This is a genomic window from Streptomyces sp. NPDC037410 (assembly GCF_055602235.1).
Genome location: NZ_JBVJWR010000022.1, coordinates 9123 through 65884, shown reverse-complemented (window position 1 = coordinate 65884; position 56762 = coordinate 9123). Strand labels below are relative to the sequence as shown.

Annotated in this window: 47 protein-coding genes (1 of these 47 only partly in view); 17 read left to right on the top strand and 30 right to left on the bottom strand. The window is 72.6% G+C overall.

Going from position 1 to position 56762, the window contains the following annotated elements; all coding sequences use genetic code 11:
- Together ACZ7HT_RS29965 and ACZ7HT_RS29960 are read right to left on the bottom strand one after the other, a co-directional pair.
- Positions 1 to 1069: the 5' portion of a beta family protein gene (locus ACZ7HT_RS29965; protein ID WP_471171599.1), read on the bottom strand. It extends 74 nt beyond the left edge of the window; 1069 of the gene's 1143 nt are visible here — the first part of the coding sequence; its start codon is at positions 1067 to 1069; its stop codon lies beyond the left edge, outside the window.
- 167 nt (positions 1070 to 1236) lie between these two features.
- Entirely contained in the window at positions 1237 to 2208 is a 972-nt protein-coding gene (locus tag ACZ7HT_RS29960; protein ID WP_471171598.1) for a fibronectin type III domain-containing protein, read from the bottom strand.
- 131 nt (positions 2209 to 2339) lie between these two features.
- Between ACZ7HT_RS29960 and ACZ7HT_RS29955 the strand changes: the two genes are divergently transcribed.
- Complete coding sequence (locus ACZ7HT_RS29955; protein WP_471171596.1) at positions 2340 to 2942, top strand: hypothetical protein; 603 nt, start codon at positions 2340 to 2342, stop codon at positions 2940 to 2942.
- Positions 2943 to 2958: 16 nt separating this feature from the next.
- On the opposite strand, the gene ACZ7HT_RS29950 is transcribed toward ACZ7HT_RS29955, so the two are convergent.
- From ACZ7HT_RS29950 to ACZ7HT_RS29910, 9 genes are all read right to left on the bottom strand, one after another.
- Positions 2959 to 3678 (bottom strand): aspartate/glutamate racemase family protein, encoded by a 720-nt coding sequence (locus ACZ7HT_RS29950; RefSeq protein ID WP_471171595.1) that lies wholly within the window; start codon positions 3676 to 3678, stop codon positions 2959 to 2961.
- Positions 3679 to 3773: 95 nt separating this feature from the next.
- Entirely contained in the window at positions 3774 to 5222 is a 1449-nt protein-coding gene (locus tag ACZ7HT_RS29945; RefSeq protein WP_471171593.1) for a nucleobase:cation symporter-2 family protein, read from the bottom strand.
- Positions 5223 to 5581: 359 nt separating this feature from the next.
- Positions 5582 to 6970 carry an 8-oxoguanine deaminase gene (locus tag ACZ7HT_RS29940; protein ID WP_471171591.1) on the bottom strand — a complete coding sequence of 463 codons (1389 nt, stop codon included), beginning with the start codon at positions 6968 to 6970 and terminating at the stop codon, positions 5582 to 5584.
- Positions 6971 to 7018: 48 nt separating this feature from the next.
- Entirely contained in the window at positions 7019 to 8431 is a 1413-nt protein-coding gene (locus ACZ7HT_RS29935; RefSeq protein ID WP_471171589.1) for a nucleobase:cation symporter-2 family protein, read from the bottom strand.
- Between the two features lie 73 nt (positions 8432 to 8504).
- The gene (pucL, locus tag ACZ7HT_RS29930; RefSeq protein ID WP_471171587.1) at positions 8505 to 9428 is read right to left on the bottom strand and encodes a factor-independent urate hydroxylase; all 924 of its coding nucleotides are present in this window, start codon (positions 9426 to 9428) and stop codon (positions 8505 to 8507) included.
- Positions 9429 to 9433: 5 nt separating this feature from the next.
- A complete protein-coding gene (uraH, locus tag ACZ7HT_RS29925; protein ID WP_471171586.1) occupies positions 9434 to 9823 on the bottom strand; it encodes a hydroxyisourate hydrolase in 390 nt (129 codons plus the stop codon).
- Positions 9824 to 9825: 2 nt separating this feature from the next.
- Positions 9826 to 10344, bottom strand: coding sequence for a 2-oxo-4-hydroxy-4-carboxy-5-ureidoimidazoline decarboxylase (gene uraD / locus ACZ7HT_RS29920; protein WP_359517336.1), 519 nt, complete (start codon positions 10342 to 10344; stop codon positions 9826 to 9828).
- Positions 10345 to 10499: 155 nt separating this feature from the next.
- Positions 10500 to 10838 (bottom strand): helix-turn-helix domain-containing protein, encoded by a 339-nt coding sequence (locus tag ACZ7HT_RS29915; protein WP_471171704.1) that lies wholly within the window; start codon positions 10836 to 10838, stop codon positions 10500 to 10502.
- 44 nt (positions 10839 to 10882) lie between these two features.
- Entirely contained in the window at positions 10883 to 11137 is a 255-nt protein-coding gene (locus tag ACZ7HT_RS29910) for a YkoF family thiamine-binding protein (protein ID WP_116158143.1), read from the bottom strand.
- A 138-nt stretch (positions 11138 to 11275) separates the two neighbouring features.
- Here ACZ7HT_RS29910 and ACZ7HT_RS29905 point away from each other — a divergent pair, with 138 nt between their 5' ends.
- The 3 genes from ACZ7HT_RS29905 to ACZ7HT_RS29895 all read left to right on the top strand — a co-directional run bounded on the left by ACZ7HT_RS29905 (position 11276) and on the right by ACZ7HT_RS29895 (position 14707).
- Positions 11276 to 12127: a TIM barrel protein gene (locus tag ACZ7HT_RS29905; RefSeq protein ID WP_471171583.1), complete on the top strand. Its 852-nt coding sequence runs from the start codon at positions 11276 to 11278 to the stop codon at positions 12125 to 12127.
- A gap of 44 nt (positions 12128 to 12171) precedes the next feature.
- On the top strand, positions 12172 to 13062 hold the full coding sequence (locus ACZ7HT_RS29900) for a 2-hydroxy-3-oxopropionate reductase (RefSeq protein ID WP_471171582.1): 891 nt from the start codon (positions 12172 to 12174) through the stop codon (positions 13060 to 13062).
- A gap of 187 nt (positions 13063 to 13249) precedes the next feature.
- Positions 13250 to 14707 carry a catalase gene (locus tag ACZ7HT_RS29895; protein WP_471171580.1) on the top strand — a complete coding sequence of 486 codons (1458 nt, stop codon included), beginning with the start codon at positions 13250 to 13252 and terminating at the stop codon, positions 14705 to 14707.
- Between the two features lie 361 nt (positions 14708 to 15068).
- Here ACZ7HT_RS29895 and ACZ7HT_RS29890 read toward each other — a convergent pair whose 3' ends face one another.
- Entirely contained in the window at positions 15069 to 16259 is a 1191-nt protein-coding gene (locus ACZ7HT_RS29890; protein WP_471171577.1) for an MFS transporter, read from the bottom strand.
- A gap of 57 nt (positions 16260 to 16316) precedes the next feature.
- Here ACZ7HT_RS29890 and ACZ7HT_RS29885 point away from each other — a divergent pair, with 57 nt between their 5' ends.
- Positions 16317 to 17294, top strand: a complete 978-nt coding sequence (locus ACZ7HT_RS29885; protein WP_471171576.1) for an ArsR/SmtB family transcription factor — start codon at positions 16317 to 16319, stop codon at positions 17292 to 17294.
- 76 nt (positions 17295 to 17370) lie between these two features.
- Here ACZ7HT_RS29885 and gcl read toward each other — a convergent pair whose 3' ends face one another.
- Positions 17371 to 19158, bottom strand: a complete 1788-nt coding sequence (gene gcl, locus ACZ7HT_RS29880) for a glyoxylate carboligase (protein ID WP_471171574.1) — start codon at positions 19156 to 19158, stop codon at positions 17371 to 17373.
- Positions 19159 to 20404: 1246 nt separating this feature from the next.
- Between gcl and ACZ7HT_RS29875 the strand changes: the two genes are divergently transcribed.
- From ACZ7HT_RS29875 to ACZ7HT_RS29865, 3 genes are all read left to right on the top strand, one after another.
- Complete coding sequence (locus ACZ7HT_RS29875) at positions 20405 to 20767, top strand: hypothetical protein (RefSeq protein WP_471171572.1); 363 nt, start codon at positions 20405 to 20407, stop codon at positions 20765 to 20767.
- An 85-nt stretch (positions 20768 to 20852) separates the two neighbouring features.
- Positions 20853 to 21740, top strand: coding sequence for a TIGR04222 domain-containing membrane protein (locus ACZ7HT_RS29870; RefSeq protein WP_471171702.1), 888 nt, complete (start codon positions 20853 to 20855; stop codon positions 21738 to 21740).
- 19 nt (positions 21741 to 21759) lie between these two features.
- On the top strand, positions 21760 to 22275 hold the full coding sequence (locus ACZ7HT_RS29865) for a GNAT family N-acetyltransferase (RefSeq protein ID WP_471171571.1): 516 nt from the start codon (positions 21760 to 21762) through the stop codon (positions 22273 to 22275).
- A gap of 36 nt (positions 22276 to 22311) precedes the next feature.
- Here the strand turns inward: ACZ7HT_RS29865 and ACZ7HT_RS29860 are convergent, their stop codons facing one another.
- Positions 22312 to 23898, bottom strand: a complete 1587-nt coding sequence (locus ACZ7HT_RS29860) for an AMP-binding protein (protein ID WP_471171569.1) — start codon at positions 23896 to 23898, stop codon at positions 22312 to 22314.
- On the bottom strand, positions 23895 to 25580 hold the full coding sequence (locus tag ACZ7HT_RS29855) for an AMP-binding protein (RefSeq protein WP_471171567.1): 1686 nt from the start codon (positions 25578 to 25580) through the stop codon (positions 23895 to 23897). Before ACZ7HT_RS29855 ends, ACZ7HT_RS29860 begins: the two co-directional genes overlap by 4 nt.
- 91 nt (positions 25581 to 25671) lie before the next feature.
- Here ACZ7HT_RS29855 and ACZ7HT_RS29850 point away from each other — a divergent pair, with 91 nt between their 5' ends.
- A complete protein-coding gene (locus tag ACZ7HT_RS29850; protein WP_471171565.1) occupies positions 25672 to 26496 on the top strand; it encodes a helix-turn-helix transcriptional regulator in 825 nt (274 codons plus the stop codon).
- Between the two features lie 28 nt (positions 26497 to 26524).
- Here ACZ7HT_RS29850 and ACZ7HT_RS29845 read toward each other — a convergent pair whose 3' ends face one another.
- Positions 26525 to 27625: a winged helix DNA-binding domain-containing protein gene (locus ACZ7HT_RS29845; RefSeq protein WP_471171563.1), complete on the bottom strand. Its 1101-nt coding sequence runs from the start codon at positions 27623 to 27625 to the stop codon at positions 26525 to 26527.
- Positions 27626 to 27761: 136 nt separating this feature from the next.
- Here ACZ7HT_RS29845 and ACZ7HT_RS29840 point away from each other — a divergent pair, with 136 nt between their 5' ends.
- Positions 27762 to 28868, top strand: coding sequence for a magnesium and cobalt transport protein CorA (locus tag ACZ7HT_RS29840; RefSeq protein ID WP_471171562.1), 1107 nt, complete (start codon positions 27762 to 27764; stop codon positions 28866 to 28868).
- Here ACZ7HT_RS29840 and ACZ7HT_RS29835 read toward each other — a convergent pair.
- Positions 28846 to 29682, bottom strand: coding sequence for a DUF4118 domain-containing protein (locus ACZ7HT_RS29835; RefSeq protein WP_471171560.1), 837 nt, complete (start codon positions 29680 to 29682; stop codon positions 28846 to 28848). The two genes, ACZ7HT_RS29840 and ACZ7HT_RS29835, sit on opposite strands and share 23 nt — an antisense overlap.
- 307 nt (positions 29683 to 29989) lie before the next feature.
- Between ACZ7HT_RS29835 and ACZ7HT_RS29830 the strand changes: the two genes are divergently transcribed.
- Positions 29990 to 31951 carry an APC family permease gene (locus ACZ7HT_RS29830; RefSeq protein ID WP_471171558.1) on the top strand — a complete coding sequence of 654 codons (1962 nt, stop codon included), beginning with the start codon at positions 29990 to 29992 and terminating at the stop codon, positions 31949 to 31951.
- On the opposite strand, the gene ACZ7HT_RS29825 is transcribed toward ACZ7HT_RS29830, so the two are convergent.
- Positions 31952 to 32371: a hypothetical protein gene (locus ACZ7HT_RS29825; RefSeq protein ID WP_471171556.1), complete on the bottom strand. Its 420-nt coding sequence runs from the start codon at positions 32369 to 32371 to the stop codon at positions 31952 to 31954.
- Positions 32372 to 32728: 357 nt separating this feature from the next.
- Positions 32729 to 33040: a thioredoxin family protein gene (locus tag ACZ7HT_RS29820; RefSeq protein WP_471171554.1), complete on the bottom strand. Its 312-nt coding sequence runs from the start codon at positions 33038 to 33040 to the stop codon at positions 32729 to 32731.
- A gap of 142 nt (positions 33041 to 33182) precedes the next feature.
- Between ACZ7HT_RS29820 and ACZ7HT_RS29815 the strand changes: the two genes are divergently transcribed.
- On the top strand, positions 33183 to 33788 hold the full coding sequence (locus ACZ7HT_RS29815; RefSeq protein WP_471171552.1) for a histidine phosphatase family protein: 606 nt from the start codon (positions 33183 to 33185) through the stop codon (positions 33786 to 33788).
- A 123-nt stretch (positions 33789 to 33911) separates the two neighbouring features.
- Here the strand turns inward: ACZ7HT_RS29815 and ACZ7HT_RS29810 are convergent, their stop codons facing one another.
- From ACZ7HT_RS29810 to ACZ7HT_RS29800, 3 genes are all read right to left on the bottom strand, one after another.
- The gene (locus tag ACZ7HT_RS29810; RefSeq protein ID WP_471171701.1) at positions 33912 to 34517 is read right to left on the bottom strand and encodes a DUF1345 domain-containing protein; all 606 of its coding nucleotides are present in this window, start codon (positions 34515 to 34517) and stop codon (positions 33912 to 33914) included.
- Positions 34518 to 34612: 95 nt separating this feature from the next.
- Positions 34613 to 35959, bottom strand: a complete 1347-nt coding sequence (locus ACZ7HT_RS29805) for a diacylglycerol/lipid kinase family protein (RefSeq protein WP_471171550.1) — start codon at positions 35957 to 35959, stop codon at positions 34613 to 34615.
- Positions 35960 to 36232: 273 nt separating this feature from the next.
- Positions 36233 to 36973 carry a class I SAM-dependent methyltransferase gene (locus ACZ7HT_RS29800; RefSeq protein ID WP_471171548.1) on the bottom strand — a complete coding sequence of 247 codons (741 nt, stop codon included), beginning with the start codon at positions 36971 to 36973 and terminating at the stop codon, positions 36233 to 36235.
- Between the two features lie 277 nt (positions 36974 to 37250).
- Between ACZ7HT_RS29800 and ACZ7HT_RS29795 the strand changes: the two genes are divergently transcribed.
- The 3 genes from ACZ7HT_RS29795 (at position 37251) to ACZ7HT_RS29785 (ending at position 45340) form a co-directional block, all read left to right on the top strand.
- Entirely contained in the window at positions 37251 to 39002 is a 1752-nt protein-coding gene (locus tag ACZ7HT_RS29795) for a sigma-70 family RNA polymerase sigma factor (RefSeq protein WP_471171546.1), read from the top strand.
- A 140-nt stretch (positions 39003 to 39142) separates the two neighbouring features.
- Positions 39143 to 41098, top strand: coding sequence for an APC family permease (locus ACZ7HT_RS29790; RefSeq protein ID WP_471171544.1), 1956 nt, complete (start codon positions 39143 to 39145; stop codon positions 41096 to 41098).
- Positions 41099 to 41206: 108 nt separating this feature from the next.
- Positions 41207 to 45340, top strand: coding sequence for a molybdopterin-dependent oxidoreductase (locus ACZ7HT_RS29785; protein ID WP_471171542.1), 4134 nt, complete (start codon positions 41207 to 41209; stop codon positions 45338 to 45340).
- A 19-nt stretch (positions 45341 to 45359) separates the two neighbouring features.
- On the opposite strand, the gene ACZ7HT_RS29780 is transcribed toward ACZ7HT_RS29785, so the two are convergent.
- The 4 genes from ACZ7HT_RS29780 to ACZ7HT_RS29765 all read right to left on the bottom strand — a co-directional run bounded on the left by ACZ7HT_RS29780 (position 45360) and on the right by ACZ7HT_RS29765 (position 48197).
- Positions 45360 to 45746 carry a VOC family protein gene (locus tag ACZ7HT_RS29780; RefSeq protein ID WP_471171540.1) on the bottom strand — a complete coding sequence of 129 codons (387 nt, stop codon included), beginning with the start codon at positions 45744 to 45746 and terminating at the stop codon, positions 45360 to 45362.
- Positions 45747 to 45778: 32 nt separating this feature from the next.
- Positions 45779 to 47026 (bottom strand): serine hydrolase domain-containing protein, encoded by a 1248-nt coding sequence (locus ACZ7HT_RS29775; RefSeq protein WP_471171539.1) that lies wholly within the window; start codon positions 47024 to 47026, stop codon positions 45779 to 45781.
- Between the two features lie 188 nt (positions 47027 to 47214).
- Positions 47215 to 47421: a cold shock domain-containing protein gene (locus ACZ7HT_RS29770; RefSeq protein WP_471171537.1), complete on the bottom strand. Its 207-nt coding sequence runs from the start codon at positions 47419 to 47421 to the stop codon at positions 47215 to 47217.
- A gap of 182 nt (positions 47422 to 47603) precedes the next feature.
- Positions 47604 to 48197 (bottom strand): TetR/AcrR family transcriptional regulator, encoded by a 594-nt coding sequence (locus tag ACZ7HT_RS29765; RefSeq protein ID WP_471171535.1) that lies wholly within the window; start codon positions 48195 to 48197, stop codon positions 47604 to 47606.
- 114 nt (positions 48198 to 48311) lie between these two features.
- Here ACZ7HT_RS29765 and ACZ7HT_RS29760 point away from each other — a divergent pair, with 114 nt between their 5' ends.
- Positions 48312 to 49481, top strand: a complete 1170-nt coding sequence (locus tag ACZ7HT_RS29760) for an alkane 1-monooxygenase (RefSeq protein ID WP_471171532.1) — start codon at positions 48312 to 48314, stop codon at positions 49479 to 49481.
- A gap of 10 nt (positions 49482 to 49491) precedes the next feature.
- On the opposite strand, the gene ACZ7HT_RS29755 is transcribed toward ACZ7HT_RS29760, so the two are convergent.
- Positions 49492 to 50538 (bottom strand): LysR family transcriptional regulator, encoded by a 1047-nt coding sequence (locus ACZ7HT_RS29755; protein WP_471171530.1) that lies wholly within the window; start codon positions 50536 to 50538, stop codon positions 49492 to 49494.
- Positions 50539 to 50686: 148 nt separating this feature from the next.
- Positions 50687 to 51235 (bottom strand): carboxymuconolactone decarboxylase family protein, encoded by a 549-nt coding sequence (locus ACZ7HT_RS29750; RefSeq protein WP_246532783.1) that lies wholly within the window; start codon positions 51233 to 51235, stop codon positions 50687 to 50689.
- A 145-nt stretch (positions 51236 to 51380) separates the two neighbouring features.
- Between ACZ7HT_RS29750 and ACZ7HT_RS29745 the strand changes: the two genes are divergently transcribed.
- Positions 51381 to 51959 (top strand): TetR/AcrR family transcriptional regulator, encoded by a 579-nt coding sequence (locus tag ACZ7HT_RS29745; protein ID WP_471171527.1) that lies wholly within the window; start codon positions 51381 to 51383, stop codon positions 51957 to 51959.
- On the opposite strand, the gene ACZ7HT_RS29740 is transcribed toward ACZ7HT_RS29745, so the two are convergent.
- Entirely contained in the window at positions 51949 to 53778 is a 1830-nt protein-coding gene (locus ACZ7HT_RS29740; protein ID WP_471171525.1) for an acyl-CoA synthetase, read from the bottom strand. The genes ACZ7HT_RS29745 and ACZ7HT_RS29740 overlap by 11 nt on opposite strands.
- Entirely contained in the window at positions 53775 to 56654 is a 2880-nt protein-coding gene (locus ACZ7HT_RS29735; RefSeq protein WP_471171523.1) for an FAD/NAD(P)-binding protein, read from the bottom strand. Before ACZ7HT_RS29735 ends, ACZ7HT_RS29740 begins: the two co-directional genes overlap by 4 nt.
- Between the last annotated feature and the right edge of the window lie 108 nt (positions 56655 to 56762).

Sequence of the window (56762 nt, the reverse complement as noted above, 5' to 3'; positions counted from 1 at the left end):
GGTGCCCGGTGCCGGGCAGGCCGCTGCCGTCGGCGCAGACCCGGAGCCAGCGGTCCCCCTCGCTGTACTCCGCTCCCCTGAAGTGCGGGGAGCCGACGATCTCGCGGGCGAGCGCGCGGACCGTGAGGTGGTGCCCGGACTCGGCCGGGACCTCGCCGATGAGGAAGGCCTGTTCGGCGGTGTAGCGCAGGGCTCCGCGGAACGGGTCGTCCTCCGTGTCGGAGACCCGGTGGGCGCTCGCCGCGTCGTGCGCCCCGTAGTCGCCGTGGACGGGCCGCGGACCGGGCCCGCCGCCGGTGTGGCGGAGCAGCCCGGGGAGGAGGCGGTCGGCCCGGCACGTCTCGGCCAGGGGCGATCCGTACGCCTCGGGGCGGGTACGGGGGAAGGCGCCGGCCAGGAGCACGACGGTGCGCCAGGGGTGGAGGGGGGCGAGGACGTTCAGGGCCTGGAGCGCGATGTGGTCGGCGCCCTGGTCCTCGTCGACGGCGCCCAGATCGAGGAGGAGGTCCAGGGGGCACGGGGCGAACGAGATCCGTTCGAGGAGGCGGCACAGCGCCTCCGCCGTCCGCCCGCCGGTGTCCGGGCATCCCCGGAGGCCCAGGCGGCCGCAGCACAGCGCTTCGCCCGTCCGCCCGCCGGTGTCCGGGCGGACCCGGATGCCGAGGCCGGTGCCGCCCGCGCGGGCCGCCTCGGCGCAGGCCACCTGCTGCGCGGGGTCCCGCTCGATGCCGGTGACGGGCCGCAGCGGGGGCCGGACCGCGCCGAGCCCGGGGAAGCCCGGCTCGCGCTCGACGTGGCCGGTGTCGACCCAGGCGGGCCGGTCGCGCTGCACGCGCGCGATGCGCGCCAGGGCCTGGCGCACGTGGTCGCCGAGTGCGGCGGGGTCGGGGTCGAGGGGGTGGGCCGGCGGCTGCCCGGGGATCCGCTCGTGGCCGACACGGGGCGGGACGGTCCAGAGCGGCGCGACGACGGCCCGGAGGTCCGGCGCCAGGAGGTCGTACGCGACGAGCGCGCTCGGCCGGGCGGGCAGGGCGGGTACGTAGAGCGGGTCGGAGGTCGGTTCGGACATCGGCGCCCCCCACGGCCTGTCGCTTCCCCTGTTCGCAGGGTGAGGTGCCGTCAGGTCGAGCGAAAGGGTGTGATTTCGGCCAAAGGCAGGGGAGTTCACCCCACAGAACCCACACAGCACGCACAGCCCACTCAGCGCACTCAGCGCACTCAGCGCACTCAGCGCACTCAGCGCACGATCACGGTCCTCGGTGCGGAGAAGTCGCCCCAGGTGCCGTCCGGGAGCTGGGCGCGGAGGGTGAGGGTGTAGCGGGTGCCCGGGGGGTCCTGGACCGGGAAGGTGTAGGTGGCGCGGCCGGGGGGTGGGGTGGTGCCCCAGACGATGGTGGTGGCGAAGCGGCCGTTGAGGTGGAGTTCGTGGTGGGTGACGGGGGCGCCCGTCTTCGGCGGGGTCCAGGTGAGGGTGATCTCGCCCCGGCCGGCCGTGGCGGTGAGGTCCTCGGGGGCGGTGTTCGGCGGGGCGCCCGGGGACGGGGCGGTGGTCAGGTCGGCGGGGGTGCTGTCCGGGGAGGAGTTCTCGGCGGCGTCGCGGGCCCGGACGGTGAACGCGTAGGCGGTGCCGGGGCGCAGACCGGCGAGGTGGGCGGTGGTGGCGGTGCCGGGGACGGTGTGGATGCGGGTGTCGGCCTGGTAGACGTCGTACGCGGTGACCCGGGTGTCGTCGCGGGCCGGGGCCCAGCGGAGGGTGGCGGCGCGGCTGCCGTCGGCGGTGACGCGGAGGGCGGTCGGGGCGGTCGGGGGCGTGCGGTCCTCGGCGGCGGCGGGGAGGGTGGTGGCGGCGACGGTGGCGCTCGGGGGTGAGACGTTGCCGGCGGCGTCGCGGGCGCGGACGGTGAAGCGGTGGCGGGTCGCGGGGGCGAGGCCGACGACGTCGGTCATCAGGGTGGTGGCGGGGAGGTCCCTCACCTTGTGGCCCTCGCGGTAGACGGCGTATCCGGCGACGGCGCGGTCGTCGGTGGCCGCGCTCCACATGACGTGCACGGTGCTCGCGCTGCCGGCGACGGCGGTGACTCCGGTGGGGACGGTGGGCGCCCGGGTGTCCTTCGGCGCGGGGGCGGCGGCGCTGGAGCAGGCGCTGACGGTGAGGGTCACCGTGAGCGCGAGGGCAGTCAACAGGCTTGCGGCGAGCGGGCGTTGCACGGGCCGGCCTCCGTCCGTCGAAAAGGTCCAGACCTATATCGCACAGCCGGAGGCGGGTCGGCAAGGGGGCGTTGTCAGTGGGGTGCGCTTCACTGGAATCGTCACGCTCCGTAGTCGACTCAGGGGGAATCATGACGGACCGTACGACCTATGTCTCGCTCGCCGGGGTGCGCCGCCGCGGCTGGACCGACGCGATGGTGCGGGACCTGCTCGGCACGCCCGATGTGCAGGGCCGCGATCCGCGCCGCTGGTCCCTCGCTCCCGTGCGGCTCTATCTGCTCGCCCGGGTGCAGACGGTGGAGCGGACGCCCGAGTTCACCGAGACGGCGTCGCTCTGCCGGGCCCGGGCCTCGGCCGCCGGGCTCCACGCCGAGCGGCGGCGGGCGGCCGTCCTGACCGCGATCCGCGCGGAACCGATCGAGGTGCCCCTGCTGCCGGGGCCCGAACTGGAGCGGCGGGCCGCGCGGCACCGGCACCTCCTTGACGCCCGAAGTCCCGGTCCTGACCCCTCCGGGGTACGGGTCGGCCCGCCCACCGGAGCGCTCGTCCGGTGGCAGGTGAGCTATCTGCGGCACGCCCTGTCGCGGTACGAGTCGCTGCTCGACGGGCTCTACGGGGAGACCGGCCGGGGCGAGGCCGAGCGGCTGCTGAGGCGGCGGTTGTACGAGGCGATCGCCGCCGCCTACCCGTCGCTGGCCGCGGAGTGCCGTCGGCGGATCGCGGTGGAGCGGTGAGGCCCGCCATCGGCCGTCAGCCCGTCAGCAGGCCGGTGATCGCGCGGCAGGCCGCCGGGATCGGGGCGACGACGCGGACCGCGCAGCGGGCGTGGAGTTCCTCCGCCGCCTCGCCGAGCGGGCCGCCGCCGATGACGACGGCGCGGGCGCCGTCGCGTTCGGCGCTGGCACGGACGGCGCGCTCAAGCCGGTCGAGGAGGAGCGCCGGGTCGGCGGAGAGCCGCTCGGGGGCGCCGGCGGTGAGCCGGAGGCCGGTGTACCGGTCGCCGAGGCCGAGGGCGGTCACGCGCGCGTGGATGGCGTCGGCGAGGAGCGGGGTGGTGGTGGCGATACCGAAGGGCGTTCCGTCGGCGGCCGCTTCGAGGAGTGCCGCCTCGCCGAGGCCGACCACCGGGACCCCGGTCGGAGCGAGCGCCGCGCGCAGTGCCGCGAGGCCCGGGTCGCCGAAGGCGGCGACGAGGAGGGCGGCGCAGTCGCCCCCGGCCGTGGCACGCAGGCCTGCGGCAAGGACCTCGGGGGCGGCGGCCCGCAGGGCGTCCGGGTCGGTGAGCATGCGCGGGCCCCGGGCGACGGTGACGCCCCGCACGGGCCGGTCCGGGCCCAGGGCGCGCCGGGCGATGGCGGTCATCATCGCGGTCGTGGCAGTGGAGGTATTGGGATTGACCAGCACCACGACTCCGGGCGCGGTGCGGTCGGCGAGCGCCACGGCTCCGGGCCCCGTGCGGTCGCCACGCACCACCGTTCCAGGCCCCGCGGCGTCGGCACGCGCCGCGGCCCCGGGCCCCGCGGCGTGCGCGGGGGCCGGGGCGGGCGGGGGGACGAGGAGCGGGTTCAGTGGGCGTGCGCCGCCTTCGCGCCGGCGCTGCCGGAGATCTCCTCGCCGGGCTCCATGGGCGCGGTGACGTCGTCGGCGTCGCTGCCGCGGCCCAGGTGGTTGAAGACCACGTTGAGCAGGACGGCGGCCACGCAGCCGGTCGAGATACCGGAGTCCAGGATGATCTGGGCGGTCTCCGGGAAGGCGTGGTAGAACTCCGGCTTCGTGATCGGGATGATGCCGACGGCGAGCGAGACGGCCACGATCAGCACGTTGTTGTCCTTCTCCAGGCCGGCCTTGACCAGGGTCTGGATGCCGCTCGCGGCGACCGAGCCGAAGAGGACGACGCCCGCGCCGCCGAGGACCGGCCGGGGGACGACCGAGATCAGCGAGGCGGCCACCGGCGAGAGGCCCATGAGGACCAGGAAGCCGCCGCCGCTGGCGACGACGAAGCGGGAGCGGATCCGGGTCATGGCGACCAGGCCGATGTTCTGCGCGAAGGCGCTGCACATGAAGCCGTTGAAGAGCGGGCTGAGCGCCGAGCCGAGGGTGTCGGCGCGCAGGCCGGCCGCGATGGTCTTCTCGTCGGCGGGCCGCTCGACGATCTCGCCGAGCGCCAGCATGTCGGCGGTCGACTCGGTCATGGAGACGAGCATGACCACGCACATGGAGATGATCGCGGCGAGGGCGAACTGCGGGGCGCCGAAGTGGAAGGGGGACGGGAAGCCGACGATGTCGGCCTCCTTCACCGGGCTGAAGTCGGTGACGCCGAAGGGTATGGCGATGAGCGTGCCGAGGACGAGGCCGACCAGGACCGCGACCTGCTTGAGGAAGCCGCGGGTGAAGCGGCGGAGCAGCAGGACCACGAGGAGCGTGATGCCGGCGAGCGAGAGGTACGTGGTCGAACCGTAGTCCGCGGCCTTGGGGTTGGGCCCCTGGGCCCAGCCGAACGCGACCGGGAGGAGGGAGACGCCGATGAGGGTGATCACGGTGCCGGTGACGACCGGCGGGAAGAACCGCACGAGCCGGGAGAAGAAGGGGGCGGCGGCGAAGCCGAGGAGTCCGGCGACGATGATCGCGCCGAAGATCACGGGGAGCGCGTCGGCCTTGTTCTCGGTGGTGTCGACGATCGCCAGCATGGGCGCGACGCCGGCGAAGGTGACGCCGTTGACGAACGGCAGCTTGGCGCCGATCTTCCAGACGCCGAGCGTCTGCAGGAAGGTGGCGAGACCGGCGGTGAAGAGGCTCGCGCCGGTGAGGAAGGTGAGTTCGGTGCCGGAGAGGCCGACGGCCGCTCCGACGATCAGGGGCGGGGCGACGACGCCCGCGTACATGGCGGCGACGTGCTGGAGGCCGCTGGTGAGCATCTTGAGTGGCGGCAGCGTCTCGTCGACCGGATGCTTCTCGCGGTCTTCGGGGGCGGGGCCTGCGTCTGGTGCATTGCGAACCTGGGGCTTGGCGGCCACGGCGGTTCCTCCGGTCGGTTACACGTCGGCGGCGACGCGGGGTTCAGGGAGGTGGTGCGATGCGGTGCGAGGTGCAGGAGGTGCGGCTCGGTGCGGGGTGGAGCGGTGCCGCGGGAGTGCGGCGCGCTTCCGGAGCGGAGCGGTGCCGCGGGTGCGGCGCGCTCCGGGGGCGAGCGGTGCCGCGGGAGGGTGCGGCGGGGGGACGGGGGCCCGGTGTGGGGGTGCGGGCACGCTTCACCGTCCCGGGTGGTGCCGTACTTCTGTGTACGGCACCACCCGGTCGGGCTGCCGTGGACCCCGCTCGGGTCCGCGGCGACCGACCGAGGGCCGTCCCCCTCGGTCGGACTCCATGGGGAGGGTCAGCTCTGGGCCGTGATCCGGGCCAGGCGCTGCGCCTCCGCGCGCGCGTCGCGCGCGATCTGCTCCTCGTCGGCGAACAGCAGTCGGTTGTTCTCGACGATCTGCTTGCCGTTCACGAAGGAGGCGGTGACCGGCGCCGCCGCGCCGAAGACGATGGCGGTGACCGGGTCGGCGATCGAGGAGTGGCCGAGGCCGTCGATCTTCCAGAGGACGAAGTCGGCGAGCTTGCCGGGCTCCAGCGAGCCGATGTTGTCGGCACGGCCGAGGACCTGGGCGCCGCCGTAGGTGCCGAGGCGCAGGGCCTGGCGGGCGTTGAGCGCGGCCTCGCGGTGCGCGCCGAGGCGGTTGATGAGGAGCGCGTTGCGCAGCTCGGTGTGCAGCTCGCCGGACTCGTTGGAGGCGGTGCCGTCGACGCCGAGGCCGACGGGGACGCCGGCCTTGAGCATGTCCGGTACGCGGGCGATGCCGGCGGCGAGGCGCGCGTTGGAGGACGGGCAGTGCGCCACACCGGTCTTGGTGCGGGCGAAGGCCTCGATGTCGGAGTCGTTCATGTGGACGCAGTGCGCCATCCACACGTCCTCACCGAGGAAGCCGGTGGACTCGAAGTAGTCCGTCGGGCCCATGCCGAAGAGCTCGTGGCAGAACTTCTCCTCCTCCACGGTCTCCGAGCCGTGGGTGTGCATGCGCACGCCGAGGCGGCGGCCGAGCGCGGCGCCCTCGCGGAGCAGGTCGGTGGAGATGGAGAAGGGCGAGCAGGGGGCGACGGCGACCTGGGTCATGGCGTCGAAGGAGGCGTCGTGGTACTTCCGCACCGTCTCCTCGGTCGCGGCGAGCGCGCCCTCGGTGGTCTCGACGGCGAAGTCCGGCGGCAGGCCGCCGTCCTTCTCGCTGCGGTCCATGGAGCCGCGGGCCAGGGTGAAGCGGACGCCCATGTCGGCGGCGGCGCCGATGATGGCGCCGGACAGGTCGCCGGAGCCCTGCGGGTACACGTAGTGGTGGTCCATGGCCGTGGTGACACCGCCGCGGGCCATCATCGCCAGGGAGCCCTGGGCGGCGACGCGGACCATCGACTCGTCGATCCGGGACCACGTCGGGTAGAGCGCGACCAGCCAGTTGAAGAGGTTGTGGTCGGTGGCCAGGCCGCGGGTGATCCACTGGTAGAAGTGGTGGTGGGTGTTGATCAGACCGGGCGTCACCAGATGACCGGTGGCGTCGATCCGGCGTACCACGTTCTCCAGGCCCTCGGGCGCCCTGCCGGCGCCGATGGACTCGATCCTGTTGTCGGCGACGACGAGGTACCCGGAGGCGTACTCGGTGTCGTTCGCGTCGACGGTCGCGATCGCCGCGTTCTCGATGACGATGCGCTGGGCTGCCGAAGGTGCTGCCATGGCGGTGCTTCCTTCATTCCTCGGGGATGGTTCGGGCACGGCAGGACCCTAGGAGGATTTGAGTGCCGGAGCGGTGTGACGGCTCCGGGTGCCGAGATGGTGGAAGAACAGGTTCAGCAGGACGGCGACGAGCGCGCCCGCGCTGATGCCGGAGCCGAGCACCGTCTGCGCCCAGGCGGGGAAGCCGGCGTAGAAGGTGGGCGCGGCGAGCGGGATGATGCCCGCTCCGAGCGCGACGGCCACCAGGATGATGTTGGAGCTGTCGTCGAGTCCGGCCTCGGAGAGGGTACGGATGCCGCTGACCGCGATCGAGCCGAAGAGGACGATGCCGGCGCCGCCGAGGACGGGCATCGGGACCATGGAGACGATCGCGCCGAGGACCGGGAAGGCCCCGAGGACGAGGAGGGCGCCGCCGGCGACGGCGACCACGTACCGGGACCGGACGCGGGTCAGCGAGACGACGCCGACGTTCTGCGCGAAGGCGGAGGTCGGGAAGCCGCCGAAGACGGGGCCGAGCAGGGTGGCGATGCCGTCGGTCCGCAGGCCGCGGGTGATGGTCCTGCCGTCGCTGCGGCGCTCGCAGATCTCGCCGAGGGCGAGCATGCCGGCGCTCGACTCGGTCATGAGGACCAGCATCACGATGCACAGGGAGAGGATCGCGGCGGGCTGGAACTCGGGGGCGCCGAAGGCGAAGGGCGCGGGCAGGGCCGCGACGGGCGCCTCCCGCAGGGCGCCGAAGTCGGCCATCCCGAAGGGGATCGCTGCGAGGGTGCCGATGAGCAGGCCGAGCAGCAGGGCGATCTGCTTGACGAAGCCCTTGCCAAAGCGCTGGAAGAGCAGGATGACGACGAGGGTGAAGCCGGCGAGCGCCAGGTACTTCATGGAGCCGAAGTCGTCGGCGGTCTTGTCGCCGCCCTGGGCCCAGCCGACGGGCACGGGCATCAGGGTGACGCCGATGAGGGTGATCACGACGCCGGTGACGAGCGGCGGGAAGAAGCGGAGGAGCTTGCCGAAGAAGGGGCCGACGGCGAGGCAGAAGACTCCGGCGACCATCACCGCGCCGTAGATGGCGGGGAGTTGGTGTCCGGGGGCGCTGGTCTCGGCGATGGCGAGCATCGGGGCGATACCGGCGGAGGAGGCGGCGTTCACGAACGGGAGCCGGTTTCCGGCGAAGCGTCCGAGGCCGAGGGTCTGCAGGATGGTCGCGCAGCCGGCGATGAGCAGGCTGGCCGCGATGAGCCGGGTCATTCCTGCGGCGTCCAGGCCGACGGCCTGGCCGATGATGAGCGGAGGGGTGACGACGCCGGCGTACATGGCGGCGATGTGCTGGAGTGCCGCGGGGACGAGCCGCGAGGCGGGGAGTTTCTCGTCCACCGGGTGGCACTCGGCCGGGGCCAAGGTGGTGGACGGGGTGGAACACGGGCCTTCGGCGGGTGCCGGCCACTTTACAGGCTGAGCCATTGTCGTTCCCTCCGGTCCGCTGTACCGGCCCCGCCCGACTGCGGGCGGGCGGGTCCGGTCACGCGGATGCCGCTTAGAGGTTGGTCATGTCGACCGGGATCTGCGCCGTGGCTCCGTCGCGGAGGACGGTGGCCTCGATGAGGCCGTACATGCGGTCGGCGGCGTAGTAGACCTCGTTGTCGTTCTTCAGGCCGAAGGGCTCGAGGTCCACCAGGAAGTGGTGCTTGTTCGGGAGCGAGAAGCGGACTTCGTCGATCTCCGAGCGGTGGTTGATGATGCGCGTGGCCATCTGGTACAGCGTCTGCTGGAGGGAGTACGAGTACGTCTCCGAGAAGGCCTCGAGCATGTGCTTCCTGGTCTGCTCGTAGGACCGCTCCCAGTTGGGCATGCGCTGGTCGTCGTCGGTCCAGTTGAACCGCCAGCGGCCGGACACCTGGGTGGCCAGGATGCGGTCGTACGCCTCCTGGAGCGTCGTGTACTGGTCCTTGATGTAGCCCCAGAACTCCGAGTTGGTGGAGTTCATGACGACGAGGTCCTTGAGGCCGGAGATGACCTCCCACTTCTCGCCGTCGTAGGTGATCTGGGTGACGCGGGTCTCCTGGCCCTTGCGGGCGAAGGAGTGGTTGACCTCGTCGGCGCCGATGAACTTGGAGTTGGCGTCGGAGGAGGCGATGCGCTCCCAGGCGTACTCCTCGATCCGGATGCGCGCCTGCTTGATCGGCTCCTGGCTCGTCACGAAGTGGCGGGCGAGGTGGATGCCGAACTGCTCGGCGGACTCGATGCCGTACTCCTTGGCGAACGCGAAGACGGTGTTCTTCGTCGTGTCGGTGGGGAGGCAGTGGGCGTTGGAGCCGGTGAGGTGGACGTCGTCGAGGTCGCCGGAGAGGGCGACGGAGACGTTCAGGTCCTTGATGTGGTGGGTGGCGCCGTCCCGCGTGATCTTGACGACGCGGTTCTCTGCTTTGCCGTACTGGTTCTGGCCGAGAATCGTGGGCATGTCTGCTAGCTCCCTCGGTAAACGGAGTAGCCGAACGGGTTGAGCAGCAGCGGTACGTGGTAGTGCTCGCCCGGCTTGACGGCGAACGTGATCGCCACCTCCGGGAAGAACGCACCGCTGTCCCTTACGCGGGGGGCGTCCTGCTGCGCCTCGGCTTGCTTCTTGGAGAAGTAGGTCTCGACCTCGAAGTCGAGACGTACGTGGGTGGTTTCTTCCGGCAGCGCCGGCAGGTCCTTGCAGCGCCCGTCCGCGTCGGTGGCGGAGCCGCCGAGCGTGACCCACTCCGCGTCGGAGCCGCTGCGGGCCGCGAGCGTGATGGCCACGCCCTCGGCCGGGCGGCCGATGCTGGTGTCCAGGATGTGTGTGGACACCGAGGCGGTGGTGTCGGTGCTCATGCTCAGCTCTCTTCCTCGGGAGTCTCGACGAGACGGGTCAGCCGGATGCGGTTGATCTTGCCCAGTTCGGTGCGGACGATCTCCCGCTCCGTCTCGGGCGCGTTGCCGATCCGCTCCCGGACCGCGTCGCGCATCTGCTCGCCGGTCCTGCCGGTGGCGCAGATGAGGAAGACATGACCGAACTTGTCCTGGTAGGCCAGGTTGAGTTCGAGCATCTCGGCCTTGAGCTCCGCGGAGGCGCCGGCCATCCCGCTCTGCTCGCGGGAGGAGGTCGGGTCCCCGGCCTTCGGACGACCGATCGGCGGGTGCCCCGCCATCGCCTCGGCCAGGTCCTCCGCGGTCAGCTCGGCCATGGCGGCGTCGCTGGCGAGGAAGAGGGCTTCGGCGGTGGAGTACGGGCGCTGGGCGAGCAGCTTGCTCCCCCACGCCGAACTGGAACACACCTCGTGGAGCGCGGCTACGGCCTCGCTGTCCGAGGAGGTGTTGAACCGGGTGAGGCCCGGTGTCGTACCTGAAGTCACGGGAAGCCTCCGTGGCTGTTTTTCGCTGTGCGTCGGACGGGCTGCGGATAGCTAACGCCCTCCGCAACACAACGTCAACACTTTGTTGAAAACTCGGCCATACAAAAGCCGTCGTCCCGACATCTGGACGACGGCTCCCTGCCACGCATGATCAACTACTCGCCCTTCGTGGCCTTTTCCCTGTTCAGGGCGGTCTCGCGGTTCAGGTAGTTGTACACCGTGAAACGGCTGACGCCGAGCGCCCCGGCCACCGTCTCCACCCCATGGCGCACCGAGAAGGCACCGCGTGCCTCCAGGATCCGGACGACTTCCTGCTTCGCCTTGCGGTCCAGTTCGGCCAGTGGCATCCCGTGCCGTCTTTCCATCGCGGCGAGGATGTGGTCCAGGGAGTCCGAGAGCTGGGGCAGGCGCACGGCGAGCACGTCCTCGCCCTCCCAGGACAGGACGACGTCGTCGGCCTCCGCCTGTGCGGGGCCGAGCAGCTCGGCGCCCATGGCGTCCACCAGCGGCTTCACCGCCGCCACCAAGGGGTGCTCGCTCACTTCTCGCCCTCCCCGATCACGTTGACCTGGAGCGAGACGCGGGTGGCGCCGGCCGCGAGCGACCTGCGCAGCAGCGCGTCGACGGCGGTGAGCACCGCGTCGGCGCCGCCTTCCGCCGTGTTGCCGAAGGGGCCGACGTCGACCGCGTCCAGCTGGGCCGACTGGATGACCTCACGGGCCACGACCGCGTGCGCCGGCGCCTCGTCGAGGTCGAACGGCTCGGTCGTGAACTCCACTCTCAAACGCTCCATGGCCCCCACGCTACGGCCCCACCCGGCCCCGCGGGAGCCCCGGACCTGCGGGGACCTCTTGACAAGTGCGAGGCCCGCCTTGCAACATTCCGTCAGACAGAAACTTACTTCCGCAATACGGAAGGAGCGCCGCCCCTCATGGCCCGCTTCTCAGAAGGCGCAGGCACGGACCAGCGCTTCGATGTGAACCTGTCGATCCTCTTCACGGAACTCCCGCTCCTGGAGCGCCCCGCGGCCGCCGCCGCGGCGGGCTTCACCGCGGTCGAGCTGTGGTGGCCCTGGATCGACACCGCCACCCCCGAGCAGAGCGAGCTCGACGCCCTCAAGAAGGCTCTTGAGGACGCCGGCACCCAGCTGGTGGGCCTGAACTTCTACGCCGGGCAGCTCCCCGGCCCGGACCGCGGAGCCCTCTCCGTACCCGGGGAAGAGTCGGACCGCTTCCGCGCCAACATCGAGGTGGCCGCCGACTTCGCCGCCTCGGTCGGCTGCAAGGCGCTCAACGCGCTCTACGGCAACCGCGTCGAAGGCGTGGACCCGCAGGTCCAGGACGCCCTCGCCCTGGAGAACCTGGTCCTGGCCGCCCGCGCGGCGGACCGCATCGGCGCGATCCTCCTCGTCGAGACCCTGAACAAGCCGGAGTCGCCGCTCTACCCGCTGGTGAGCGCCCCTTCCGCGATCGAGGTCATCGACAAGGTCAACGCGGCGACCGGCCTCGGGAACGCGAAGTTCCTCCTCGACATCTACCACCTGTCGATGAACGGCGAGGACGTCAGCCAGGTCATCGCGGAGTACGCGGCCAAGACCGGCCACGTCCAGATCGCGGACAACCCGGGCCGCGGCGCGCCGGGCACCGGCGAGCTGCCGCTCGAGCAGCTCCTCGGCGAGCTGAAGAAGGCCGGTTACGACGGCTGGGTCGGCCTGGAGTACAAGGCCGCCGACGCCGCCGCGTCCTTCGAGTGGCTGCCCTCCGAGGCCCGCCCCGCCCGCTGACGCAGGCCCCCTCCCCGTACCACCTTGTTTTGAGAGGCACCCTCATGAGCAACCTCCCCAAGATCGCTTGGATCGGCCTCGGCATCATGGGCTCCCCCATGTCCGAGAACCTCCTCAAGGCCGGCTACTCGGTCACCGGCTTCACCCTGGAGCAGGACAAGCTGGACCGCCTGGCCAAGGCCGGCGGCGCCGCGGCCGGCTCGATCGCCGAGGCCGTCAAGGACGCCGACGTCATCATCACGATGGTGCCCGCGTCCCCGCAGGTCGAGGCCATCTCCTACGGCCCCGAGGGCATCCTGGAGAACGCGAAGCAGGGCGCGCTGATCGTGGACATGTCCTCGATCACCCCGCAGACCTCGGTCGACCTGGCCAAGAACGCCAAGGAGAAGGGCATCCGCGTCATCGACGCCCCCGTCTCCGGCGGCGAGGCCGGCGCCATCGAGGCCGTGCTCTCGATCATGGTCGGCGGCGAGCAGGCCGACTTCGACGAGGCCCTCCCGATCCTGGAGACCCTCGGCAAGACGATCGTCCTCTGTGGCCCGCACGGCTCCGGCCAGACGGTGAAGGCCGCCAACCAGCTGATCGTCGCGGTCAACATCCAGGCCTGCGCCGAGGCCGTGGTCTTCCTGGAGAAGTCGGGTGTGAACCTCCAGGCCGCCCTGGACGTCCTCAACGGCGGTCTGGCCGGCTCGACCGTGCTGACCCGCAAGAAGGACAACTTCCTGAACCGCGACTTCAAGCCCGGTTTCCGGATCGACCTGCACCACAAGGACATGGGCATCGTCACCGACGCCGCCCGCAACGTCGGTGCCGCCCTCCCGGTCGGCGCGGTCGTCGCCCAGCTCGTCGCCTCGCTGCGCGCGCAGGGTGACGGCGGCCTGGACCACTCGGCCCTGCTGCGCGCCGTCGAGCGCCTCTCCGGCCAGCAGGTCTGATCCCCCGCCCCTCCATCGGGGCCCCTGATTTCCGGTCGGCGGCGGCGCTGACAACCTGTCCTGTCGCGCCCAGGCGTCGCCGCCGACCGGAACACCACACTTCATTTTCAACAAACTGTTGACGTTCTGTTCAGGCCGAATTTACGCTCCTCGGACCGTCAGCAGAGCTCCCGTACGGAAGGTCACCATGTCGAAGCGCGTGCTTACGACCGAGTCCGGCGCCCCCGTCGCCGACAACCAGAACTCCGCCACCGCCGGCGTCGGTGGCCCTCTCCTCCTCCAGGACCAGCACCTGCTGGAGAAGCTCGCGCGCTTCAACCGTGAGCGGATCCCGGAGCGCGTGGTGCACGCCCGCGGTTCCGGCGCGTACGGCTACTTCGAGGTGACCGACGACGTCACCGCGTACACCAAGGCGAACTTCCTCGGTGAGGTCGGCAAGAAGACCGAGACCTTCATCCGCTTCTCCACCGTGGCCGACTCGCTCGGCGGCGCGGACGCGGTCCGCGACCCCCGCGGATTCGCCCTGAAGTTCTACACCGAAGAGGGCAACTACGACCTCGTCGGCAACAACACCCCGGTGTTCTTCATCAAGGACCCGATCAAGTTCCCCGACTTCATCCACTCGCAGAAGCGCGACCCCTTCACGGGCAAGCAGGAGCCGGACAACGTCTGGGACTTCTGGGCACACGCCCCCGAGGCCACCCACCAGATCACCTGGCTCATGGGCGACCGCGGCATCCCGGCCTCGTACCGTCACATGAACGGCTACGGCTCCCACACCTACCAGTGGACCAACGAGGCGGGCGAGGCCTTCTTCGTCAAGTACCACTTCAAGACGAACCAGGGCGTCCGCTCCCTCTCCGCCGACCAGGCCTCCGAGCTCGTCGGCAAGGACGCCAACTCGCACCAGACGGACCTGCTCCAGGCCATCGAGCGCGGTGTGAACCCCTCGTGGACCCTGTACGTCCAGGTCATGCCGGCCGCCGAGGCCGCGGACTACCGCTTCAACCCGTTCGACCTCACCAAGGTGTGGCCGCACAGCGACTACCCGCTGCAGCGCGTGGGCCGCCTGGTCCTCGACCGCAACCCGGAGAACGTCTTCGCCGAGGTCGAGCAGGCCGCGTTCTCCCCGAACAACTTCGTCCCGGGCATCGGCCCCTCGCCGGACAAGATGCTCCAGGGCCGCCTCTTCGCCTACGCGGACGCCCACCGCTACCGCCTCGGTGTGAACCACACCCTGCTGCCGGTCAACGCCCCCAAGGCCACGACCGCGCAGAACTACGGCCGCGACGGCGCCATGGCGCTGCGCAACGGCTCGCGCCACGACAAGAACTACGAGCCCAACTCGTACCAGGGCCCGGCCCAGACCGACGCCGCGCTCTCCGCGCCGCTCGCGATCCACGGCTGGACCGGCACCCACGAGGCGCCCGCGCACACCAAGGACGACGACTTCTTCCAGGCCGGCGAGCTCTACCGCCTGATGTCCGAGGACGAGAAGAAGCGCCTCGTCGCCAACATCGCCGGCGGCCTGTCCCAGGTCTCCCGCGAGGACGTCATCGAGAAGAACCTCGCGCACTTCGCCGCCGCCGACGCGGACTACGGCAAGCGCGTCGAGGAGGCCGTCCGCGCCCTGCGCGAGGACTGAGCTCTCAGACTGCGTACGGCACCTGACGGGAGGTCAGTGCCGTACGCGGTCCGGATCGCCGGCCCGGATGAGGGGTGGTCGGCGAACCGGACAAGCGTGAGGACCGCGGCGGCTCCGAGCCAGTGCGGTGGTAAGGACGCCGGGCCCCCTTCTTGACCTGAAGGAAGGGGACCAGCCCGGCGCCCGTCGGCACCGCCGCGGTCCCAACGCCCCCCCTTCCGGGGGATCTCCAGAGCCACCGCCCGGCGGCGCGAACGTCCTGTCGCGCCAGCCTCGTGCCGTCGGGCGGTCACCACGGGAGAGCGCGGAACCAGGTTTACGGTCCCTGGTTCCGCGCTCTTCTTCGTTTCCGCGCCGGCTGCTACGCCTCCACAGCGGAGCGCTCCCGCGATGCGGCGCCCCTCCCCTCCGCACGGGCGAGCAGGAGCGTCACCGTCAGTGAGGCGAGGGCGAGCAGGGTCATGCCCGTGCGGGGGGAGGTGTACTGGGCGAGGGTGCCGGCCAGGGCTGCGCCGGCGCCCTGGAGGGCGAGCATTCCTGAGGTGTGGAGGCCGAGGGCGTGGCCGCTCAGGTTCTCCGGGACCAGGGTCATGAGGCGCTCCTGGTGCAGCAGGCTCGCCCCGTAGCCGACCGCCGCGAGCGTCACGAGGACCAGTGCGAGCGGGAGGCCGGGGTTCAGGGCGAACAGGAGGAACGGGGCCGCCAGGAGGGCCTGGAGCGGGAAGCGGATCCGCTCGTGCAGGCGCGCGGGTACGAAGCGGCCCACGGCGGTGTCGCCGGCCAGCATTCCCAGCGCGCCGCAGGCGAAGAGGAGCCCGGCGTGGTCGAGGGCGTACGGCACGAAGAGGGACTCGCAGCCGACGATCAGGCCGTTCGGCACCCAGAGCGCGAGGTAGGTGCGGCGGCGGGCGGGGTCGGCCAGGAGGCGGCCGTTGGTGCGCCAGGTCTCGGCGGCCGAGGGCCGCCCGGCCGCGCGCGGCGGTCGCGCCCCGAGGCCGAGGCGGGCCGCCAGGGCGGCGGCGAGGTAGAGACCCGCGCCCGCGAGGACCGTGCCGCGGGGCGAGAGCAGGGCGACGAGGAGTCCGCCGGTGGCGAAGCCGCCGATCTGGAAGGCGCCGGTGGCCATGTTCATCACGGAGCGGCCGAGGAGGTACTCCTCGCGCGGGAGGATCTCGTCGAGGAACCCGTACCGCACCCCGCCGCCCAGCGAGGCCGCGAGCCCCTCGGCGAGCAGGATCACGAAGACCGCCCAGGCCGGCAGGGCGGGGATCGCCAGGACGGCGGTGCCGAGCGCGAAGAACAGGGCGATGCCGGAGAGCGCGGCGCGCGGCGGCAGCCGGTCGGCCGCGGAGAGCAGCGTGGCCGCGCCGAGGAGTTGGGCGAGCGAGGGGCCGAAGAGGGCCAGGGCCGAGAGGAACGGGGACCCGGTCGCGCGGAAGACGAGCGTCGCGAGACCGAGCCCGGCGACGGTCTGGGCGGCGGTGTGCGCGGCGCCGGTGAGGAAGAGCGGGGTGAACTCGGCCGTGCGGAAGAGGGCGCGGTAGCGGGGCATGCGGGGAGTCTCGGAGAGCGCGGCGCGCACCGGTAGTGTTTCGCGGGGAGGCGAAACATGGGCTGGTGGCGGATCGGCACGGACACCCTGGCGACGAGCTCGTTCGTCCTGTCGCCGCTCGCCGAGACCGTCGCCTCGCTCAAGACCCTCCACTCGGCCGCGTCGGCGCACCCGGGCGAGCGGGCCTGGCTCGTGCGGCACCTGCCCGCGTTCCGGGAGCGGCTCGCCGCCGAGCCGCTCGACGCGCTGCTCGTGCGGGCGGCGATCGGCCCCACCTGGAACGCGGACTTCCTCACCCCGACCCCGCCGGGCGACCGCGAGCAGAGCTTCGAGGAGGAGGTCGAGGCGGTCCGCGCGACTGAACCCGCCGACGCCGTCGACCAGTTGGCGGTGGCGATGGGCGGCCCGGTGCCGGAGCCGCTGCGCTCGGCACGGGACCTGCCGGAGCGGCTCGCGGCCGTGCTCGGCTGGGTGTGGCGGGAGACCGTGCTGCCGGAGTGGGCGCGGCGGCGAAGGGTCCTGGAGGCCGATGTGACGGCCCGTACGGCCCTGTTGAGCCGGGGAGGCTGGGCGGCGGCGCTCGACGAGCTGTGCCCGGGGAAGCTGCGCTGGCTCGGTGACGGGCGGCTCCAGGTCAACACCCGTGACTATCCCCCGCGTTCGGTCGACCGGGGGCGGCTGCTCTTCGTGCCGGTGACGCCGGCCACGGGGTGGGTGTCGTGGGAGGGGACGGATCGGTACGCGGTCGTCTACGCCTGCGCGGGAGCCCTCGCGGACGCGGCCGGCCCGACGGTCCCGGAGGCCTTGGGGACCCTGCTCGGGACCGCCCGCGCCGGGGTGCTCGTGCGGCTCGAAACCCCCCTCTCCACCAGCCAGTTGGTGGCGCTCACGGGGCAGGGGCTCGGGTCGGTCGGCCGCCATCTGAAGGTGCTGCTCGACGCCGGGCTCGTCCGGCGGGGCCGGTCGGGCCGCTCGGTGCTCTACGAGTGGACGGAGGCGGGCGGGGTGCTCGTGCGGGCGCAGGAAGAGGGCTGAGGCCTCCGCGGCACAGGGAGACCCCCGTCCCGGTGCTCCTCGGGGCGGGGGTCGGTTCCTCTGACGAGGGGGACGATCAGACCTGGAGGGCCTTGATCGCGGTCGGCGCGTGGCCGGGCTCGGTGGCCAGGTCCTCGAACTCGGTGACGTCGCTCATGTCGACCGTCTTGCTCATCGCGATGTTGGTGATGCGCTCCAGGATGGCCTCGACGACGACCGGGACCTGGTGCTCGACGGCCAGCTTCTTGGCCTCCTCCAGCGCCTCGCCCAGCTTGTTCGGGTCCTCGACGCGGATCGCCTTGACGCCCAGGCCCTCGGCGACCTTGACGTGGTCGACGCCGTAGACGCCGATCTCCGGGGTGTTGATGTTCTCGAACTCGAGGTTGACCTCGAAGTTGATGCCGAGGCCGCCCTGCGCCTGACGGATCAGACCGAGGTAGGCGTTGTTCACGAGGACGTGGACGTAGGGGACCTTGTGCTGGGCGGCGACCGCCAGCTCCTCGATCATGAACTGGAAGTCGTAGTCGCCGGAGAGCGCGACGACCGGGGTCTCCGGGTCGGCGGTGGCGGCACCGATCGCGGCCGGGATGGTCCAGCCGAGCGGGCCCGCCTGGCCGCAGTTGATCCAGTGGCGCGGCTTGTAGACGTGCAGGAACTGCGCGGCCGCGATCTGGGAGAGACCGATGGTGGTGACGTAGCGGGTCTCCGGGCCGAAGGCCTTGTTCATCTCCTCGTAGACGCGCTGCGGCTTGATCGGGATGTTGTCGAAGTGCGTGCGGCGCTGGAGGGTGGCCTTGCGCTCCTGCGCGGAGGCGGCCCAGGCGGAGAAGTCCGGCAGGGTGCCGGCGGCCTTCAGCTCCTTGGCGATCTCGATGAAGAGCTCCAGGGCGGCCTTGGCGTCGGAGGCGATGCCGTAGTCGGGGGCGAAGATCTTGCCGAGCTGGGTCGGCTCGACGTCGACGTGGACGAACTTCCGGCCCTTGGTGTACGCCTCCAGGTTGTAGCCCGTGTGGCGGTTGGCCCAGCGGTTGCCGATGCCGAGGACGAAGTCCGACTCCAGGAAGGTCGCGTTGCCGTAGCGGTGCGCGGTCTGGACGCCGACCATGCCGGCGGCGAGCTCGTGGTCGTCCGGGATGGTGCCCCAGCCCATGAGGGTGGAGATGACCGGGACGCCGGTCAGCTCGGCGAACTCGACGAGCAGGTCGGTGGCGTCGGCGTTGATGATGCCGCCGCCGGCGACGATCAGCGGGCGCTCGGACTCCAGGAGGAAGCTCAGCGCCTTCGCGGCCTGCGCGCGGGTGGCCTGCGGCTTGTAGACCGGCAGCGGCTCGTAGGTCTCCGGGTCGAACTCGATCTCGGTCAGCTGGACGTCGATCGGGAGGTCGATGAGGACCGGGCCGGGGCGGCCGGAGCGCATCAGGTGGAAGGCCTGCTGGAAGACGCCGGGGACCTGTGCGGCCTCCAGGACGGTCGTCGCGGCCTTGGTGACCGGCTTGGCGATCGTCGCGATGTCGACGGCCTGGAAGTCCTCCTTGTGGAGCTTCGAGACCGGGGCCTGGCCGGTGATGCAGAGGATCGGGATGGAGTCCGCGATGGCCGAGTACAGGCCGGTGATCATGTCGGTGCCGGCGGGGCCGGACGTACCGATGCAGACGCCGATGTTGCCGGCCTTGGCACGGGTGTAGCCCTCGGCCATGTGGGAGGCGCCCTCGACGTGGCGGGCGAGCGTGTGGCTGACGCCGCCGACGTTCTTGAGCTCGCGATAGAAGGGGTTGATCGCCGCGCCGGGGACGCCGAACGCCTGGGTGACGCCTTCGCGCTTGAGGATCTCAACGGCCGCTGCGGCGGCGGTCATACGAGGCATGGGAGTGCTCCTGCTTCGGCCGGGCGGATCCAGGCGGGCGGCTCGTCTCGGGAGGCCGACCCCGTCTGTTTCCGTAATGCGGAAATGCTGTTCTGCTATACGGAAGCAATGTAGGTGGGGGTTCGGAGAGCCGTCAAGAGAGGTCCGCCCGCCGGGATCACGGAAGTGGCCGAACATCCTCCCCCGGGCCGTCGGATGGGTGGACGATGGGGCGGGAACGACAGGGGGTTGGGCTGTGGGCGAGTCGGTACCGGTGCGCTGTCCGGAATGCCTGCGCACGCAGGCGTACGCGGCGCCCGTCTTCCCCTGCGCGTGCGGGAGCCCCGTCGCGGCGCCGGTCACGGCGGGGGCGGCCGCGGAGGCGATCACGCAGCGGAACTGGGCGGACGAATGGGTCACCGTCCGCTGCGGCGCCTGCGGCCGCGACAACGACTGGCCCCACCCGGAGCTGGGCTGCCCGTGCGGAACGGTCCTCCGCGTACCTGTCCACCCCCGGACCCCACCCCCGGGACGAACCGGCACCCCTTCAAACGCCCCGGCGGACGGGGTGGCCGGATCGGACGGGGCCGGGGGCGCCGCGGACGCCGCGAGGGGTGGTGCGGGGCGGGGCCTGGGGGCGAGTGGGTCTGCTGGGGACGGTCGCGGGGCGAGTGGATCCGGTGCGGGCGGTCGCAGGTCGAGCGGATTCGGTACGAGTGCACCCGGCACCGGCGGACCCTGCACCGGCAGGGCAGGCACGGCCGGTCCCCGTGCGGACGGGCTTCATCCGGGCGAGGCCGGTACGAGCGGCGGGGCCACTGGCCGGGGTGATACGGGGCACGGCCCGGGGGCGGGCGGGGCCGGGTCCGGCGGGGTCGGGACGGGCGGCGGCGCCGCCGGGGCGGACCGTGGCCGGGCCGACGAGGCGGCCGGAGCTGTACCCGGCTCCCCCACGGGGGCCGACGAGGCGGCCGGAGGTGTATCCGGCTCCCCCACCGGGGCCGACGAGGCGGCCGGCAGTGCCGCCGGTGGGCGGGGCGGGAGCGAGGGCCCCCGAACCGGGCCCGCCGGGTCGGGCGAGGCGGGCTCCCCCTGGTTCGGACCGGGGCCGAAGGCCCGCGGCGGCGCCGGGCGCGGCGCGGACGGGGGCGGCGCGGACGGGGGCGGCCCCGGGCTGCTCCGGCCGTTTTCCGAGCGGTACCCCGTGCGGGTGTCCCTGTCGACCGCCGCGCCGCGGCCCGCTCCCCTTCGCGGGGCTTTTCGGCCCGTGACGATCCGGACCTCCCGGGACGCCGTCGCGGCGGCCGCCGGGTATCTGCGGTGGCTCGGGTTCCGGGACGTCGTCAAGGCCGAGGAGCGGCCCTCGTCCGGTGTGGATCTGCGGGCTCCCGGGCTCGTCGCCCAGGTCGACCCGAGCACCCGGCCGACCGGGCTGCGGGCCGTCGAGTGTCTCTGGCTCAACGGGCTGAGCAGGGCCACCGTGAGCGTGTTCTTCTCGCTCGCGGGCTACACCCCGGAGGCCCGCTCCCGCGCCGCCGAGGTCGGTCTCCCGCTGTTCGTCCTCGACCTGACCGGCACCCCGCAGCCGGTCAACCACGCCGCGGCCGAACTCACGGCGGGCGGCGCCTGAGCCTCACAACTCCTCGGCATCCGAAATCGGCCATTCACGCGTGACGATCACGCTCGGCCGGGCACAACACCCTCGGGGGGTGGGCATGATGCCGACGGGGACGTGGTGGTTCATCGGGGCGGCCTGCGGCGAACTGCTGCTCGCCGCCCTGCTGTTGAGGAGCGGCGGAACCCGCAGCGCGGAGGGCGGGACGGCCGCGTTGCCGCCGCCCCAGGCGCTCGCGCTGCTGCGCGGCGGGCGCCGGGCGGCCGTCACCGTGGCGCTCGTGGCCCTGCACCAGCGCGGGGCCGTCGCCGCGGGCCGTAAACGTACGATTCGGGCCAACGGCGGACCGGGCCGCACCCGTGACCCCGTGCAGCTCGGAGTGCACGGGGCCCTGCACCGGGCCCTCGCACTGCGGAGGCTCGCGCAGCGCCCCGAGGCCCGGCGGGCCGTGGACGCGTTGCGCGGCGAGCTGCGCGGGGCGGGACTGCTGCGGCCGCTCGCGCGGCTCTGGACGGCCAGGGTGCTGTTGGGGTGCGTGCCGCTGACCGCGCTGGCGGGCCCGTTCGTGACCGGGGCCTCCGGGGCGGGCCTCGCCCGGGCGCTCGCGGCCGGGGTCCCGCCGGTCCTCGTGGCGGTGGCGCTGCTGCGGCTGCCGGACACGACGGCGGCGGCGCGGCGGCTGCTCACCGGTCTGCGGGAGCGGTATCCGCTGCCGGCGCACCGGCGCGAGGTGACGGACGGGTGGCTCGTCCAGTTGTACGTGGCGCTGTACGGCGATCCGGCCCTGGCCCTGTTCCTGCCGCGGTTCTCGCGCGACGGCGGGCTGCTCGACCGTCCCCGGGAGGACGACGGCGGCGGCACCGGCGGTCGGCCCCCCGCCGAAGGTGCTCCGGGTACGTACGGCCTTCCCCCGGCAAGCGGTGCTCCCGGTGCGTACGACCGACCACCGCCCGACGGCGGTCCGGGTGCGGGCGGCGCCCCCTGCTGAGCCCGCGCCATACTGTCCTATGCGCATCAGAGCGGCCGCTCCGGCCGAACTCCCGCTGCTCCAGGACATCGAACGCGCGGCGGGCGAGCCCTTCCGTTCCCTCGGCATGGCGGCGATCGCCGACGACGACCCGCTGCCCCTGGACGTCCTGGAGACGTACCGGCGTGCGGGCCGGGCGTGGGTCGCGGTGGACGCCGCCGACCGCCCGGTCGCGTACCTGCTGACCGACACGGTCGACGGCGCCGCCCACATCGAGCAGGTGTCGGTGCATCCGGACGCCGCCCGCCGGGGCGTCGGCCGGGCGCTGATCGAGCACCTGGCGGCGGCCGCCAGGGAGCAGGGCATGGCGGCCCTGACCCTGACGACCTTCACCGAGGTCCCGTGGAACGCCCCGTACTACACCCGCCTCGGCTTCCGCCCGCTCGACGACTCCGACCCGGCGCTCACGGAGGGCCTGCGCGCGATCAGCCGCGCCGAGGCGGCCCACGGCCTGTCGCTCTGGCCGCGCGTCTGCATGCGCCGGGAGGTGGTCTAGGAGCCGCCGGGAAGCGACCGGAAGCGAGGAGAACCGCTAGGAGCCGTACCTCTGCCTCAGCTCCACCTTCCGTACCTTCCCGCTCACCGTCATCGGGAACTCGGTGAGGATCTCCACCCTGCGCGGGATCTTGTAGTGGGCCAGCCGGTCGCGGCAGAAGGCGGTGATCTCGTCCAGGGTGGGCGGGGCGGCGGGGTCGCGCGGGATCACGCAGGCCAGGATCTCCTCGCCGTACCGCTCGTCGGGGACGCCGACGACCTGGACGTCCGCGATCTTGGGGTGTCCGTAGAGGAACTCCTCGATCTCTCGCGGGTACACGTTCTCCCCGCCCCGGATGATCATGTCCTTGATGCGGCCGACGATCTGCACGTAGCCGTCGTCCCGCATGACCGCGAGGTCCCCGGTGTGCATCCAGCGGCCCGCGTCGATCGCCTCCGCGGTCTTCTCCGGCTCGTCCCAGTAGCCGAGCATCACGCTGTAGCCGCGGGTGCACAGCTCGCCCGCCGTGCCGCGCCCGGCGGTCAGCCCGGTCGCCGGGTCGACGACCTTGACCTCGACGTGCGGCATGACCCGGCCGACGGTGCCGGTGCGGCGCTCCAGGTCGTCGTCGCGGCGGGTCTGGGTGGAGACGGGAGAGGTCTCGGTCATGCCGTAACAGATCGACACCTCCGCCATGTTCATCTCGGCGACGACCCGCTTCATCACCTCGACCGGGCACGGCGAGCCCGCCATGATCCCGGTGCGGAGCGTGGAGAGGTCGTACGAGGCGAAGTCGGGCAGGTTGAGCTCGGCGATGAACATCGTCGGCACCCCGTAGAGGGAGGTGCAGCGCTCCTCCTGGACCGCCCGGAGGGTGGCCGCCGGGTCGAAGGAGGCGGCCGGGATGACCATGCAGGCGCCGTGCGAGGTGGCCGCGAGGTTGCCCATGACCATGCCGAAACAGTGATAGAACGGGACAGGAATGCAGATTCTGTCCTGCTCGCTGTAGGCGATCATCTCGCCGACGAAGTAGCCGTTGTTGAGGATGTTGTGGTGGGAGAGTGTGGCGCCCTTCGGGAAGCCCGTCGTCCCCGAGGTGTACTGGATGTTGACGGGCTCGTCGCAGGAGAGCCGCTCCGGGCGGAGCTCCCCGGGCGTCCGGGCGAGCAGCTCGTCCCAGCTCGGGTCGCCGAAGTAGACGGCCTCGCGCAACTCCGGGCACGCGCCGCGCACTTGCTCGACCATCGCCCGGTAGTCGCTCGTCTTGTGGGTGAGCGTGGCGAAGAGCAGGGAGATGCCGGCCTGCTTGAGCACGTACTCCAACTCGTGTGCGCGGTAGGCCGGGTTGATGTTCACCATGATGGCGCCGATGCGGGCGGTGGCGTACTGGACGAGCACCCACTCGGCGCAGTTCACCGCCCAGATCCCGACCCGGTCGCCCTTGCGGACCCCGCTGCCGAGCAGCGCGGACGCCAACCGGTCGACGTCCGCGCCGAATTCGGCGTACGTCCAGCGGCGCCCGGTGGGGACGTCGACGAGGGCCTCGCGGTCGGGCCAGGCGGCGACGGCACGGTCGAGGTTGGCGCCGATGGTGTCGCCGAGGAGCGGCGTCTCCGACACGCCGTGTGCGTACGAGATCGTCATCGCAGGTCCCCTTCCACGTACTCCTGGCCGCCGCCCTCCGCCGTCAGCCGGCGCAGTTCGACGCGCCGGATCTTGCCGGAGACGGTCTTGGGCAGGTCGGCGAACTCGATGCGGCGGACGCGCTTGTACGGGGCGAGGACCGCGCGCGAGTGCGCGAACAGGACCTTCGCGGTCTCCTCGGTCGGCTCCCAGCCGGCCGCGAGGACGATGTACGCCTTGGGGACGGCGAGCCGCAGCGGGTCGGGGGCGGGGACGATGGCCGCCTCGGCGACGGCCTCGTGCTCCAGGAGCGCGCTCTCCAGCTCGAAGGGGGAGATCTTGTAGTCGCTCGCCTTGAACACGTCGTCGGCGCGCCCGATGTACGTGATGTAGCCGTCGGCGTCGCGGGAGCCGATGTCGCCGGTGCGGTAGTAGCCGCCGGCCATCGCCTCCGCCGTACGCTCCGGGTCGCCGTGGTAGCCGGTCATCAGGCCCACCGGGTCGGCGGCGAGGTCGAGGGAGATCTCGCCCTCCTCGACGTCCGGCGTACCGCTGACCGGGTCGACGAGGGTGACCCGGAAGCCGGGGCTCGGGCGGCCCATGGAGCCTTCCTTGAGCCGTTGCCCGGGGCTGTTGGAGACCTGGACGGCGGTCTCGGTCTGGCCGAAGCCGTCCCGGATGGTGACGCCCCAGGCGCGCCGCACGGACTCGATGACCTCGGGGTTGAGGGGTTCGCCGGCGGCGACGACCTCGCGCGGCGGGGTCTTCAGCTGGCCGAGGTCGGCCTGGATCAGCATCCGCCACACGGTCGGCGGGGCGCAGAAGCTGGTGACGCCGTTGCGCTCCATCTCGTCCATGAGCCGGGCCGGGTCGAAGCGGGTGTAGTTGTGGATGAAGACGGTCGCCTCGGCGTTCCACGGCGCGAAGAGGTTGGACCAGGCGTGCTTGGCCCAGCCCGGCGAGGAGATGTTGAGGTGCACGTCGCCGGGCTTGAGGCCGATCCAGTACATCGTCGAGAGGTGCCCGACGGGGTACGAGACGTGGGTGTGCTCGACGAGCTTGGGACGGGCGGTGGTGCCGGAGGTGAAGTACAGCATGAGGGTGTCGTCGGCGAGGGTGACGCCGTCGGGCTCGAAGACGTCCGACTCCTGGTCGGCGAGCTCGTACCCCAGCCAGTTCGCCCCGTCGCCGCCGACCGAGATCCGGGTGTAGTCCCCGGGGACGTCGTCGAACTTGGCGGTGTCCTCGGCGCGCACGATGACGTGCCGGGCGCGGCCCCGGTCGACGCGGTCGCGCAGGTCGGCGGGGCCGAGGAGCGGGGTGGCAGGGATGAGGACGGCGCGCAGCTTCATCGCGGCGAGCACGGTCTCCCACAGTTCGACCTGGTTGCCGAGCATCAGGATGATCCGGTCGCCGGCGCGCACGCCCCGGGCCCGGAGCCAGTTCGCGACCCGGTTCGAGCGGGCGGACATCTCGGCGAAACCCACCCGCGTCTCGGAGCCGTCCTCCTCGACGATGTGCAGCGCGGTCCGGTCGTTGTCCCGTGCGATGACGTCGAACCATTCGAGCGCCCAGTTGAAACGGTCGGGCCGGGGCCAGGCGAAGCCCTCGTAGGCCGTCTCGTAGTCCTCGCGATGCTGCAGCAGGAAGTCCCGGGCGGCCCGGAACCTCTCCGTGGCGCCGGTCGCGCTCGTGGGCGTCATGTGTCCTCCTCATTGCGGGACCTGTCCCGGACATCGTGTAATCGGTGACCCAGGTCTCACTACCCCCGTTCGGGGGTGAAGGAGTGTTTCCGTGCCCGAGATGGTGGAAGCGGTGGAGTTGCGTACGGCGCTGCTGCGGCTGAAGCGCGCCAGCGGGCTGCCCGTGGTCTTCGGCGGGCTGCTCCATGAGGGGGCGACGGGCCGCACGATGCGGATCGCCCAGCTGAGCGGGGCGGTGACGCCCGCGCTGCGGGGCCTGGCGATCTCGGCGGGTTCCGGCCTGGGCGGGAAGTGCCTGGCGCTGTCGCGGCCGTGCGCGGTCACGGACTACCCGTCGTCGCGGCACATCACCCACGAGTACGACGCCCCGGTCTCGGCGGAGGGCCTGCGCTCGGTGATCGCCGTCCCCGTCGTCGTACGGCGCAAGGTGCGCGGCGTGCTGTACGGGGCGCTGCGGGAGTCCCTCCCGATCGGCGAGCGGGTCTTCGACGCGGCGATGGCGGCGGCGCGTGACGTCGAGCAGGCCCTCGCGGTACGGGACGAGGTCCGGCAGCTGCTCGCGCCGCCGGCGCCCGGCCCGTCCTGGGAGGAGGTCCGCCAGGCGTACGGGGAGCTGCGGGAGCTCGCGCCGCGGGTCCTGGACCCGGAGCTGCGGGCGCGGCTCCTCGCGGTGTGCGGCCGCCTGGAGACGGCCGCCTCCGCCCCGTCGCGGGTGCCGGGCGTGGCCCTCACCCCCCGCGAGACGGACGTCCTCGCGGCGGTCGCCTCCGGCGCGACGAACGCGACGGCGGCGGAGCGCCTGGGCCTGCGCCCGGAGACGGTGAAGGGCTACCTCCGCTCGGCGATGCGCAAGCTGGGCGCCCACACCCGCTTGGAGGCGGTGGTGGCGGCCAGGCGGGCGGGGGCACTGCCGTAGTTTCGGCTGTCAGACGATGTTTCGGCCGTCAGACGATGTCGTACGGGGTGCCGGGAGGCGTCGTCAGCCGGAGGATGCGCTCCGCCTCGGCCTCGAGGGCGGTCCCGGTCGCGCGGGGCAGGGGTGCGAAGGGTTCGAGCGTGAGGGTCGTGCGGTCCTTCGCCTCGTCGAGGCGCCAGATGCCGGCGAGGAAGCCGTCGACGAGGAACGTGCGGTGGGCCTGGTTGCCGGTCCAGGTGCGGCCGTGGTGCTCGGCGGGGATGACGCGGGTGCGGTCGGCGTGCGAGAGGAGCAGGTTGTCGAACTCGGGCAGGAGGCGGGGCGGCGCCGGGGTGTCCGCGTCGGGGCGGGGCGCGTCGGGGAGGTCGAAGAGCTCGGTGCCCCGCTCGTCCTGGAAGACGAGGAGCTCGGGCCGCAGCCGTTCGAAGGCGGGGCGCAGTCGCGTCAGACCGCACCAGGTCTGCATGTCCTTGACGGACGCGGGGCCGAAGGCGCCGAGGTAGCGCCGTACGGTCTCGTCGAGGTCGGCGGCCTCGTCCTCCTCGCCGTCGAACCACGCCCGGGTGGTGGTGAGCGCGACCTGGCCGCTGCGGCCCCACAGGCCGCGCGGGGTGACCTGCACCATCAGGAGCAGGCAGCGGGCGGCGATGGTCAGCGCCGGCGGGTCGGCCTCCGGCCACTCCTGGAGGAGGTGCTCCCGCAGCGCCTTGGGAGTGCGGGGCCGTTCCTCGACGTACGCGGTGGCGAGGGCGGTGAGCCGGTCGAGGTCGACGCCGTCGAGCCCCTTGCGGAACATCTGCAGTTCCCGGTCGATGGCCCCGGCCTGGACGAGCCGGCGCAGGCCGACGGCGTCGCGGGCGGTGTGGGTGTGGACGGTGGACCGGAGGGAGACGATACGGGCGACCCGCCGGGACTCCATCAGGGCGGACAGGTCCTCGGGCCGGAAGCCGTCGAGGCGGGCGGCGAGCGCGTAGTACGGGGGCTTGGTGTTCTGGGCCTGGAGGCCGACCAGGTGGGCGACGGCCTCCTCGACGCCGAGCGGGGCGGGGCGCAGGAGGAGCTGCCGGTCGAGGGTGGCGCGGTTCAGGGCGCGGCGGCCGAGCACGGGGTGGGTCGTCTTGAGGGCCATGACCGGCACGCTACCGATGATCGAGGACAGTTCCTGTCCTATATGAGCCGACGGCTTGGCTCCACATCTCGGGGCCACGGCGATTCACCCCATATATCCTGCTCTCGGCCACAGACCGAGGAGGAGGTGAGCCACGATGTCCGACCGCCGCCCCCGCGCCGCCTGGCGCCGCCACCCCGAACCGCCGCCCGAGGCCTCGTCCGGACGGCCGCCCTCGGTGGAACCGAGCGTGGTGCAGTCGACGCTCTACCGGGACGGCCGCCGGGTCTCCTCCCCCACCACCCTCGCCGACACCTTCCGCCAGCTGCGCCGGCACCCCGACGGCATGGCCTGGATCGGCCTGCAGCGCCCGACCGAGGAGGAACTCCTCTCCCTGGCCGCCGAGTTCGACCTGCACGAGCTGGCCGTCGAGGACGCGATGGAAGCCCATCAGCGCCCGAAGCTGGAGCGGTACGGCGACACGCTCTTCGTCGTCCTGCGCGCCGCCCGCTACCTCGACGCCCCGGAGGAGGTCGACTTCGGCGAGCTCCACGTGTTCGTGGGCCCCGACTTCCTCATCACGGTCCGGCACGGCGCCGCCCCGGACCTCTCGGCCGTCCGCCACCGCATGGAGGAGAACCCGGACCTGCTCGCCCTGGGCCCCGAGGCGGTCCTGTACGCGATCCTCGACGCGGTGGTCGACGGTTACGCCCCGGTGGTGGCGGGCGTCCAGAACGACATCGACGAGATCGAGACGGAGGTCTTCGGCGGCGACCCGGCGGTCTCCCGCCGCATCTACGAACTCTCGCGCGAGATGGTCGAGTTCCAGCGCGCCACCCGCCCCCTGGTGGGCATGCTCCACGCCCTGATGGCCGGCTTCGCCAAGTACGGCACGGACGAGGAGCTCCAGCGCTACCTCCGCGACGTCGCCGACCACGTCACCCACACCAGCGAGCGCGTCGACGGCTTCCGCCAGGCCCTGACGGACATCCTCACGGTCAACGCGACCCTGGTCACCCAACAGCAGAACGCCGAGATGCGCGCCCTGGCGGAAGCCGGCTTCGAACAGAACGAGGAGATCAAGAAGATCTCCGCCTGGGCCGCGATCCTCTTCGCGCCCACCCTCGTCGGGACCATCTACGGGATGAACTTCGACACCATGCCGGAGCTGCACTGGGTGGGCGGGTATCCGTTCGCGATCCTGCTGATGGCGGTGGTCTGCACGAGCCTGTACGTGGTCTTCAAGCGGCGGGACTGGCTCTAGGAGCGGTCGGCGCCCGTGCGGTGTCCGGATCTGACAGAGCATGGTCATCGCGCACGGCGTCCGGCGTCGGGTCGGCGTCGAGTGCGGCGGCGGCCTGGACCGCCAGGTCGACGGCGACGAGCCGCGCCTCCAGGGACGGCCCCGTCCCGGGCGCGGGGGTCATCACGTAACGGCCCCGGCAGCGCCCGTGGACGACGGCGGGCAGTTCGATCTCCTCGTACGGCCACCCCTGCCGTTCGAGGTCCCAGATCCAGCCGGGCACGGTCACGCTGCCGTCCGGCTCCAGGCGGGCCGACCCTCCGGTGGAGTCCCCGTGCACGAAGCGGCACGCCCGGAGGTCCAGTACGTCGACCAGTTCCCGCCGCACCCGCTGGACGACCTCGTCGGCCTCGGTACTGTGCCGGGCCAGGCGCGTGATGCCGTGCAGCCGCTCCAGGTGCGAGGCGTCCGCGAGCGCGGCGCGGCCCAGGGTCCGGCCGCGAGCGGCGAGCTGCGACACGATCAGGCCGACGGCGAGGAGCAGGACCGCCGTCTCGACATCGGCCCGGTCCTGGATGTGGAAGCTCTGGTACGGCTCGGTGTGGAAGAAATCGAACCACGCGGCGGCCGAGAGGGCCGCGAGCGCCCCGGCGAGCCGGTTCCCGAGCGCGGAGACCGCCACGACCACGACGACGAGCAGCAGCGCGAGGTTCGTGTGGGTGACGCTCGCGCGGAGCGGCAGCAGGACGAGAGCCGTGAGGAACGGCCCGAGGAGACCGGCGAGGACCGCGAACGTGTCACGGACCGAGGACGTCGAGAGCGGCGGGAACGTCATGACACACCTCGCAGAAGCCGGCGGCGGACCCCTGCGTCCAGAGTCCGCCCGGCGAGGTGCCGGGGGTGTCGGACCGAGGGGTCCTTGACGGATCCCTGATGAGACGGATCGCCGTCGGATACGGGGATCACGGCCGCCGCCCGGGTCCTGCGCACGCCCGCGGGTGTGAGGGATCCGACGCCCCCACCGGGGATCTTGACGCTTCCCTGACGCCTACGGGCGGGCCGACGCGCCCCGGCGTGCTTACGCTGACTCGGCCATCCGTGCGATGGCCGGAAACCTTCACCCGAACAGCTCAGGAGCACCCATGGCCACCACGACCGATACGCGCATGCGCAGTGGGCGCTTGCGCGCGTGGATGCTGGAGGGGCTCTCCGACATGGGGAAGGGCAAGCCCTCCCGGCCCAAGGAACCGGCCGCCGATGCAGGGCACAAGGGCCAGCGCTGGTGGCGGGTGATGTGCCTGACCGGCGTCGACTACTTCTCGACCCTCGGCTACCAGCCCGGCATCGCGGCCCTCGCCGCCGGGCTCCTCTCCCCCGTCGCGACCATCGTCCTGGTGATCGTCACCCTGGCCGGTGCGCTGCCCGTGTACCGGCGGGTGGCGGAGGAGAGCCCGCGCGGTGAGGGCTCGATCGCGATGCTGGCGCGGCTGCTGTCGTTCTGGAAGGGCAAGCTGTTCGTCCTGACGCTGCTCGGCTTCGCGGCGACCGACTTCCTCATCACGATCACCCTGTCGGCGGCGGACGCCTCCACCCACCTGGTGGAGAACCCGCACCTGGAGTCCGCGCTGCACGACAAGCAGGTGCTGATCACCATGATCCTCGTCGCGCTGCTCGGCGCGGTGTTCCTGAAGGGCTTCCTGGAGGCCATCGGCGTCGCCGTCGCCCTGGTCGGCGTCTATCTCGCCCTGAACGCCGTCGTCGTGGTCAACGGGCTGTGGCACGTCCTCACCGAGGGCCACGTCGTCACCGACTGGACGACCGCGCTGACCGCCGAGCACGGAAACGTCTTCGCCATGATCGGCGTGGCCCTGGTCGTCTTCCCCAAGCTGGCGCTCGGCCTGTCCGGCTTCGAGACCGGTGTGGCGGTCATGCCGCACGTCCAGGGCGATCCGGACGACACCGAGGCCAAGCCCACCGGGCGTATCCGGGACACCAAGAAGCTGCTCACCACCGCGGCGCTGATCATGAGCGTCTTCCTGATCTGCACCAGCTTCATCACCACCGTGCTCATCCCGGCGAAGGAGTTCGAGTCCGGCGGCAAGGCCAACGGCCGCGCCCTCGCTTACCTCGCCCACGAGTACCTGGGCAACACCTTCGGCACCGTCTACGACGTCTCCACCATCGCGATCCTCTGGTTCGCGGGCGCCTCCGCCATGGCCGGACTGCTCAACCTCATGCCGCGCTACCTGCCGAAGTACGGCATGGCCCCGCACTGGGCCCGCGCGGTGCGCCCCATGGTCATCGTCTTCACCCTCGTCGCCTTCCTCGTGACCTGGATCTTCGACGCCGACGTCGACGCCCAGGGCGGCGCGTACGCCACTGGTGTCCTCGTCCTGATCTCCTCCGCGGCCATCGCCGTGACCATCGCCGCCCGCAAGGCGGGGCAGAAGGGCTGGACGATCGGCTTCGGCGTGATCTCGGTGGTCTTCCTCTACACGACCGTCGTCAACGTCATCGAGCGCCCCGACGGCGTCAAGATCGGTGCCTGTTTCATCGCCGGCATCATCCTCATCTCGCTCCTGTCCCGCCTCGGCCGCGCCTTCGAACTCCGCGTCACCCACATCGAGCTCGACGACATGGCCGAACGCTTCATCCAGGACATCTCCCGCCGCACCCCCCGCTTCATCGCCAACGAACCGGGCGACCGCGACGCCGACGAGTACCGGGCCAAGAAGGACCAGATCCGCGCCGACAACGACATCCCCGGCGCGGAGGACTTCGTCTTCGTCGAGGTCACGGTCACCGACCCGTCCGAGTTCGAGTCCGGTCTGACCGTCAAGGGCGAGGTCCTCCACGACCGCTTCCGGGTCCTGACCGTGGAGTCCTCCTCCGTTCCCAACGCCCTCGCGGCCCTGCTCCTCCACGCCCGCGACCTGACCGGCGTCCGCCCGCACATCTACTTCGAGTGGACCGAGGGCAACCCCTTCGCCAACTTCTTCCGCTTCTTCCTCCTCGGCCGCGGCGAAGTCGCCCCCACCACCCGCGAGATCCTGCGCGAGGCCGAACCCGACCGCGACCGGCGCCCGCGCGTCCACGTGGGCTAGTTAGGCGCCGGTGCGGCCGAAGAGGCGGCCGCCCAGGTCCACCCCCGTGACGCGTCCGTCGGCGTCGCGCGTGAAGAAGCCGCGCTGGCCCGCGAGGGTGCCCTCCGTGAGGACGTAATCGTCGCCGTCGCCGGGCAGGAAGCCCATGGCGGCGGGGGCGATGTCCGGCGGCATGTCCGCCTCCGAGGCCTGGCGGAGCTCCGGCTTGATCTCCACGGCGAGGGTGAGCCGCGCCCCGTCGGTGACGATGTCGAGGTTCATGGCGTCGATCTCGTAGCGCCCGACGACCTCACGGGCACGGGCCTCTTCGTACGGCACGGGCTCCGGGTCCTTCTCGGCCAGGCCGAGGAAGTGCGCGAAGGCGGCTCGTACGACGGCCTGGTTGAAGAGGTAGCCCTCCTCGCTGTTGGCGAGGGACACGACGGCGAAGTCGTGCCTGGGCGCGAGGTGCAGCTCGGCGTACTGCCCGTTGCCTGATCCGCCGTGGCCGATGGTGCGGACGCCTGGACGGCACCGCCGCGCACGGGTACGGCGCGGCCCCCGACCGCACCTTCGCGTTCGGCCTGGACGCGATCCTCGACGGCTTCGAGGCACGGCTGACGCAGACGACCTAGCCGGGGGCTGGGCGGCGCGGTGGACGGTCCGTCGTCCAGGACCTGACGGCCTCCGGCGCTCCTGGCGGGATCTTGGCGCTCGTACGCCCGATCTCGGCACGCGTACGCCCGCTCCTCACGTGTTCCTGACGCGCGCGTACGGCGTGCCGGCGGAGCGGGCGCCTCAGGCCAGGAGCCGCCGCAGGTCCACGACGGCCGGGGCGCCGTCGACCGTGCCGTCGGCGTGGCGGTAGATCCGGCAGGACAGGCTCGGTACGGAGCCCGGCGCGGCGAACGGGTCGGTGCCGTCGAGCAGGAGCGTGGGCGAGCCGGTCATCCCGTGCCGGACGGCCTCGTCCGCGTCCGTCACCTCGATCCACTCGACGGGCACGGTCCGGCCCTGGAGCGCTTCGGTGATCCGCTCGCCGACCAGTCGGGTGTTCGGGCAGTCGGGCACGGTCAGCACCGTGATGTGGGTCGTCCCGGAGCGGCTCATGACGTCCTCCCTCGTTCCATGGACCCACCTCGACCTCGCGCGGGCAAGCGGGGCGCGGTGCCGCGGGGGGCGGGCGTGTGTGGGCCAGTATGGCGTCCTCGAGAAGGTGGACGAGAAGGTGGAGAGGAAGGAGCGGCGGGCCATGGGTGACCTCCTGCTGATCCGTCACGGTGAGACGGAGTGGAGTGCCGCCGGGCGGCACACCGGACGGACCGATCTGCCGCTCACCGCGGAGGGTGAGGCACAGGCGCGGTCGCTCGCGCCGTACTTCTCGGGCCGGTCGTTCGCGTTCGTGCTCACCAGTCCGCTGCGGCGGGCCCGGAGCACGGCCGAGCTGGCCGGGCTGCGGGGCGCGGAGACGGACGAGGACCTGTGCGAGTGGGACTACGGCGGGTACGAGGGGCTGACCACCGCCCGCATCCAGGAGGCCCGGCCTGACTGGTCGCTGTGGCGCGACGGCGTGCCTCCGCGTCCCGACGGGCGCCCGGGTGAGTCCGCCGGGGACGTGGGGCGGCGGGCCGACCGGGTCCTGGCCCGTGTCGCGCCCCTCCTCGCGGGCTCAGGGGAGGACGGGGTGGTGGTGGCGCACGCGCATCTGCTGCGGGTCCTCACCGCCCGGTACCTGGGCCTGCCGGCGGCCGACGGGCGGCTGTTCCTCCTGACGACGGCGACGGTCGGGCGGCTTTCGACGGAGCACGGGCTGCCGGTGGTCGCGGGCTGGAACCAGCGGCCGTTCGCCGCGTCCTGAACCTCGCGGCCGGGAGCCTCCTCCTGGTCACCCGGGGCCGCTCTTCCCCCTCCTGATCTCCGGAGCCGCTCTTCCCGCTCCTGATCTCCTCGGCCGTTCACCTCCTCCTGGTCTCCGGAGCCGTCAGATGCTGTCCAGGGCGGAGACGAGGCTGGCGACCGTGATGGTGTTGAACACGAACGCGATGCACGAGTTGGCCGCGACGGTCCGGCGCATCTCCCGGGACGTCACGTTGACGTCGGTCGTGCCGAAGGTGGCCATGACCGAGAGGGCGAAGTACACGTAGTCGGCCCAGACCGGGTTCTCCTCGCCCGGGAACTCCAGGGCCTGCTGGTCCTCCACGAGGTCGTCGGCCTGGAACGCGACCGCGAAGGACACGGCGACGCAGACCCAGGCGAGAGCGACCAGGACGAGCGCCACCACGGCCCGTGCGACCGGTTCGAGCTCGGTGCCGATGTGCCCGGGCCGCCACACCACGGCCACCGCGAGCGCGGCGGCCGAGATGAGGATCGACACCCCCGGCCCGGGCGCCGTGCCGTACACGTACCGCTGGAGCACCGTGCCCCGCGATTCGCGGCCGGCCCAGGCGCGGACCCGTTCCGGGGACGCCGTGGAGAAGGCGACCAGCGTCAGCATGAGGTACGGGAAGAGGTACGTGAGCAGCAGCAGCACGCAGACGTCCGCCCCGGAGATGTCGGCCCCGCTGCGGTCGAGGACGAGCAGGATCATCGCCGTGGCCGCGGCGATGATCCCGCTGACCGCCCCTCTGCGGCGTTCGGAGAGCCACCGGTTCCGGCGCCGCCGGGAGTCCGGTTCGGGTTCCGTCACGGAGAGGCCCCGGCCGGCCGTTCCGGGCGGCCGGACGCGAGATCGAGGATCCGGCGCCAGCGCACGGCCGGCACCGGTGGGGGGACCCCCGGGCGGTCGCGGGGTACGAGGACGCGCAGGGCGCCGGGGCGCAGGGTGCACACGACCGGGGTCGGCATCCGCAGCGCCTCGCCGTCGACCGCCACGGGGATCTCCTCCATCTCGGAGTCCACCTCGACGCGGTGTGCGGTCAGGACGGTGAGGCCGGTGGACTGCGAGCCCCGTACGGCCAGGTCGGCGGCCTGGGCCGCGTCCTCCACCCTGATCCCGAGCACCCCCAGCTCGCCGTCGTCGAGGCTGGGCCGGCGGCCGGCTCCGCTGAGCTCGTCGGGCGAGACGTACGGGTTGTTGCTGACGAGCAGGGCCTGCTGGGACGAGAGCGCCGTGCCGTCGACGCGCGCGTCGAGCCGCCGCACGCCCTCGCCGAGCAGCAGGTCCGGCATGACGGTGAGGATCGTGCCCGCCTTGGCGTCGCGGTACTCGGGGCGCTGGACGACGTCCGCGTACACCCCGAAGGAGACGGTGTTCACGAAGGGCCGGCCGGCGACGTCGCCGAGGTCGATCCGGAGCTCCTCGCCGTCGGTCAGCGCGTCCAGGCAGCGGGACGGGTCGGTACGGTCGAGGCCCAGGTCCATCGCGAAGTGGTTGCGGGTGCCGGCCGACACGACCAGGAACGGCAGGTCGTGCTCGGCGGCGACCGCCGCGACGAGGGCCTGGGTGCCGTCGCCGCCCGCGACGCCGAGCAGGTCGGCGCCCTCGGCCACGGCCCCGCGGGCCAGTTCGGCGACGTCGGCGTGGACGGACGGGTCGAGCAGGATCACCCGGGCGCCGAGCGCCTCAGCCCGCTCGACGAGTCCGAAGCGGCCGACCTTCCCGCCCCCGGACTTCGGGTTCATGATCAGGACCGGTCGTCTCGGCGGGCGCGCCGCCACCACCGCCCGTTTCGACCGCTTCGGGCGCGATCTGCGCAGCGCCTCCCGCGCGCAGGCCAGGGCCGCGGCCCAGCACAGGACGAGGAACAGCGCCAGCAGCCACACACCCTCGTACGCGAAGAGGACGATGACGCCCGCGGGTGCGGCGACCGCGAGGAGCGCCCCGAAGAGGCGCGTCACGCCGCGGTGTGCCACGAACCACCAGATGCCGGCGGCGCAGAGGACGAGGCCGAGGAATCCCGCCCCGACCACGACCAGGCCGCCGTCCCCCACCGCGAGGAGGAGCACGACCAGTGAACCGACGGCCGCGAGCAGGGCCAGTCGGGCCAGCAGCCGCGCGGCGGGACTCCCTGCGGGGCCTGACCCGTCCATGCCGTCCTCTCCCCTGCCGTCTGCGACCACGAGGCCGGGCGACCGCCGAGGCCGGGCGACCGCCGAAGCCCGGCGACCACCGAGGCCGGGCGACCACCGAAGCCCGGTGCCCCTCAGGCGGCCGGGCCCCTGGGCCGCGGCGCGGCCCCTGCGGTCCCGTGCCTGGTCCGGGGTACCAGCCTGACCGCTCCTCGCGCCGACGGCATCCGGGCGCGGCCGTTCGGGCGCCCCGGGGACGCACGCGCGCGCGTGCCCCGGGGAGCCGGCCGGTCGTCAGGCGCGGCAGCGCAGGAGCTCGAAGGGCGGGTTGGCGAGGCAGTCCGCCCAGAAGTCCGCGCCGAACTCGCGGACGCCGGCCTCGGACACCTCAAGGGGCACCCAGGTCAGCTCGCCGAAACCGGCCGCCCGCAGGGACCCCTCGTAGACCTCGCGGCGCGGACAGGCGCCGACGAACGAGACCGGCGGGTCGAGCAGCGCCGTGATCCGGACGCGCGGCCCGGTCTCGATCTCCTCGCCGGTCGCCTCGCAGAGGAAGCCGTACTTCGCGAGGGACGGCCCGTCGAAGCGGTAGTCGGGCTTCTGGGCGAGCACGAAGAACTCGCCACCGGGCCTCAGGCTGCGGTGCACATTGCGGCACATCCGCTCCATGGCCGCGATGTCCGGGGCATAGTTGAGGAGCTGGACGCCCAGCGCGAGGTCGAAGGGCTCGTCGAGGTCGCGCAGCTCGGTCACGTCGCCCACCTCGTAGCGCACGCCCAGCGGCTCGCTCTCCTCGAACGCCCGTGCGGCGGCGACCATCTCGCCGGAGATGTCGATGCCGAGCACCTCGGAGGCGCCGCGCCGCCTGAGCTCCCTGCTGTAGAAGCCGGTGCCGGAGGCGAGGTCGAGCACCGACCTGCCCTGAACGTCGCCGACCATGCCCAGGAAGCTGGGCACCTCCCCGTACTTCGTCAGCGGCAGGGACTTGAACCCCTCGAACGCCTCACCGATCTCGTCGTACAGTTGCACGCTCATCGCGCTGCCCTCCCCGTGCTCGGTCGTGCCCCAGATGATCAGTCGCGCCTCGGCAGTCTCGCCGGGCGGCCGCGGAACCCCGTACTGGCGGATCCCACGAAGTCCGGGACCCCGCGTCGGCCGCCCGTACGGGAGGGCGTACGGTTCCGTCGGCCGTCCGTCGGCCGACGGGGATTCCGGATCTCTTCCGCGGATTCCTGTTATCGGGCCCGCTCCCGGTGATCTCCCCTCATGTTGGCGGTCGACGACAGCGGGAACAGGCAGGGTGATTCGAGGCATGGGCGCACAGCACGGTACGGAACTGGTCAGGGCGGCACAGAGCGGCGACCCGCGGGCGCAGGACCGGCTCATCGCGCTCCACCTGCCCCTCGTGTACAACATCGTGGGCCGGGCGATGAACGGGCACCACGACGTCGACGACGTCGTGCAGGAGACGATGCTGCGGGCGCTCGCCGGGCTCGGCGACCTGCGGTCCCCGGACAGTTTCCGGTCCTGGCTGGTCGCCATCACCATGAACGGCGTCCGCAGCCACTGGCACCGGCAGCAGCAGGCGGGCTTCCCCGCGGGCGGCCTCGACGACGCCCGCGAGATCCCGCAGCCGGGGTCCGATTTCGTCGAGCTGGCCGTGGTCCGGCTCAACCTGTCCGGCCAGCGGCGCGAGACCGCCGAGGCGACCCGCTGGCTGGAGCCGGACGACCGGGACCTGCTGTCCCTGTGGTGGCTGGAGTGCGCCGGCGAGCTGAGCCGCCATGAGGTGGCGGCGGCACTTGAGCTGTCCCCGCAGCACACCGCGGTGCGGGTCCAGCGGATGAAGGAACGCCTTGAGACCGCGCGGGTCGTCGTGCGGGCACTGTCGCAGAACCCGCCCTGCGAGACGCTGCGGTACGAGACCGGCACCTGGGACGGCCATCCGTCCGCCCTGTGGCGCAAGCGCATCGCCCGGCACGCGCGCGCGTGCGCGTACTGCGCCGGGCTGTGGAGCGGGCTCGTACCGGCGGAGGGCCTCCTCGCCGGACTCCTCCTGGTGCCCCCGGCCGCGCTGCTCCTCGCGAACGTCCGCGAGCGGGCCGGCTTCGGGACGACCGGCTACGGGACGACCGGGGCCGAGACGGCCGGCTTTGAAACGGCCGGTTTCGAAACGGCGGCGGCCACGACCGCGCCGCTCGCCACCCCTCTCGCCTCGCCCCACCCCAGGGAAGGAGCCGGGTCCGGCCCGGGTGGAGCGTCCGCCGGTCGCGGCGCCCGGAGCACCCGTGCCACCCGCCGTCGACGCCGGCAGCGGCGGGGCCGCAGGCGCGCCGTCGTCGCCGCGGGCATAGCCGTGGTGACGGTCGCCGGGGGCGCCTTCCTCCTGACCACCGGCCCCGAGAAGGGCACGGAGACCAGGGACACGACCCTCGCCACGACGACCGGCGCCGGTCTGCCCAGTCCGCAGGAGACGACTTCGGCCCCGGTGACGGCCTCCTCCTCGGCCACCCCTTCGCCGTCGCCGTCGAAGACCCCCCGCAAGACCCCCAGGCCCTCGCGCCCCACGCCGACCGCCTCCCGCACCTCGCCGCCGGCACCGCCCCGCCCGACGCGTACCACCCCGTCCGCGACCGCACCCGCGCCCCGGCCCACCGGCACGGGCGGTGACTCCGGTTCCGGTTCCGGTTCCACCGCGCAGCAGGTGATCAGTCTGGTGAACGAGGAGCGCGCCAAGGCGGGCTGCGGGCCGCTGACCGAGAACTCCCTGCTCACCAAGGCCGCCCAGGGGCACTCGGACGACATGGCCGCGCGGAACTTCTTCGACCACACCAACCCCGACGGCGACGGCCCCGGCGAACGGATCACGGCCGCCGGGTACGCGTGGTCGTCGTACGGCGAGAACATCGCGAAGGGCCAGACCACCCCGGCGCAGGTGATGGACTCGTGGATGAACAGCCCCGGCCACCGGGCGAACATCCTGAACTGCGGCTTCAAGGAGATCGGCATCGGGATCCACAATTCCGGCGGCCCCTACTGGACGCAGGCATTCGGCAGCCGCTGAGGCCGACAGGGGGATCTTGGCGCTTCCCTGAGGCGTGACCCCGGATACGGGGCATAGGTGCTGTTCAGGCTTGCGCGGCCGGAAGCCGACAGCCGGGTCGGCCGCCGCGTCGACACCCGCCCACACCTCAGGGACATCCGATGGCCGCCACGAAGGACGCCCGCTCGGGACGCTTGCGCGCCTGGATGCTGGAGGGGCTCTCCGACATGGGGAAGGGCAAGCCCTCCCGGCCCGCCGAACCGGAGCCGGACGCCGGGCACAAGGGCCAGCGCTGGTGGCGGGTGATGTGCCTGACCGGCGTCGACTACTTCTCGACCCTCGGCTACCAGCCCGGCATCGCGGCCCTCGCCGCCGGGCTCGTCTCCCCCGTCGCGACCATCGTCCTGGTGATCGTGACGCTGGCCGGCGCGCTGCCGGTCTACCGGCGGGTGGCGGAGGAGAGCCCGCACGGCGAGGGCTCGATCGCGATGCTCTCGCGGCTGCTGTCCTTCTGGAAGGGCAAGCTCTTCGTCCTCACCCTCCTCGGCTTCGCGGCGACCGACTTCCTCATCACCATCACCCTGTCGGCCGCCGACGCCTCCACCCACCTCGTCGAGAACCCCCACCTCGAAGAGGCCCTGCACAACAAGCAGATGATCATCACGCTCGCGCTGATCGCCCTACTCGGCGCGGTGTTCCTCAAGGGCTTCCTGGAAGCCATCGGCGTCGCCGTCGTCCTCGTCGGGATCTACCTCTCCCTGAACGCGGTCGTCGTGGTCGACGGGCTGTGGCACGTCCTCACCGAGGGCCATGTCGTCACCGACTGGACGACCGCCCTCACCGCCGAACACGGAAACGTCTTCGCCGTGGTCGGCGTCGCCCTGCTCGTCTTCCCGAAGCTCGCGCTGGGTCTCTCCGGCTTCGAGACCGGCGTCGCCGTCATGCCGCACGTCCAGGGCGATCCGGACGACACCGAGGAAAAGCCCACCGGCCGTATCCGGGACACCAGGAAGCTGCTGACCACGGCCGCGCTGATCATGAGCGTCTTCCTGATCTGCACCAGCTTCATCACGACCGTCCTGATCCCGGAGAAGGAGTTCGAGCCCGGCGGCAGCGCCAACGGCCGCGCCCTCGCCTACCTCGCCCACGAGTACCTGGGCAACACCTTCGGCACCGTCTACGACGTCTCGACGATCGCCATCCTCTGGTTCGCCGGCGCCTCGGCCATGGCCGGACTGCTCAACCTGATGCCGCGCTATCTGCCGAAGTACGGCATGGCCCCGCACTGGGCCCGCGCGGTGCGCCCCATGGTGATCGTCTTCACCCTCGTCGCCTTCCTCGTGACCTGGATCTTCGACGCCAGCGTCGACGCCCAGGGCGGCGCGTACGCGACGGGTGTCCTCGTCCTGATCTCCTCGGCCGCCATCGCCGTGACCATCGCCGCCCGCAAGGTCCGCCAGAAGGGCTGGAGCATCGGCTTCGCCGTCATCTCCGCCGTCTTCCTCTACACGACCGTCGTCAACGTCATCGAACGCCCCGACGGCGTCAAGATCGGTGCCTGCTTCATCGCCGGCATCATCCTCATCTCGCTCCTCTCCCGCCTCGGCCGCGCCTTCGAACTCCGCGTCACCCACATCGAGCTCGACACCATGGCCGAACGCTTCGTCCAGGACATCTCCCGCCGCACCCCCCGCTTCATCGCCAACGAACCCGACCAGCGGGACATCGCCGAGTACCGCGACAAGATCGAGCAGATCCGCGCCGACAACGATCTGCCGACCACCGAGGACTTCGTCTTCATCGAGGTGACCGTCACCGACCCCTCCGAGTTCGAGGCGGGCCTGACCGTGCACGGCGAGGTCCTGCACGAGCGCTACCGCGTCCTCACGCTCGAGTCGTCCTCCGTCCCCAACGCGCTGGCCGCCCTCCTCCTCCACGCCCGCGACCTCACCGGCGTCCGCCCCCACATCTACTTCGAGTGGACCGAGGGCAACCCCTTCGCCAACTTCTTCCGCTTCTTCCTCCTCGGCCGCGGCGAGGTCGCCCCCACCACCCGTGAGGTGCTGCGCGAGGCCGAGCCCGACAGGGCCCTCCGCCCCCGCGTCCACGTCGGCTGAACCGCCCCGCGATCTCACACCCGGCCGGTCCTGCGCGTGCGGCGGGTGTAACCCCGGGTGCCCCTGAGGTGTGACGGACCGAAATTCGATCTTCCTACGGTGCTGGGCATGGCATCTGGCTCGAACGACGGCGGCGTCCGCACCGTCTGCTCCTACTGCGGGGTCGGCTGCGGGATCGTCCTGGACGTACGCCGTGACCCCGCCACCGGCCGCCGCCTCGCGGTGAAGGCGAGCGGGGACCGGGCACACCCCGCCAACGCGGGGCGCCTGTGCACCAAGGGGGCGACGAGCGCGGACATGCTGGCCGCGCCCGGGCGGGCCGAGAAGGCGCTCGTACGGCCCGAGCGGGGCGCGCAGCCGGTCGAGACGGACGTGGACGAGGCGATCGCGTCGGTCGCCGCCCGGCTGAAGCGGGTCGTGGACGAGCACGGTCCCGACGCGCTGGCCTTCTACGTGTCGGGGCAGATGTCCCTGGAGGCGCAGTACCTGGCGAACAAGCTGGCCAAGGGCTTCGTCCGCACCAGCAGGATCGAGTCGAACTCCCGGCTCTGCATGGCCTCCGCCGGGTCCGGCTACAAGCTGTCGCTGGGCGCGGACGGCCCGCCCGGCTCGTACCAGGACTTCGACCACGCGGACGTGTTCCTCGTGATCGGTTCCAACATGGCGGACTGCCACCCGATCCTGTTCCTGCGGATGATGGAGCGGGTCAAGGCCGGCGCCAGGCTGATCGTCGTCGATCCGCGCCGCAGCGCCACCGCCGACAAGGCGGACCTCCATCTGCCGCTCAGGCCCGGCACCGACCTGGCCCTCCTCAACGGCCTGCTGCACCTGCTCGTCGAGAACGGTCACACCGACGAGGAGTTCATCGCCGAGTTCACCGAGGGCTGGGAGCAGCTGCCCGGCCTCCTCGCCGACCATCCGCCGCACCGGGTCGCGGAGATCACCGGGCTCGCCGAGGACGACATCCGGGAGGCCGCCCGGTGGATCGGCGAGGCCGGTGCCTGGACGAGCTGCTGGACCATGGGCCTGAACCAGTCCACGCACGGCACCTGGAACACCAACGCCCTGGTGAACCTGCACCTCGCCACCGGCGCGATCTGCCGCCCCGGGGCGGGCCCCTTCTCCCTGACCGGCCAGCCGAACGCCATGGGCGGCCGCGAGATGGGCTACATGGGGCCGGGTCTGCCCGGGCAGCGGTCGGTCCTCGTCGAGCAGGAGCGGGCGTTCGTGGAGCGGCTGTGGGACATACCGGAGGGCTCGCTGCGCACCGAGGCGGGAAGCGGCACGATCGAGATGTTCGAACGGATGGCCGCGGGCGACATCAAGGCCTGCTGGATCATCTGCACCAACCCGGTCGCCTCCGTCGCCAACCGGAAGACCGTGATCGCCGGCCTGGAGGCCGCCGAACTCGTCGTCGCGCAGGACGTGTTCGCCGAGACGGAGACGAACGCGTACGCCGATGTCGTCCTCCCGGCGACGTTGTGGGCGGAGTCCGACGGCGTCCTGGTCAACTCCGAGCGGAACCTCACCCTCGTCCAGGGGGTCGTCGACCCGCCGGGGCAGGCGCTGCCCGACTGGGAGCTGATCGCCCGGGTCGCCCGCGCCATGGGGTTCGCCGAGGCCTTCGCGTACTCCTCGGCCGAGGAGGTCTTCGAGGAGCTCAAGCAGGCGTGGAACCCGGCGACCGGCTGGGACCTGCGGGGTGTCTCGTACGAACGGCTGCGCGCCGCACCGGTCCAGTGGCCGGCCCCGGCGGCCGGAGGGCCGGACCGCAACCCGGTCCGGTACCTCAACGACGGCGTCAGCCAGACCCTCCTGGAGCGCGCCGACGGCACCCGTCCGCTCCTGGCCTTCCCGACCCCGAGCGGACGCGCCCGCTTCTTCGCCCGCCCGCACCTGCCGGCCGCCGAACTGCCGGACGACGACTACCCGTTCGTCCTCAACACGGGGCGGCTTCCGCACCAGTGGCACACCATGACGAGGACCGGCAAGGTCCCGAAGCTGGCCAGGCTGCACCCGGGCCCGTTCGTCGAGATCCACCCCGGGGACGCCGAGGGCCTCGGGATCGCGGAGGGCGACCACGTGGAGATCGCCTCCCGTCGCGGGCGCGCCGTCCTGCCCGCCGTGGTCACCGACCGGGTCCTGCCGGGGACGTGCTTCGCGCCGTTCCACTGGAACGACCTGTTCGGCGAGTACGTCAGCATCAACGCCGTCACCCACGACGCCGTCGACCCCGTCTCCTTCCAGCCCGGGTTCAAGGCCTGCGCCGTCACCCTGACCAGGACGACCGCGCCCACGACGACGGCCGCGCCCGAGGTCGCGGACCCCGTCCCCGAGGCCGCTGACCCTGTCCCCGAGGCCGCGAAGCCCGTCCTCGCGCTCGCGGACCCCGTCCCCGCGCTCGCCGCGGCGTTCGGGATCGACGACCTCACCCCCGTACCCCTCGCCGGACCGGAGCGCCGCTACCTCGCCGGTTTCCTCTCGGGGCTCGCCCTCGCCCCGGCCGACGGGCGCGTGCCCGTGCTGCCGCCCGACGCGCCGTTCGCCCCGGAGCCCGCCTCCTGGGTCAACGGCGTGCTCGCCGGCATGTTCTCCCGTACGAGCGCACCCCTGGCGGCCCCTGGAGAACCGGAGTCCCCCGCCCGCCGCCTGCTGATCCTCTGGGCCTCGCAGACCGGTACCGCCGAGGAGTTCGCCGCCACCGCCGCCGCGCGCCTGACGGCGGTCGGCCGGCTCCCCGAGCTGCTGCCCATGACGGACCTCGCCCCGGCCCGGCTCGGCCCCGGCACCGATCTGCTCGTCGTCACCAGCACGTTCGGCGACGGGGACGCCCCCGACAACGGCGCCGGGTTCTGGGAGGCGCTGTCCGCGCCCGACGCCGCGCCCCTGGAGGGCGTCCGGTACGCCGTGCTCGCCTTCGGCGACACCGCGTACGACGATTTCTGCGGGCACGGCCGGCGCGTCGACGAACGGCTCGCCGCGCTCGGCGGGACCCGCCTGGTCCCCCGTACGGACTGCGAACCCGACTTCGAGGAGGCGGCGGAGAGGTGGCTCGGGCAGGTGGTCACGGCCCTGAGCGCCGCAGGGGAGCGTCCGGCCGCGTCCGCCACCACGGCCACCACGGCCACCAAGTCCTCCCCCTTCGCCACCCTCCTCATCGGCAACAGGCTGCTGAGCCTGCCCGGTTCACAGAAGGAGGTACGGGAGTTCGCCTTCGACACCCGCGACGGTGAGCTCGCCTACGAGGCCGGTGACGCGCTCGGCGTGTGGCCGGTCAACGGTGCCGGGCTCGTCGCCGAATGGCTGGCCCTCACCGGCCTCGACCCCGCCGGGCCCGTGGACCTCGGGGACGGCACTCCGCTGCCCTTCGAGGAGGCGCTGCGCACCCGCCTCGACATCTCCCGCATCAGCTCCGAGCTGCTGAGGTTCCTGGCGGCGCACACCGGCAGCCACGAACTGAAGCGGCTCCTCCGCCCGGACAACAAGGAGGCGCTGGCGAAGTGGAGTTGGGGCCGGCAGGCCGCCGACGTCGTCGCCGCGTTCCCCGTCCGGGCCTCGGCCGCGGAGTGGGCGGCCGCGCTCGGGCGCCTGCGGCCCCGGCTGTACTCGATCTCCTCCAGCCCGCTCGCGCACCCCGGCGAGGTGCGGCTCACCGTGTCCGTGGTCCGCTACACGAACGACCTCGGCCGGGACCGCAGGGGCGTGTGCTCGACGTATCTGGCGGACTGCGCCGACGACGGCCCGGTGCAGGTCTTCGTGCGGCGCTCGCCCGGATTCCGGCCGCCCGCCGATCCGTCGACGCCCATGATCATGGTCGGTCCCGGCACGGGCGTGGCCCCGTTCGTCGGCTTCCTCCAGGACCGTCTCGCCCGCGGCCACACCGCCCCCAACTGGCTGTTCTTCGGCGAGCAGCGGGAGGCCACGGACTTCTACCACCGGCGGGAGCTCGAGGCGTACCTGGAGTCGGGCCACCTCGACCGTCTCGACCTGGCCTTCTCGCGGGACCAGCGGAACAAGGTGTACGTCCAGGACCGGATGCGGGAGAACGGCGCCCGGCTGTGGCAGTGGCTCCGGGACGGCGCCCACTTCTACGTGTGCGGCGACGCGGAGCGCATGGCCAAGGACGTCGACCGGGCGCTGAGGGAGGTCGTCGCCGCCCACGGGGGCATGGACGACGACGAGGCCGCCGCCTGTGTCCGACGGCTCGCGGCGGACAAGCGCTACGTCCGGGACGTGTACTGACGTCTGCCGTCGGGTCCGGTCAGGAGAGCTGGACGATCTGGATGAGGTTGCCGCAGGTGTCGTCGAGGACCGCGATGGTGACCGGGCCCGCCTCCGTCGGCTCCTGGGTGAAGCGGACCCCGAGGGCGCTCAGCCGCTCGTACTCCGCGCGGACGTCGTCGACGGCGAAGGAGGTGACCGGGATGCCGTCGTCGAGCAGGGCCTTCGCGTACGTCTTCGCCGCCGGGTGCGCGTCGGGCTCCAGGAGCAGTTCGGTGCCGTCGGGGGCCTCCGGGGAGACGACGGTCAGCCAGCGGTAGTCGCCGAGCGGGACCTCCGTCTTCTTCACGAAGCCCAGCTTCTCGGTGTAGAAGTCGAGGGCCTTGTCCTGGTCGTCGACGAAGACACTGGTGACGTGGATCCTCATGGCGATTCCTCCTGTGATGTGGACGGTACGGGTCAGGTGATCGCGAGCGGGTCGTTCGGGGCGAGCGCGGCCGCGATGCGCTCGGCGACCACCTCGGCCATGTTGCCCTCGGGGGTGGTCGGGGTCTTCGTCGCGGAGACCGCGATGGCGAGCCCCTTGGACGGGAGGTAGGCCTGGATCGCCGCGTACCCGGAGAACGACGGGTTCTGCAGCACCCACCCGTTGACGACGATGACGCCGAGGCCGAAGTGCTTGGCCTCGGTCTGCTTCAGGCAGATCGTGGCGGGGCACCTGGCGGTCCCGCCGCCGAGGCCGACCGTCCCCGGGTTAAGGAGCGTGCGGTACGAGCGGTACGAGAGGAGTTCGCCGCTGCCGATGGCCCGCGCGGACGTCGCGAGGTCGCAGATGTGGGTGGTGATGACGGCGCCCGGCGCGGTGGTCCACGACGGGTTCCAGAACGTGGACTCCTCGTAGAAGCCGCGTTCCGAGGTGAACGCGTGCAGGACCGGGCTCGGAATGTCGGGGGTGAAGTTGTTCCGGGTGTCGCGCATGCGGAGGGGGCCGGTGACCCGCTCCTTCACCAGCCGGTCGATCCGGGTGCCGGTGATCTTCTCCAGTGCGGCGACGAGAAGGACGTAGTTGGCGTGGGAGTAGCTCCAGCTGGTGCCCGGCTCGTACCAGAAGGAGTGCTTGAGGGGGTAGGCGACGAGCTGGGCCGGGGTCCACTGGCGGAAGGGGTGCGCCTCCAGCTCGGCGAGGAAGGCCGGGTCGGTGACGTAGTCGTGGAGGCCGGTGGTGTTGGAGGCCAGCATCCTCAGCGTGATCCTGTCCGCCTTGGGCAGGTCGGGCAGCCACCGCTCCACGGTGTCGTCGAGGCCGACCCTGCCCTCCTCGACGAGCTGGAGGAGGGCCGTGGCGATGTGGGAGAAGGCCACGGAGCCGGCCCGGAAGTGCATGTCCGGCTCGGCGGGGACGCCGGTCATGGACTCGCCGAGGGCGTCGGTGACGACCTCGCGTCCCTCGACGGTGACCCGCAGCTCGACGGACTTGAGCGTGAGATCGCTCTTGGCCTTGCGGGTGATGTCCAGGATCCGGCGGGCTGTGCCGTCGAGGGGCCGCTCGGTCCGCACGCAGTCGCTCCCGACGTGTCCGCCGGGACCGCCGGGGCTCCCGGGGCGCGAGGCGAGTGCCGGGGCGGCGGCGGTCTGGACGGCGAGGGCGAGGAGCGCGGCGCAGAGGAGGGCCCTGCGGGACCGGCTCCGGGTGGGGGTGTGTCTCATGTTCCGCACTATGTCGGGAGCGAGGTGGGGATACGGTCGAACACTCCACAGCCGGGACGAGAGGCATCCATGTGGGGCAGGGCCGGCACACGGTCGCCGTCCGGACACCGTGTCCGCCGCACGGCCCGGGCGTGGCCCCGGACGGACGGTCCGCCGGCCGGTCTCCGTACGCCGGGGTCCGGCCGGTGTCAGACGCGGATCTCCTTCGCCTCGAAGCGGCCGTCGCCGAGGACGAGGACGAAGGAGATCTGCTGCCCTTCGGAGACCGTCCGCTCGGCGCTCTCGATGTCGTCGGCGCTGAAGTACACCTGTTCCTCGGAGCCCACGGGGACGACGAAGCCGTACCTGCCGAGACGGTTGAACGACTGCACGAACCCCTTGCTTCTGCCTTCCACTGCGACCTCCTCGTCGTGTCCGGGTCTCAGGGGAGATGTACCCCGTCCGGCGGGCCTCCGCCACCGGGTGTACGGATCACCTCCGACGATCTCGTACAATGTTCAACAGAGGCCTGCTGTCGGAGATCCCCCGTGTCCGCCAGCAGGCCTCGCCCCATTCCCGACACCCTGAGGCACGCGCCTCAGACGCCGCCCGGGTAGGCGATCCGGGCCGTGATCCGGGCGATGCGCCGCGCCGACTCCTGCGGCGGGGCCACCGGCTGGACGATGTGGCTGACGGTGAGCCGCACGATCGTCTCGACGGCGAGTCCACGGGACTCCTCGTCGACGTCGGGCCAGGCGTCGATCGCGTACGCGTCGAGCATCGCCATCGCCGTGCCGAAGACCGGTTCCGGGCGGGTCGTGAGGTAGGCGAGCAGATCGTCCTCGCCGCCGCGCGCCGCGAGCAGGACGCTCTTGATGAGGGGGTTGTCCACGGCCTGCTGGAGCGTGTAGCCGACGCCGGCCGCGGCCGCCGCCTCCAACGCGCCCCGGTGTTCGTCGAGTTCGCGCTGGATGCCGACCAGGAAGCCCTCCAGCTCGCGCTGGATCAGGGCCTGGCCGACGGCCTCCTTGGAGCCGAACTCGTTGTAGAGCGTCTGACGGCTGATGCCCGCGGCCCGCGCGATGCCGGCCATGCGCAGCCCGCCCCAGCCGTCGGCGGCGACGAGCCGGTAGGCGGCGTCGAGCACCTGCTCGCGCAGGAGGGACCGAACACTCTCGCGGAAACGTGTCATCGTGCCCCCACTTTATCCACCGGACACTGTCCAGAGCATTGACGCTCCATGGTCAGTCCGTCTATGAACTGGACAGAAGGCATGTGAAGTGTCCAACACTCTGAGGAGCCGGCCTTGGCCCTGCACAGCGACTCCCCCGAAGCCCCCGCCGCGTGGCGCGACCCCAAGCGCCTGCTCTGGCTGTTCGGCCTGCTCATCCCGGCCTTCCCCTTCCTCTCCTGGGGACTGGTGGCCGCCACGGGACTCCGCCTGTTCTGGTGGACCGGGGTCCTCGTCCTGTACGTGATCTTCCCCGTCGTCGACCACCTCATCGGCAAGGACTCCGCCAACCCCCCGGACAGCGCGATCGCCCACCTGGAGCAGGACCGCTACTACCGGTGGTGCACCTATCTCTACCTCCCCGTCCAGTACGCCGGCCTCGTCCTCGGCTGCTGGCTGATCACCCGGGGCGACCTCGCCGTCGTCGACCGGACCGGGCTGGCCTTCACCCTCGGCGGGGTCGCGGGCATCGCCATCAACACCGCCCACGAGCTGGGCCACAAGACGGAGGCCCTGGAGCGCCGGCTCTCCCGGATCGCGCTCGCCCAGACCTGGTACGGCCACTTCTACGTCGAGCACAACCACGGCCACCACATCCGCGTCGCCACCCCGGAGGACCCGGCGAGCGCACGGCTCGGCGAGAGCTTCTGGCGCTTCCTGCCCCGCACCGTCCTCGGCAGCCTCACCTCCGCCTGGCACCTGGAGAAGCGCCGGCTCACCCGCCGCGGCCGGTCCGTGTGGAGCCCGCGCAACAGGGTGCTCGGCTCCTGGGCGCTGTCGTTCGCGCTCTTCACGGGACTCACGCTCGCCTTCGGTCCCGGGGTCCTGCCGTACCTCGCGATCCAGGCGGTCTTCGGCTTCTGCCTGCTCGAAGTCATCAACTACACCGAGCACTACGGCCTCAAGCGGGAGCTGACGGCGAGCGGGCGGTACGAGCGCTGCGCCCCGCGCCACAGCTGGAACAGCGACAACGTCGCCTCGAACGTCTTCCTGTACCACCTCCAGCGGCACAGCGACCACCACGCCAACCCCACCCGGCGCTACCAGTCGCTGCGCCACTTCGACGAGGCCCCCGAGATGCCGACGGGGTACGCGGGGATGATCGTCCTCGCGTACGTCCCCCCACTCTGGCGCCGGGTCATGGACCACCGGGTCGTCGCCCACTACGACGGCGACGTGACCCGCGCGAACCTCCAGCCGTCCCGCCGGGCCCGGCTGCTCGCCCGGTACGGGACGGCCTCCTGACCGCGTCGGCTCAGGAGGCGACCGTCGGGTCGGCGTCGAGGCCGGCGCTCCCGCCCCCGAGGAGGTCGTCGTCGAGGCCGTCGCCGCCGAGGACCTCTCCGGGAAGGACGTCGCCGGGGAGGACGTCGTCCCTCAGGCCGTCGCCGCCGAGGGCGACGGCCTGACGGAGGGTCTCCGTCAGGTTCTGCCGGTCGACGGCGGGCCGGGTGTCGTGGCGGCCGAGGATCAGGGAGGCGTTCCAGCGCATCCGGGGCACGCCGGGGAGGGGGCGCAGGCCGCCGGCCTCCTCGTGGTCGGCGGCGAGCGCCGAGGGGAGCATCGCGCAGCCGAGGCCCGACTGGGCGGCGGCGCGGACGCCCGCCATGGAGCCGAGCTCGTGGATCTCCGGCGGGCTGTCGCAGCGGAGCCGGAGGAACTCGGGGAGCCAGCGCTGGGAAGGGCAGTCGGGGTCGGCGACGGCGACCTGCCGGGGGCCGCCGGGGCGCCGGCCGGCGCCGGTGACGGGGCGGAACTCCACCTCCTGGAGCCGGATCTCGGTGAGCTCGTCGGAGCGGTCGCCGAACGACTGGTCGGCGAAGAGCTCGGCCGGATCGTCGGCGTCGAGGACGGTGAGGACGAGCGCGCCGTCGATCGTGCCGGCCCGGAAGGCGTCGTGGACCTCTGCCGTCCCCATGACGCGCAGGGCGAGCTGGACGCCGGAGAGCAGCCGCCGCCCGACGTGGGTGACCCGGGCGAGCTGCTGTCCGTACGCGAGGGCGGGGACGATGCTGATGGTGAGGCGCGGCGGGTTGGCCGCCGGCCGGCGCAGGGCGGTCTCCATCTCGCCGACGAGGGTGAGGATCTGGCGGGCGTAGTCACGCAGGACCGATCCGGCGTGGGTGAGCCGGACGCCGCTGGGGAGCCGCTCGAAGACGGGTTCGCCCACCTGCCGCTCCAGGGCACGCATCTGTGCCGTGACGCTGGACTGCGAGTACCCGAGGCGGCGCGCCGCCTGGGTGAACGAGCCGGTGAGCGTCACCTCTCTGAAGGTCCGCAGGGTTCTTGCGTCGATGTCCACGTGAATCCCCCCCTGCCGCGCGGGCGGCAGTGTCCTCGCACGGGGTGGTTGGTCGTCCACCCGTTTCGATCGCCCCGGTCGGCCGCACAAGCCGCAGGGGTGCCGGTCGCGTCCTCGCGCCCGGCACCCCTGCTCGGCCGCAAGGACTCTACTCGGCGAGCTGGGCCGGGACCAACGGAAAGTCCAGGTCCGGCTGCGCGACGTGGTTGAAGAAGTTCGACAGCACGTTGAGCGCGACGTGGCCGACGACCTCCGCGATCTCGGCGTCGGTCACGCCGGCGGCGCGGGCGTCGGCGAGGGCCTCGTCGGTGACGCGGCCGCCGGTCTCCATGACGGCACCGGTGAACCGGAGGACCTGGTCCATGTGCGGGTCTCCGGCGTCGCCGCCGCGGCGGGTGTCGAGGAGCTGCTGCTCGCTCAGGCCGACCTTGCCGCCACGCAGGGTGTGCGCGGAGACGCAGTACGTGCAGTCGTTGCGCTGCGCGATGTAGAGCGCGAGCTGCTCACGCTGCCGGGCGCTGAAGCTGCCGCCGACGAGGGCTTCGCGCATGGCGAGGTATCCGCGGAGCGCGGCGGGCCCGTTGGCGAGGGAGGCGTACAGGTTGGGCAGCTTGCCGAGCTGCTTGAGGGTGCCTTCGAGCAGCTCGCGCTGCTCCTCGTTGGCGGTCTCGACGGTCAGCTGGGGCAGACGGGGCATCGTGCTCTCCTCGGGCGTGAACAAGACGGAACTGATCGGTACCATCAGGACGGTACCGATCGGTTCCGTCCGGCGCAACGGGAAGGCTCCGCTCCGCCCCTTCGCATCGGAATCCCTGATACGGAACCGAGTGGTACCGTCTCGTATGGCCACGAACGCGAAAGAGCGGCTCCTCAGCGCGGCGGAGCGGCTGTTCTACGAAGAGGGCATCCGGGCCGTCGGGATCGAACGGATCCTGTCCGAGTCCGGAGTCGGCCGCGCCTCCTTCTACCGCCACTTCCCCAGCAAGGACGACGTCGTCGTCGAGGTCCTGCGGCGCCGCGACACCCTCTGGCGCAGCTGGCTCGACGGCCGGATCACGGCCAGCGGGCGCTCCCCCGGGGAACTGCCGCTGGCGCTCTTCGACGGGCTCGCGGAGCGGTTCTCCGCGACCGACTTCCGCGGCTGCGCCTTCATCAACACGATGGTCGAGACCGCCGACCCCGACAGCCCCGCGCACCACGTGGCCGCCGCGCACAAGGAGAAGGTCGTCGACGTCCTCGACCGGCTCCTCACCGAGGCCGGCTACCGCGACCACGAGGGCCTGGCCCGGCAGCTGGCCCTGCTCGGCGACGGCGCCATCGTCACCGCCGTACGCGAGGGCACCCCCGAGGCGGCGGTACGCGCCAGGGGCGTGGCGGAGGTCCTGCTGCGCGCGGCGGACCGGGAGCCGGTCAGACACTGACGGGCCCGGACCCCGGACCGAGCTCGCCGCGGCGCACCTTGCCGGAGCGGGTGCGGGGCAGGCGGGGGACGACGTCGACGCCCCGCGGGACGAAGACGGGCGCGAGCCGCCCGGCGGCGAGGGCGAGGAGTTCGGCTCCGACCCGCCGGTGCCGGGCGGCGGGCGGTTCGACGGGTTCGTCGGCATGCTCCTCGACCAGCAGGTCCCGGCGGAGTGGGCCTTCTCCGGCCCGTACATCGTCGTGGAGTTCCACCACGGCGTACGGTGCCAGGCCGCCGTCCGGGTCCGGGCAGGGGATCACCGCCGCGTCGGCGACCTCCGGGTGGGTGCGCAGGACCGCCTCGATCTCCGGCGGGGAGACCCGGTGGCCATGGGACTTGAAGACCTCGTCCATCCGGCCGAGCAGCCGGATGGAGCCGTCCGCGCACCGCTCGCCCCGGTCGCCCGTGCCGTACAGCCCGCCGGCGAAGGCCTCCGCCGTGCGTGCGGGCAGGTCGGCGTAGCCCCGCATGAGGCCGGGCGGGCGGTCGGTCAGGTCCACGCACACCTCCCCCGCCTCGCCCGGCTCGCCCGTCTCCGGGTCCCGCAGCACGATGCGGTAGCCGGGCAGCGGGTGCCCCAGCGGGGCGAGCGGGGCGGGGCCGCCGGGGGCGCGGCCGATGAGGGCGGTGGCCTCGGTCTGGCCGTACCCGTCGCGCACCCGCACGCCCCAGGCGGCCTCGACGCGGTCCGCGGTCTCGGCGGTCAGGGGTTCCCCGGCGGCCGTCGCCTCGCGCAGCCGCGGGGCTTCCGCTCCCCCGCCGGCGTGCGGGAGCATCGCCCGCCAGGCGCTGGGCGGCGCGCAGAAGCTGGTGACGCCGTGCGCCGCGAGGACCCGGGGCAGGACGGCCGCCGGGAGGCCGCCGTCGGGGGGTGCGAGGACGGTCGCCTCGGCCGCCCAGGGCACGAAGAGGCTGGACCAGGAGTGCTTGGCCCAGCCGGGCGCGGAGAGGTTGAGGTGCCGGTCGCCGGGGCGCAGCCCGCTCCAGTACAGGCTGGAGAGGTGCCCGACGCCGTACCCGGCGTGACTGTGCTCGACGAGCTTCGGCAGGGAGGTCGTCCCGGAGGTGAAGTAGCAGAAGGAGGGGTCGGCGGCGCGGGTGGGCCCGTCGGGGACGAAGGGCGGGCGGCCGGGGCTTCGCGTGTCGGGGTACGGGGACCAGCCGGGCCGGTCGGCGCCGGGCAACGTCCCCGAACCCGAACCGGCCCCGTCGGCGCCGGGCGCCGTCCGGAGCCCCGGCACCGGTAACTCGTCGAGCATCGGCACGAGTTCGGGGGCGCAGATCACGTGCCGGATCCGGCCGCGGGTGATCCGGTCGGCGGCCTCGTCGCGGGTGAGGTCCTGGTAGGCGGGGACGACGACCGCGCCGAGCTTGACGCAGCCCAGCAGGGTCTCCCAGAGTTCGGTCCGCGTACCGAGCAGGACGAGGACGCGGTCGCCCCGGGCGACCCCGAGCTCGCGCAGGGCGGTCGCCAACGCGCCGGAGCGTGCGGAGAGTTCGGCGAAGGAGACCCGGTCGACGACGGGGACGGAGCCGTCCGGGTCCGGGTGGCCGAGGAGTTCGAGGGCCGGCCGGTCGTTGCCCTCGGCGATCACGTCGAACCAGTCGAGGGCCCAGTTGAAGTGCTCGGCCCGCGGCCACCGGAAGGCGGCGCAGGCCGCCTCCCGGTCGCCGCGCAGCCGGAGCAGCAGGTCGCGGGCGGCCCGGTACTCCTCGTGGGCGGGGGTACGGACGGCACCCTGGACACCCCCGGGCGTACGGGCCGCGCTCGCGCTCATGAGACGCCACCCGTCAGGAGGGCCTCAGCTATCGCGTCGGCGTCCCGGGTGAAGGAGCCCCAGGGGCCCGGCCGGCCGCTGCCGACCTGGGTGAACCAGCGGGTGTGCTCGCTGGGGATGCCGAGCACGTGCGTGGTGAGGTCCACCGAGCCGTCCGCCCGGACCGGGTGGAACGGCGCGTCGGTGCAGTCGAGGCCGCCGGTGGCGAACTCCCCCGCTCCCTCCGCCGCGTTGGTGAACGTGCGGATCTCGCCGTCGACCATGAGGCCCCGGATCAGCGGGTCCCGGTCCGCCGCCAGGTCGGTGCCCGGCACCCGGGCGTCGACGAGGACGTCCAGGGCGGTCCAGGAGTTCTCGACCTGCGCGGACTCCACGGCGAACCGGCCCTCGACGGGGTCGGCCTCGAAGCGGGCGCCGGGGCCGACTGGTTCGAGGACCCCGGCGGCGAGCAGGGCGAGGAACTGCCGCGAGCGCAGCTGCGGCGGTCCCGTCGAGACCATCGCGGCGACCGGGCCGAACTCGGCGAGGAACCAGCGGTGCGAGTCGGGGGTGAGCCCGCCGAAGTCGACCGCGGAGCGGATCGTCTGCCGGACGTCCCGCAGCACGTCGGCGGCCGCCTTGAGGGGGCCGTCGGCGTTGCCCCGGCGGGCCTCGGCCAGGTCGGCGCGGAGCCACTCGGTGAGCACCTTGTGGTACTCGGCCGTGGAGCCGAAGCGCCGGCCGGCGAACGGGCGGGCGAGCGCGTCGAGCCCGGTGAGCGGCCGCGGGTCGACCCGGTAGCCGTAGCCGGCGGCGAGCGGCTCCAGGAGCCGCGGGCGGGGATCGGGGCGGTCGGCGAGCAGGGCCACGGCCCGCTCGGTGAACTCCTCGGCCGCCGCGGTGCCGTGGAACCGGCGGATGCGGGTGGCGAGGAGCACCAGGTTCACCTCGGCGAGCAGCCAGGGCAGGACGGTCCGCTCGAAGTCGAGCGGCGCCTCGGCCGCCTTGAGCCCGGCCACCCGCTCGGGGGTGAAGAGCCGGGCCCGGTAGCGGTGTTCGGGCCCCTTCTGGTTGGCGCCCCGGGTGAGCAGCGGCACTCCCCCGCGTGAACCGGCCAGGATCCGGGGCTCCTTGCCGCTCGGCAGGTAGAGCAGTCCGTCCTCGCCCTCGGTGAACGTGCCGCCGCGCCCGAGGGTGAGCTCGGTGAGGACGTCGTAGAAGGTGAGGCCCATGCCGAGGACGCCCACGGTCGCGCCCGCCGCGATGTGGCAGAGGGGCATCTCGCTCGCGGAGCCGCCGGCCACGTACCGCACGGGCCGCGCGGGGGTGCTGTGCTCGCGGGCGAACCGCTGCCAGGCGCGCTGCTCCGGGTCGAGTTCGGTCAGGGGGTGTCCGGTGGCGAGGACGAGCCGGTCGACGGTGAGGACGTCGCCGGTGTCGAGCCGCAGCCGGTGCGCTCCGGCGTCCGGCCCGTCCTCCTCGCGCGTCCGGTCCGCGCAGATCACCCGGGCGGGGACCCGGTGGACGGTGAGCCAGGACGGCAGGGTGGCCTCGATGCGCGCCATGACGTACGTCAGGTAGCGGCCGTAGACGGCGCGGGGCGCGTAGCCGTCGGGCTCGGCGGCCACCGGGTCCTCCTGCGCCCACCAGGCCCCGAGCGTGGGTCCGGCGCCGGGCCGGTGGGGTCCGTCGTCGGCGGGCCCGGAGAACATGGTGACCTCCTGGGCGGGGGTGTTCATCAGGAACCAGGGCGACTGGTCCGTACGCCAGATCCGCCCGGCCCCCGCCTCGTACGGGTCGACGGCGAACACCTCCACGGGCCGCGCGGGCCGCTCCGAGGCGCAGCGGGCGGCGAGCCGTTCCAGTACGGAGAGGCCGCGCGGGCCCATGCCGGCGAACGCGACCCGCAGGGGTGCGGTCGTCGGCGGCGGGGTGGCCGGGGGCGCCGGGTCGGGCGTCGGATGGGTCTCGCCCAGCCGGTCGTGCTCGCGGGCGACGCGGCCGAGCATGCCGGAGAGCTGTCGTGAGGTCATCGGAACGGTCCTCCTGCTGGTGGTGAGCAGCGGCAGCCCGCCCAGGTCGGTCCACCGCAGGCGCCCGTCGGGCGCGACGGTGGACCGGACGGCGCCCCGGTTGTCCGGGTGCAGGCAGAACGGCACGTCGAGCAGGCCGCGGTCGAAGGCCTTCAGGAGGGCGGTGCCGAGGTCGTCGGAGAGCGCGAGGACGGTGGTGACCAGGGTGCGGGCCTCGGCGTGGATGTCCTCGGCGTCGGTCCCGGCGTCGGTCCCGCCGACGAGGCGGGTGCCGTGGGCGCCGCGGGCCGCTTCGGCGGCGATCCGCAGGGCGGTCAGGTTCTCGTGGACGGTGGGGATCCGGTGCGCCTCGGTCTCGGTCTTCACGATGAGGCGCTGCGCCCCGCCGCGTACGGCGAGTTCGGCGCTGCGGCGCAGCAGCAGCCGGGCGCCCTGCACGGTCTTCGGGTACACGCCCATGTAGGTGTAGAGCACGATGTGCCGGTCGACGGCCGGCGGCAGGAACTCGTCGGCGAGTCTCCGCAGCGCGGTGAGGGCTCCCGCGTCCTGGCCGGGGTGGGTCTGCTGGGTGTGGCTGAGGGAGACGCTGGTCGCGCCGTTGGCCACGAAGAAGAGGCATTCGAGGACGGAGACGGCGACGAGCAGCGAGGGCGGGCAGAGCTGGCCGAGCAGGCAGCCGCCGAAGGATTCGAGGTGGGCCCGGCGGCCGTGCGCGCGGCTCTCCTCCGTGAGGAACTGGACGGAGTCGCGCCAGGCGGCGACGGATTCGGCGAGCGGGGTGCGGCCGTAGGGCAGGCAGTACGAGACGGGGCCGCCCTCGGTGGCGGCGAGCCCGGCGGCGGTCATGGTGCGGAAGATGGCCATCGGGTCTGCGGAGCCGTGCCGGACCTGGACGGGGGTGGGGGGGGGGGGGGGGGGGGGGAAGGGGGGGGGGGGGGTCGGGCGGTGGGTTGCGGGGTGGAAGGCGGCGGA

Bases quoted from the DNA above. Each gene is read 5' to 3' on its own strand.
- ACZ7HT_RS29785 (WP_471171542.1), top strand. From the start codon at position 41,207: ATGGCATCTGGCTCGAACGACGGCGGCGTCCGCACCGTCTGCTCCTAC.
- ACZ7HT_RS29840 (WP_471171562.1), top strand. From the start codon at position 27,762: ATGTCCGACCGCCGCCCCCGCGCCGCCTGGCGCCGCCACCCCGAACCG.
- ACZ7HT_RS29810 (WP_471171701.1), bottom strand. From the start codon at position 34,517: ATGATCCTGCTCGTCCTCGACCGCAGCGGGGCCGACATCTCCGGGGCG.
- ACZ7HT_RS29955 (WP_471171596.1), top strand. From the start codon at position 2,340: ATGACGGACCGTACGACCTATGTCTCGCTCGCCGGGGTGCGCCGCCGC.
- ACZ7HT_RS29735 (WP_471171523.1), bottom strand. From the start codon at position 56,654: ATGGCCATCTTCCGCACCATGACCGCCGCCGGGCTCGCCGCCACCGAG.
- ACZ7HT_RS29890 (WP_471171577.1), bottom strand. From the start codon at position 16,259: ATGCCCCGCTACCGCGCCCTCTTCCGCACGGCCGAGTTCACCCCGCTC.
- ACZ7HT_RS29775 (WP_471171539.1), bottom strand. From the start codon at position 47,026: ATGAGACACACCCCCACCCGGAGCCGGTCCCGCAGGGCCCTCCTCTGC.
- ACZ7HT_RS29790 (WP_471171544.1), top strand. From the start codon at position 39,143: ATGGCCGCCACGAAGGACGCCCGCTCGGGACGCTTGCGCGCCTGGATG.
- ACZ7HT_RS29780 (WP_471171540.1), bottom strand. From the start codon at position 45,746: ATGAGGATCCACGTCACCAGTGTCTTCGTCGACGACCAGGACAAGGCC.
- ACZ7HT_RS29865 (WP_471171571.1), top strand. From the start codon at position 21,760: ATGCGCATCAGAGCGGCCGCTCCGGCCGAACTCCCGCTGCTCCAGGAC.
- ACZ7HT_RS29935 (WP_471171589.1), bottom strand. From the start codon at position 8,431: ATGGCTCAGCCTGTAAAGTGGCCGGCACCCGCCGAAGGCCCGTGTTCC.
- ACZ7HT_RS29815 (WP_471171552.1), top strand. From the start codon at position 33,183: ATGGGTGACCTCCTGCTGATCCGTCACGGTGAGACGGAGTGGAGTGCC.
- ACZ7HT_RS29830 (WP_471171558.1), top strand. From the start codon at position 29,990: ATGGCCACCACGACCGATACGCGCATGCGCAGTGGGCGCTTGCGCGCG.
- ACZ7HT_RS29835 (WP_471171560.1), bottom strand. From the start codon at position 29,682: ATGACGTTCCCGCCGCTCTCGACGTCCTCGGTCCGTGACACGTTCGCG.
- ACZ7HT_RS29820 (WP_471171554.1), bottom strand. From the start codon at position 33,040: ATGAGCCGCTCCGGGACGACCCACATCACGGTGCTGACCGTGCCCGAC.
- pucL (WP_471171587.1), bottom strand. From the start codon at position 9,428: ATGCCCACGATTCTCGGCCAGAACCAGTACGGCAAAGCAGAGAACCGC.
- ACZ7HT_RS29845 (WP_471171563.1), bottom strand. From the start codon at position 27,625: ATGGCCCTCAAGACGACCCACCCCGTGCTCGGCCGCCGCGCCCTGAAC.
- ACZ7HT_RS29855 (WP_471171567.1), bottom strand. From the start codon at position 25,580: ATGACGCCCACGAGCGCGACCGGCGCCACGGAGAGGTTCCGGGCCGCC.
- ACZ7HT_RS29910 (WP_116158143.1), bottom strand. From the start codon at position 11,137: ATGGAGCGTTTGAGAGTGGAGTTCACGACCGAGCCGTTCGACCTCGAC.
- ACZ7HT_RS29795 (WP_471171546.1), top strand. From the start codon at position 37,251: ATGGGCGCACAGCACGGTACGGAACTGGTCAGGGCGGCACAGAGCGGC.
- ACZ7HT_RS29750 (WP_246532783.1), bottom strand. From the start codon at position 51,235: ATGCCCCGTCTGCCCCAGCTGACCGTCGAGACCGCCAACGAGGAGCAG.
- ACZ7HT_RS29765 (WP_471171535.1), bottom strand. From the start codon at position 48,197: ATGACACGTTTCCGCGAGAGTGTTCGGTCCCTCCTGCGCGAGCAGGTG.
- ACZ7HT_RS29805 (WP_471171550.1), bottom strand. From the start codon at position 35,959: ATGGACGGGTCAGGCCCCGCAGGGAGTCCCGCCGCGCGGCTGCTGGCC.
- ACZ7HT_RS29870 (WP_471171702.1), top strand. From the start codon at position 20,853: ATGATGCCGACGGGGACGTGGTGGTTCATCGGGGCGGCCTGCGGCGAA.
- ACZ7HT_RS29905 (WP_471171583.1), top strand. From the start codon at position 11,276: ATGGCCCGCTTCTCAGAAGGCGCAGGCACGGACCAGCGCTTCGATGTG.
- ACZ7HT_RS29800 (WP_471171548.1), bottom strand. From the start codon at position 36,973: ATGAGCGTGCAACTGTACGACGAGATCGGTGAGGCGTTCGAGGGGTTC.
- uraH (WP_471171586.1), bottom strand. From the start codon at position 9,823: ATGAGCACCGACACCACCGCCTCGGTGTCCACACACATCCTGGACACC.
- ACZ7HT_RS29860 (WP_471171569.1), bottom strand. From the start codon at position 23,898: ATGACGATCTCGTACGCACACGGCGTGTCGGAGACGCCGCTCCTCGGC.
- ACZ7HT_RS29885 (WP_471171576.1), top strand. From the start codon at position 16,317: ATGGGCTGGTGGCGGATCGGCACGGACACCCTGGCGACGAGCTCGTTC.
- ACZ7HT_RS29900 (WP_471171582.1), top strand. From the start codon at position 12,172: ATGAGCAACCTCCCCAAGATCGCTTGGATCGGCCTCGGCATCATGGGC.
- ACZ7HT_RS29915 (WP_471171704.1), bottom strand. From the start codon at position 10,838: ATGGGCGCCGAGCTGCTCGGCCCCGCACAGGCGGAGGCCGACGACGTC.
- ACZ7HT_RS29940 (WP_471171591.1), bottom strand. From the start codon at position 6,970: ATGGCAGCACCTTCGGCAGCCCAGCGCATCGTCATCGAGAACGCGGCG.
- ACZ7HT_RS29895 (WP_471171580.1), top strand. From the start codon at position 13,250: ATGTCGAAGCGCGTGCTTACGACCGAGTCCGGCGCCCCCGTCGCCGAC.
- ACZ7HT_RS29745 (WP_471171527.1), top strand. From the start codon at position 51,381: ATGGCCACGAACGCGAAAGAGCGGCTCCTCAGCGCGGCGGAGCGGCTG.
- ACZ7HT_RS29740 (WP_471171525.1), bottom strand. From the start codon at position 53,778: ATGAGCGCGAGCGCGGCCCGTACGCCCGGGGGTGTCCAGGGTGCCGTC.
- gcl (WP_471171574.1), bottom strand. From the start codon at position 19,158: ATGCCTCGTATGACCGCCGCCGCAGCGGCCGTTGAGATCCTCAAGCGC.